At 59.4% G+C, this 56,337-nt stretch carries 56 protein-coding genes (2 of these 56 cut by a window edge); 33 read left to right on the top strand and 23 right to left on the bottom strand.

Annotated features, from left to right (window positions below; all coding sequences use genetic code 11):
- Nucleotides 1–646, bottom strand: the 5' portion of a protein-coding gene (locus JTY93_RS22360) for an SIMPL domain-containing protein (protein ID WP_205476368.1). It extends 65 nt beyond the left edge of the window; the window shows 646 of its 711 coding nt (coding positions 1–646); the start codon lies at nt 644–646; the stop codon falls past the left edge of the window.
- 226 nt (nt 647–872) lie between these two features.
- Between JTY93_RS22360 and JTY93_RS22355 the strand changes: the two genes are divergently transcribed.
- The gene (locus JTY93_RS22355) at nt 873–2,135 is read left to right on the top strand and encodes an ATP-binding protein (protein ID WP_205476367.1); all 1,263 of its coding nucleotides are present in this window, start codon (nt 873–875) and stop codon (nt 2,133–2,135) included.
- A complete protein-coding gene (locus tag JTY93_RS22350) occupies nt 2,128–2,688 on the top strand; it encodes a response regulator transcription factor (RefSeq protein ID WP_029291924.1) in 561 nt (186 codons plus the stop codon). Before JTY93_RS22355 ends, JTY93_RS22350 begins: the two co-directional genes overlap by 8 nt.
- Nucleotides 2,689–2,943: 255 nt before the next feature.
- Here JTY93_RS22350 and JTY93_RS22345 read toward each other — a convergent pair whose 3' ends face one another.
- Together JTY93_RS22345 and JTY93_RS22340 are read right to left on the bottom strand one after the other, a co-directional pair.
- A complete protein-coding gene (locus JTY93_RS22345) occupies nt 2,944–5,271 on the bottom strand; it encodes a dermonecrotic toxin domain-containing protein (RefSeq protein WP_205476366.1) in 2,328 nt (775 codons plus the stop codon).
- 589 nt (nt 5,272–5,860) lie between these two features.
- Nucleotides 5,861–6,298 (bottom strand): Z-ring associated ZapG family protein, encoded by a 438-nt coding sequence (locus tag JTY93_RS22340; protein ID WP_205476365.1) that lies wholly within the window; start codon nt 6,296–6,298, stop codon nt 5,861–5,863.
- A 146-nt stretch (nt 6,299–6,444) separates the two neighbouring features.
- Between JTY93_RS22340 and JTY93_RS22335 the strand changes: the two genes are divergently transcribed.
- The 3 genes from JTY93_RS22335 to zapE all read left to right on the top strand — a co-directional run bounded on the left by JTY93_RS22335 (nt 6,445) and on the right by zapE (nt 9,628).
- A complete protein-coding gene (locus tag JTY93_RS22335) occupies nt 6,445–7,074 on the top strand; it encodes an alpha/beta hydrolase (RefSeq protein WP_205476364.1) in 630 nt (209 codons plus the stop codon).
- A 24-nt stretch (nt 7,075–7,098) separates the two neighbouring features.
- Nucleotides 7,099–8,454, top strand: a complete 1,356-nt coding sequence (locus JTY93_RS22330; protein WP_169994695.1) for a tryptophan--tRNA ligase — start codon at nt 7,099–7,101, stop codon at nt 8,452–8,454.
- Between the two features lie 79 nt (nt 8,455–8,533).
- Complete coding sequence (zapE, locus tag JTY93_RS22325; RefSeq protein WP_205476363.1) at nt 8,534–9,628, top strand: cell division protein ZapE; 1,095 nt, start codon at nt 8,534–8,536, stop codon at nt 9,626–9,628.
- Between the two features lie 127 nt (nt 9,629–9,755).
- On the opposite strand, the gene JTY93_RS22320 is transcribed toward zapE, so the two are convergent.
- Complete coding sequence (locus JTY93_RS22320; RefSeq protein ID WP_205476377.1) at nt 9,756–10,676, bottom strand: GlxA family transcriptional regulator; 921 nt, start codon at nt 10,674–10,676, stop codon at nt 9,756–9,758.
- A gap of 220 nt (nt 10,677–10,896) precedes the next feature.
- Here JTY93_RS22320 and JTY93_RS22315 point away from each other — a divergent pair, with 220 nt between their 5' ends.
- Nucleotides 10,897–12,033, top strand: coding sequence for an acyl-CoA dehydrogenase family protein (locus JTY93_RS22315; RefSeq protein ID WP_205476362.1), 1,137 nt, complete (start codon nt 10,897–10,899; stop codon nt 12,031–12,033).
- A gap of 113 nt (nt 12,034–12,146) precedes the next feature.
- Here JTY93_RS22315 and JTY93_RS22310 read toward each other — a convergent pair whose 3' ends face one another.
- The gene (locus JTY93_RS22310; RefSeq protein ID WP_205476361.1) at nt 12,147–13,187 is read right to left on the bottom strand and encodes an NADP(H)-dependent aldo-keto reductase; all 1,041 of its coding nucleotides are present in this window, start codon (nt 13,185–13,187) and stop codon (nt 12,147–12,149) included.
- 248 nt (nt 13,188–13,435) lie between these two features.
- Between JTY93_RS22310 and rplM the strand changes: the two genes are divergently transcribed.
- The 8 genes from rplM to JTY93_RS22270 all read left to right on the top strand — a co-directional run bounded on the left by rplM (nt 13,436) and on the right by JTY93_RS22270 (nt 19,225).
- Complete coding sequence (rplM, locus tag JTY93_RS22305) at nt 13,436–13,864, top strand: 50S ribosomal protein L13 (protein ID WP_029291908.1); 429 nt, start codon at nt 13,436–13,438, stop codon at nt 13,862–13,864.
- A 14-nt stretch (nt 13,865–13,878) separates the two neighbouring features.
- Nucleotides 13,879–14,271 carry a 30S ribosomal protein S9 gene (gene rpsI / locus JTY93_RS22300; RefSeq protein ID WP_003171743.1) on the top strand — a complete coding sequence of 131 codons (393 nt, stop codon included), beginning with the start codon at nt 13,879–13,881 and terminating at the stop codon, nt 14,269–14,271.
- 268 nt (nt 14,272–14,539) lie between these two features.
- Nucleotides 14,540–15,133, top strand: a complete 594-nt coding sequence (gene petA / locus JTY93_RS22295; RefSeq protein ID WP_038443372.1) for a ubiquinol-cytochrome c reductase iron-sulfur subunit — start codon at nt 14,540–14,542, stop codon at nt 15,131–15,133.
- Nucleotides 15,133–16,344, top strand: a complete 1,212-nt coding sequence (locus tag JTY93_RS22290; protein ID WP_003188526.1) for a cytochrome b — start codon at nt 15,133–15,135, stop codon at nt 16,342–16,344. The genes petA and JTY93_RS22290 overlap by 1 nt, the downstream gene beginning before the upstream one ends.
- Entirely contained in the window at nt 16,344–17,123 is a 780-nt protein-coding gene (locus tag JTY93_RS22285; protein WP_205476360.1) for a cytochrome c1, read from the top strand. The genes JTY93_RS22290 and JTY93_RS22285 overlap by 1 nt, the downstream gene beginning before the upstream one ends.
- Nucleotides 17,124–17,273: 150 nt before the next feature.
- The gene (locus JTY93_RS22280; protein WP_027604841.1) at nt 17,274–17,891 is read left to right on the top strand and encodes a glutathione S-transferase N-terminal domain-containing protein; all 618 of its coding nucleotides are present in this window, start codon (nt 17,274–17,276) and stop codon (nt 17,889–17,891) included.
- 17 nt (nt 17,892–17,908) lie between these two features.
- On the top strand, nt 17,909–18,325 hold the full coding sequence (locus JTY93_RS22275; protein ID WP_029291899.1) for a ClpXP protease specificity-enhancing factor: 417 nt from the start codon (nt 17,909–17,911) through the stop codon (nt 18,323–18,325).
- A 150-nt stretch (nt 18,326–18,475) separates the two neighbouring features.
- Nucleotides 18,476–19,225 carry a FadR/GntR family transcriptional regulator gene (locus tag JTY93_RS22270; protein WP_029291897.1) on the top strand — a complete coding sequence of 250 codons (750 nt, stop codon included), beginning with the start codon at nt 18,476–18,478 and terminating at the stop codon, nt 19,223–19,225.
- Between the two features lie 48 nt (nt 19,226–19,273).
- On the opposite strand, the gene JTY93_RS22265 is transcribed toward JTY93_RS22270, so the two are convergent.
- Complete coding sequence (locus JTY93_RS22265) at nt 19,274–20,428, bottom strand: phospholipase (protein ID WP_104910906.1); 1,155 nt, start codon at nt 20,426–20,428, stop codon at nt 19,274–19,276.
- A 228-nt stretch (nt 20,429–20,656) separates the two neighbouring features.
- Between JTY93_RS22265 and kdgD the strand changes: the two genes are divergently transcribed.
- The 5 genes from kdgD (at nt 20,657) to JTY93_RS22240 (ending at nt 27,292) form a co-directional block, all read left to right on the top strand.
- Entirely contained in the window at nt 20,657–21,568 is a 912-nt protein-coding gene (gene kdgD / locus JTY93_RS22260) for a 5-dehydro-4-deoxyglucarate dehydratase (RefSeq protein WP_029291893.1), read from the top strand.
- Between the two features lie 54 nt (nt 21,569–21,622).
- Nucleotides 21,623–23,068: an aldehyde dehydrogenase family protein gene (locus JTY93_RS22255; protein ID WP_029291891.1), complete on the top strand. Its 1,446-nt coding sequence runs from the start codon at nt 21,623–21,625 to the stop codon at nt 23,066–23,068.
- Nucleotides 23,069–23,257: 189 nt separating this feature from the next.
- Nucleotides 23,258–24,622: an MFS transporter gene (locus JTY93_RS22250; RefSeq protein WP_029291889.1), complete on the top strand. Its 1,365-nt coding sequence runs from the start codon at nt 23,258–23,260 to the stop codon at nt 24,620–24,622.
- Between the two features lie 12 nt (nt 24,623–24,634).
- On the top strand, nt 24,635–26,188 hold the full coding sequence (garD, locus tag JTY93_RS22245) for a galactarate dehydratase (RefSeq protein ID WP_092238286.1): 1,554 nt from the start codon (nt 24,635–24,637) through the stop codon (nt 26,186–26,188).
- A gap of 162 nt (nt 26,189–26,350) precedes the next feature.
- The gene (locus tag JTY93_RS22240) at nt 26,351–27,292 is read left to right on the top strand and encodes an AEC family transporter (RefSeq protein WP_205476359.1); all 942 of its coding nucleotides are present in this window, start codon (nt 26,351–26,353) and stop codon (nt 27,290–27,292) included.
- 110 nt (nt 27,293–27,402) lie between these two features.
- Here JTY93_RS22240 and JTY93_RS22235 read toward each other — a convergent pair whose 3' ends face one another.
- The 6 genes from JTY93_RS22235 to gatC form a co-directional block, all read right to left on the bottom strand.
- A complete protein-coding gene (locus tag JTY93_RS22235; RefSeq protein WP_154906608.1) occupies nt 27,403–27,786 on the bottom strand; it encodes a carboxymuconolactone decarboxylase family protein in 384 nt (127 codons plus the stop codon).
- Entirely contained in the window at nt 27,783–28,829 is a 1,047-nt protein-coding gene (locus JTY93_RS22230) for a calcium/sodium antiporter (RefSeq protein ID WP_205476376.1), read from the bottom strand. The genes JTY93_RS22235 and JTY93_RS22230 overlap by 4 nt, the downstream gene beginning before the upstream one ends.
- A gap of 59 nt (nt 28,830–28,888) precedes the next feature.
- A complete protein-coding gene (locus JTY93_RS22225) occupies nt 28,889–29,260 on the bottom strand; it encodes a septal ring lytic transglycosylase RlpA family protein (protein ID WP_205476358.1) in 372 nt (123 codons plus the stop codon).
- 160 nt (nt 29,261–29,420) lie between these two features.
- Nucleotides 29,421–30,866 (bottom strand): Asp-tRNA(Asn)/Glu-tRNA(Gln) amidotransferase subunit GatB, encoded by a 1,446-nt coding sequence (gene gatB / locus JTY93_RS22220; protein WP_205476357.1) that lies wholly within the window; start codon nt 30,864–30,866, stop codon nt 29,421–29,423.
- A gap of 10 nt (nt 30,867–30,876) precedes the next feature.
- On the bottom strand, nt 30,877–32,328 hold the full coding sequence (gatA, locus tag JTY93_RS22215) for an Asp-tRNA(Asn)/Glu-tRNA(Gln) amidotransferase subunit GatA (protein WP_205476356.1): 1,452 nt from the start codon (nt 32,326–32,328) through the stop codon (nt 30,877–30,879).
- A 16-nt stretch (nt 32,329–32,344) separates the two neighbouring features.
- Nucleotides 32,345–32,632 carry an Asp-tRNA(Asn)/Glu-tRNA(Gln) amidotransferase subunit GatC gene (gene gatC, locus JTY93_RS22210; protein WP_003216077.1) on the bottom strand — a complete coding sequence of 96 codons (288 nt, stop codon included), beginning with the start codon at nt 32,630–32,632 and terminating at the stop codon, nt 32,345–32,347.
- A gap of 210 nt (nt 32,633–32,842) precedes the next feature.
- Between gatC and mreB the strand changes: the two genes are divergently transcribed.
- The 8 genes from mreB to tldD all read left to right on the top strand — a co-directional run bounded on the left by mreB (nt 32,843) and on the right by tldD (nt 44,004).
- Entirely contained in the window at nt 32,843–33,880 is a 1,038-nt protein-coding gene (gene mreB / locus JTY93_RS22205) for a rod shape-determining protein MreB (RefSeq protein WP_002555108.1), read from the top strand.
- Between the two features lie 168 nt (nt 33,881–34,048).
- Entirely contained in the window at nt 34,049–35,095 is a 1,047-nt protein-coding gene (mreC, locus tag JTY93_RS22200) for a rod shape-determining protein MreC (protein ID WP_029291829.1), read from the top strand.
- Nucleotides 35,095–35,583, top strand: coding sequence for a rod shape-determining protein MreD (gene mreD, locus JTY93_RS22195; protein WP_029291827.1), 489 nt, complete (start codon nt 35,095–35,097; stop codon nt 35,581–35,583). Before mreC ends, mreD begins: the two co-directional genes overlap by 1 nt.
- Before the next feature lie 50 nt (nt 35,584–35,633).
- Nucleotides 35,634–36,230 (top strand): Maf family protein, encoded by a 597-nt coding sequence (locus tag JTY93_RS22190; protein ID WP_205476355.1) that lies wholly within the window; start codon nt 35,634–35,636, stop codon nt 36,228–36,230.
- Nucleotides 36,231–36,299: 69 nt separating this feature from the next.
- Complete coding sequence (rng, locus tag JTY93_RS22185; protein WP_029291823.1) at nt 36,300–37,757, top strand: ribonuclease G; 1,458 nt, start codon at nt 36,300–36,302, stop codon at nt 37,755–37,757.
- A 75-nt stretch (nt 37,758–37,832) separates the two neighbouring features.
- Nucleotides 37,833–41,648, top strand: a complete 3,816-nt coding sequence (locus tag JTY93_RS22180; protein WP_205476354.1) for a YhdP family protein — start codon at nt 37,833–37,835, stop codon at nt 41,646–41,648.
- A 48-nt stretch (nt 41,649–41,696) separates the two neighbouring features.
- Entirely contained in the window at nt 41,697–42,545 is an 849-nt protein-coding gene (locus JTY93_RS22175) for a carbon-nitrogen hydrolase family protein (protein ID WP_205476353.1), read from the top strand.
- 16 nt (nt 42,546–42,561) lie between these two features.
- Nucleotides 42,562–44,004 (top strand): metalloprotease TldD, encoded by a 1,443-nt coding sequence (tldD, locus tag JTY93_RS22170; RefSeq protein WP_029291818.1) that lies wholly within the window; start codon nt 42,562–42,564, stop codon nt 44,002–44,004.
- A gap of 45 nt (nt 44,005–44,049) precedes the next feature.
- Here the strand turns inward: tldD and yjgA are convergent, their stop codons facing one another.
- Nucleotides 44,050–44,571 carry a ribosome biogenesis factor YjgA gene (yjgA, locus tag JTY93_RS22165; RefSeq protein WP_029291815.1) on the bottom strand — a complete coding sequence of 174 codons (522 nt, stop codon included), beginning with the start codon at nt 44,569–44,571 and terminating at the stop codon, nt 44,050–44,052.
- Between the two features lie 108 nt (nt 44,572–44,679).
- On the opposite strand from yjgA, the gene pmbA reads away from it, so the two are divergent.
- From pmbA to JTY93_RS22135, 6 genes are all read left to right on the top strand, one after another.
- Nucleotides 44,680–46,026 carry a metalloprotease PmbA gene (gene pmbA / locus JTY93_RS22160; protein WP_169950896.1) on the top strand — a complete coding sequence of 449 codons (1,347 nt, stop codon included), beginning with the start codon at nt 44,680–44,682 and terminating at the stop codon, nt 46,024–46,026.
- 150 nt (nt 46,027–46,176) lie between these two features.
- Nucleotides 46,177–46,572 carry a FagA protein gene (locus JTY93_RS22155; RefSeq protein ID WP_169994668.1) on the top strand — a complete coding sequence of 132 codons (396 nt, stop codon included), beginning with the start codon at nt 46,177–46,179 and terminating at the stop codon, nt 46,570–46,572.
- A complete protein-coding gene (locus JTY93_RS22150) occupies nt 46,565–47,941 on the top strand; it encodes a class II fumarate hydratase (protein WP_205476352.1) in 1,377 nt (458 codons plus the stop codon). The genes JTY93_RS22155 and JTY93_RS22150 overlap by 8 nt, the downstream gene beginning before the upstream one ends.
- 27 nt (nt 47,942–47,968) lie before the next feature.
- Nucleotides 47,969–48,412 (top strand): DUF2753 family protein, encoded by a 444-nt coding sequence (locus JTY93_RS22145; protein ID WP_205476351.1) that lies wholly within the window; start codon nt 47,969–47,971, stop codon nt 48,410–48,412.
- A 1-nt stretch (nt 48,413) separates the two neighbouring features.
- Complete coding sequence (locus JTY93_RS22140; RefSeq protein ID WP_205476350.1) at nt 48,414–49,025, top strand: superoxide dismutase; 612 nt, start codon at nt 48,414–48,416, stop codon at nt 49,023–49,025.
- 31 nt (nt 49,026–49,056) lie between these two features.
- The gene (locus JTY93_RS22135) at nt 49,057–49,950 is read left to right on the top strand and encodes a ZIP family metal transporter (RefSeq protein ID WP_205476349.1); all 894 of its coding nucleotides are present in this window, start codon (nt 49,057–49,059) and stop codon (nt 49,948–49,950) included.
- An 83-nt stretch (nt 49,951–50,033) separates the two neighbouring features.
- On the opposite strand, the gene JTY93_RS22130 is transcribed toward JTY93_RS22135, so the two are convergent.
- From JTY93_RS22130 to JTY93_RS22085, 10 genes are all read right to left on the bottom strand, one after another.
- Nucleotides 50,034–50,306: an HPr family phosphocarrier protein gene (locus tag JTY93_RS22130; protein WP_169994659.1), complete on the bottom strand. Its 273-nt coding sequence runs from the start codon at nt 50,304–50,306 to the stop codon at nt 50,034–50,036.
- A 16-nt stretch (nt 50,307–50,322) separates the two neighbouring features.
- Entirely contained in the window at nt 50,323–51,180 is an 858-nt protein-coding gene (rapZ, locus tag JTY93_RS22125; RefSeq protein WP_169994657.1) for an RNase adapter RapZ, read from the bottom strand.
- 2 nt (nt 51,181–51,182) lie between these two features.
- Complete coding sequence (ptsN, locus tag JTY93_RS22120) at nt 51,183–51,647, bottom strand: PTS IIA-like nitrogen regulatory protein PtsN (RefSeq protein WP_205476348.1); 465 nt, start codon at nt 51,645–51,647, stop codon at nt 51,183–51,185.
- 12 nt (nt 51,648–51,659) lie between these two features.
- On the bottom strand, nt 51,660–51,965 hold the full coding sequence (gene hpf, locus JTY93_RS22115; protein WP_029291794.1) for a ribosome hibernation-promoting factor, HPF/YfiA family: 306 nt from the start codon (nt 51,963–51,965) through the stop codon (nt 51,660–51,662).
- A 75-nt stretch (nt 51,966–52,040) separates the two neighbouring features.
- On the bottom strand, nt 52,041–53,534 hold the full coding sequence (locus tag JTY93_RS22110) for an RNA polymerase factor sigma-54 (RefSeq protein WP_205476347.1): 1,494 nt from the start codon (nt 53,532–53,534) through the stop codon (nt 52,041–52,043).
- A gap of 184 nt (nt 53,535–53,718) precedes the next feature.
- Nucleotides 53,719–54,444, bottom strand: coding sequence for an LPS export ABC transporter ATP-binding protein (gene lptB / locus JTY93_RS22105; protein WP_029291791.1), 726 nt, complete (start codon nt 54,442–54,444; stop codon nt 53,719–53,721).
- A complete protein-coding gene (lptA, locus tag JTY93_RS22100; RefSeq protein WP_029291790.1) occupies nt 54,444–54,977 on the bottom strand; it encodes a lipopolysaccharide transport periplasmic protein LptA in 534 nt (177 codons plus the stop codon). Before lptA ends, lptB begins: the two co-directional genes overlap by 1 nt.
- Nucleotides 54,964–55,536: an LPS export ABC transporter periplasmic protein LptC gene (gene lptC / locus JTY93_RS22095; RefSeq protein ID WP_029291788.1), complete on the bottom strand. Its 573-nt coding sequence runs from the start codon at nt 55,534–55,536 to the stop codon at nt 54,964–54,966. Before lptC ends, lptA begins: the two co-directional genes overlap by 14 nt.
- Nucleotides 55,537–55,544: 8 nt before the next feature.
- Nucleotides 55,545–56,069 carry a KdsC family phosphatase gene (locus JTY93_RS22090; protein WP_029291786.1) on the bottom strand — a complete coding sequence of 175 codons (525 nt, stop codon included), beginning with the start codon at nt 56,067–56,069 and terminating at the stop codon, nt 55,545–55,547.
- Nucleotides 56,070–56,337, bottom strand: the final stretch of a protein-coding gene (locus JTY93_RS22085; protein ID WP_205476346.1) for a KpsF/GutQ family sugar-phosphate isomerase. The gene runs 707 nt beyond the window's last position; only the last 268 of its 975 coding nucleotides appear in the window; its start codon lies off the right edge, out of view — the gene reads right to left on this strand; it ends in the stop codon at nt 56,070–56,072.

Below are 56,337 nucleotides of genomic sequence, written 5' to 3'. Positions count from 1 at the left end.
CAGGTGTGGGCGCCGAATCCATCGCCGCAGCCTTCATCATCATGCCGCCACGGGCGTAGGGCTGTGGATAGCCATTGGTATTGAAGTTCAGGTTGACGATCTTGTAGCCCTTGCCGCCCAGCGCGTCAGTGGCCAGTTGTGCACGGGCCTTGAACGCGCTGACCGCTTCCTTGAGCAGTGCATCTTCGCTGGCCTTGCGGGTTGGGTTGGCGATGGCGAAGTCCATACTGTCCATTTTCAGGTTGGTCAGCATCTCGCCGGTGAGTTTGGACAGCGCAGCGAAGTCCGAGCTTTCCATGCGCAGCTCAGCGCGTTCACGCCAGCCGGTGATCTTCTGGTTCTTGTTGTCGTAGATCGGGTAGCTGTTACGGCTGCCCTGGCGCAGGGTCACGCTCTTGACTTCGCGGGCCTGGGCCAGCGCCTTGTTCATGGTGGTGGTGATTTCGGCGGCCAGCTTGCCCGGGTCGCTGTTCTGGGACTCGGTGTACAACGTAACGATCATCTGGTCACGGGCCACTTCCTGGCTGACTTCGGCACGTAGGGAGATCTGGTTGTAGTGCAGTTGATCGGCAGCCAGTACGGGCAGGCTGGCGAGGCTGCCAACACTGAGGGCGATAACGGTGGCACTGCGAGTGAAACGTGACATGGAAGCTCCTTGAGTGTGATCGTGTTCGGTAAGACTGTAGACGGGGGAGTCGGGTTCGTCGGGTTACAAATTCTCTACATCTGGGTACGATGCCGACGAGCGGTCAAGTTCGCCTCGAGCCGTCATAAAGCCATGACCTGCGTCAAAGGGCCACACACGCGCTGCCTGTACCGTCGCTTCGTTTATACTTGCTGCGATCCGCCTGGAGCGCTCATCAGGAGAGCTCATGCTCGCCCCCGTACAACTGACTTCCGCCACTCGCCAGAACCTCTGGCGCCTGACGTTTATCCGCACCCTGGTACTGGCCGCACAGGCCGGCTCCGTCGGGCTCGCCTATTGGTTTGAGCTGCTGCCGTTGCCCTGGCTGCAACTGTGGGTGACTTTGGCTTTTTCCACGGTGTTGTGTGTGTTCACGGCCATCCGCCTGCGCACCACGTGGCCGGTGACGGAGCTGGAGTATGCCCTGCAACTGGCCTGTGACCTGTTTATCCATAGTGTGTTGCTGTATTTCTCCGGCGGCTCCACCAACCCCTTCGTCTCCTATTACCTGGTGCCGCTGACCATCGCCGCGGTGACATTGCCGTGGCGCTATTCGGTGATCCTGTCGGGTATTGCCTTGGCGCTGTATACCTTGTTGCTGGCGCAGTTCTATCCCCTGGAAACGTTCCCGATCGCCCGGGAAAACCTGCAAATCTACGGCATGTGGCTGAGCTTTGCGCTGTCGGCGGCGGTGATCACCTTTTTTGCTGCGCGCATGGCTGAAGAGCTGCGGCGCCAGGAAGAACTGCGCGCTATCCGCCGCGAAGAGGGCCTGCGCGACCAGCAACTGCTGGCAGTGGCGACCCAGGCCGCCGGCGCGGCCCATGAGCTGGGTACGCCGCTGGCAACCATGAGCGTGCTGATCAAGGAAATGCGCCAGGACCATCACGACCCGGCGCTGCAAGACGACCTCGGCGTGCTGCAGGAACAGGTCAAGCAGTGCAAGCAAACCTTGCAGCAACTGGTGCGCGCCGCCGAAGCCAACCGGCGCTTGGCGGTGGATATGCAAGACGTCACCCAGTGGTTGGACGAAGCGCTGAACCGCTGGCACCTGATGCGTCCCGAAGCCAGTTACCGTTTCCATCTGCTGGGGCAGGGCGCAGTGCCTCGCATGGCGCCACCGCCGGATCTGACCCAGGCGTTGCTGAACCTGTTGAACAATGCAGCCGACGCCTGCCCGGAAGGCCTGGAAGTGCAGCTGGACTGGGATGCGGAAAACCTCACCATCAGCATTCGCGACCACGGCGCCGGTGTGCCGCTGGCCATTGCCGAACAGATCGGCAAGCCATTTTTTACCACCAAGGGCAAAGGCTTCGGCCTGGGCCTGTTCTTGAGCAAGGCCAGCGTGACCCGCGCTGGCGGCTCGGTGAAACTTTACCCCCATGAGGAAGGCGGCACGCTCACCGAGCTGCGCCTGCCCCGTGCTGCACGAGGAGACATCGATGAGTGACGAGATCCAAGTCGAAGGCGAAGAACTGCCGCACCTGTTGCTGGTAGATGACGATGCCACCTTTACCCGCGTGATGGCGCGAGCCATGAGCCGTCGTGGGTTTCGCGTCAGCACCGCAGGCTCCGCCGAAGAAGGCCTGACTATCGCCCAGGCCGACCTGCCGGACTATGCGGCACTGGACCTGAAAATGGATGGTGATTCGGGCCTGGTGCTGTTGCCCAAATTGCTGGAACTGGACCCGGAAATGCGCGTGCTAATCCTTACCGGGTATTCCAGCATTGCCACCGCCGTCGAGGCGATCAAGCGCGGTGCCTGCAATTACCTGTGCAAGCCGGCCGATGCCGATGATGTGCTGGCTGCGCTGCTCTCCGAGCATGCCGACCTCGACACCCTGGTGCCGGAAAACCCGATGTCGGTGGACCGTCTGCAGTGGGAGCACATCCAGCGTGTGTTGACCGAGCATGAAGGTAATATCTCGGCCACCGCCCGTGCTCTTGGCATGCACCGCAGGACACTGCAGCGCAAACTGCAAAAGCGCCCGGTTCGGCGCTGAAGGGCGAATCAGAGCGCTGGGTACTGCGCGTCTCAATGACGGGGTGCGTGGGTCATTTGAAGTAAGGTGGGGCGGCTGATCACGTCTGGCAGCCGCCGCAACGCAGATGGCTTGAGCTTTGATCATTTATGTTCGCTGCACGCTGTTCTGGGCTGAGTGTATTTATTGACGGCTGAAAACTTTCCGGGCTTTTTTCCGCCGTCAAAATATTACGTCATGCTTGTATGCTACTTTCAGAACATTGCGAAATAAGGCTCATGAACCGGTCCTTGGGAAGTGAATCGGCTTGTATACAATTCTAACAATCTCATATTTCGGCGGATCCTCTGCAGGCGCAGTATTGATTTGGACCAACTGACCATTGGCTTTTTTGAGTTCTGGAATTGCATAGCCGTTCAAAGCATCTTGCAGTTTGATTTCAGCCAGGTTTTCTGCATTTTCAAGAGAGATTGTTGGATCTGACTGCATAATTTGAGTCACGACCTGATCTCGAATTTTTTTCATGGCTGTTGAACCGAAACTGAGGGTCACCGTCCCATCGTAAGCTTTTACCGGCTTATTGATCTCTTTTTGAAACTTTGCCGCAAACGAATTGCCTCGCCCCTCCGCAGAGTGACACATTATAAGACGCACAGAGTCATATCTTTCCGGGTCTATGCCTTTGTCTTTCAATAGGGCGACTAATTTTTGAGGCGTGTAGCCTTTTCCATCGATGACAACCTGCGATCCATTGCCTAAGAACTTATCAGCCCAACTTGGTTTGGAACCATGGGCAACAATGTTAAGTCGCTTTCCGGATTTGTAGGTGTCTACATAGGTATGGACTTCGTTGGAGACATATTTTAGCTCATTCATCGGGCCACCCATTTGAACGACAGTAATCGGACCTGTTTCGCTCGCTATGTCCGTACCAATCACCCCATTGTCAGGGTTCTCTGGAGGTTGGGGTGGTTCTTGGTCCGGGGGCGATGCAGTGTCTTCTGGGGCTTTGAATTCACCGATAGACTGCTCCCGGGCTTTACCTATGACTCTGGGTATCGCCACTGTCGCTGCGTTGAACAGGCCGAATACAATTCGATCAGTACCTTTGGCCTTGTTATGTAGGTTGTCATCAACTCCGATGCTGGCAGTTACGCCGCCACTGGCGAGATAAAAAGTGTCCAGGGCCAATGCGACTTCAGGTACCACGAAAGCCAGTGGAGTTAAAAATAGAGCAACTTTCGAAGTCTTTGTCAGGCCATCAATGATGTTCTTCTTGGTCTCGTCTCTGTCACTGGTTATTTTGACAGCCGCATCTGCATAAGAGCGATCTTTCTGGCGTTTTGTGACTTCTTGGAACGGTAGGTTGTTAGGTTCTGTGGTGATGAATTTTTCAGGATCCCATTTACCGCTAAAGGCCCGATGGTCATAGGAAAGTATTCCTCCCGGGGTTTCACGTGTTTCAGGCCAGGTACCGAGGCCGATCAGTGTTTCGTCTAACCCGGCTCGCTCCCAGCCGTTGGGCTTGTCTTCAAGCTTAAAGTGTGAGGCCAGGGCATCGCGCTTGGCAGGATCAGCCATTTGTTCGGCGAGCCACTTCTTCATCTCTGCCTGGCTATTGAAACTGTGAATGGGTGAGGAGTTTCCGGGTATATAAAGAAGGGTGAGGGGAGGAATCCTCTTCCCGTCGTTGTCAAACGTTACCTTATTGTCAGTAATGTATATGAGGTCGGTCGATTGATATTCTCCGAGCTTGAGCAACCCGACTTCAATGTTGGGGTCCTTGGGGGGATTTTTTTGTAAGTCATCATAAGTAATGTCAGGCCATGATTCCTGGTTGCCTGATAATCCGGCGGCTCGCATGATCAGTTCTCGACCATCAGTAGTCAAGCTGCCTTCTTGATGTTGAGTCATGGCTGACTTGACGAATGACGCTTTGGCCAGCACCGGGTATTTTTCTATGTGGGTGCTCCAGAACTCATCCAGAAAGTTAGTATAAGGCTGTTTAAAGTCAGCCTGCCAAACAAGGTTTTTGAACTCTTTCGGGGTAATTGAACTCTGGTTGGTAGAGTTATATGTCTGTGAGGGAGCGTCGGACGATTCTACATAAATTCCTTGATAAGTATGGGTAACATCCGCGTCTTTTCGATAAGGGGAAAACCGGGTTGAGAAGTCAAAGATACCTGGGTTGTTCATGGGTAAACTGTTCTGGATTTTTACATTAGGACCGCCAGCGAAGAATGGGATCTTGTATCCCTTCCCAGTGGGAGTATCTTGCGCATTTTTGATCAACGCTTGCGTCAGTGAAATACGCTGGATACCCTTTGCCGGGTAAGGCTCTTCCCCCACACTGTTATAGTCGTAGGTCACTAGGTAGGTATTGTCGGGATCAATATCCCATTTCTCCTTGTTAGCGGGGTCTTTCTTTTTCAACTCTGCAAATTTTTCTTTGAGAAAATCAGATGCTTCTTGTTCGACAGTTTTAAATGCACTGGAAATATGCTTTGCAACGGGGTCAACATTTATGTTGAGACCCACATCAATGGGGGGTGGTACTTTTTGACTATTCTCGACATCTTTGCCAGGGGTGGGGTCAACGCTCACCTCAGTGTAACCTCCACCTTGTGTTGGGGGGGGGGCCTGACTTCCTGCACTAATTGCTGATCCGCCTGCGCGCTGGAATCAATTGAACGTTTGTTGCGATTGCCCGTATTCGATGCAGTTGGTTGATCGTTGGCTGAGTGATTCCAGGGAGTGGCTGAGGCGGTCTTGATTTGCATAAAAGGGAACTCGTAGCGCGTGTCGGAGGAGTAGGGCTTAGTTTCGTCCGTTGTGTGGTCGCGTACGTAGGAAGAGTTCCAGGAATAGCTATGGAGAATACATTTCCCTTGTCAGAAGTTTTGCAGGTCTTTCTCCATCAGGTTCGCAGTGCAGATTGCAAGGCGCTCAGTCTGGCGCTGAACGGCGACTGAACAGTTTTCCTCAGGCTGCACGGAGCCCTAAACCTGAGCAATGAAGGACGCTGAGTATTCCTCGGGCATGGACGAAGAGGATGGGCGACGTTGTACCAGCGCTGATTGCTGAACTGCTGGGCTTGAGCATCGTCAACGTCGGACAGCGTGCCAGCCTTGAGAAAATAAAAAAGCCCGCCACCGAGTGATCGGTGGCGGGCTTTTTATCGCTTGAAACCTTATTACTTCTTCAAGCCGTAATGCTCATCCAGCATGCCGGGGGCGTTCGGCGTTTTTGGCGCGTAGTCCCGTGGTGGCTCCTGATTTTCCCGTGGCGGGGTCAGGCGTTCCCGTGGGGCTTGCGTGGCATCGGAATGCAGCGCGGCCAGCAGGCGCTGACGAGTGATGTCGTCCAGGGCCAGGCGGTTGGCGCCATCGGCGATGTGATCCTGTACTTCCTGGTAGCTCTGGGTGAGCTTCTTGACCAGGGTCGCGGTGCTGTTGAAGTGGGTAACAACCTCGTTCTGATAACTGTCAAAACGTTCCTGAATGTCATCCAACTGACGCTGCGTGCGGTTAGGCGCGGCATTCGGCAGCAGGCGAGCAACCAGGAATCCAATGGCGACACCGGCAACCAGGGCAAGAGTCGGCAACAACCAAACTAAGAGCGAGTGTTCCACGAGTCCTTCCTCTATAAACGGCTTTGCTTTACGTTAACGGCTCGGACCTGCGCTGTATACCGCGATTAAGCTCGCAATGATGCCATGCACAGACTTTAGCTAGACGAGTCGACCCTTTGAGAGGTCACGGAGTTCATTCCTTGCTCATGCGTGAAACCCCTGTTTTGATCGATGGCCCGGTAGGCCAATTGGAAGCCCTGTATCTGGATCACCCCGAGCCACGTGGCCTGGCGCTGATCTGTCACCCTAATCCGGTGCAGGGCGGGACCATGCTCAATAAAGTGGTATCGACCCTGCAACGCACCGCCCGCGATGCCGGTTTGATTACTTTGCGTTTCAATTACCGTGGCGTGGGTGCCAGCGCTGGTAGCCATGATATGGCCAGCGGTGAAGTGGACGATGCCGAAGCCGCCATCACTTGGCTGCGTGAAAAACACCCGAGCCTGCCCATCACCTTGCTGGGTTTCTCGTTCGGTGGATTTGTTGCCGCAAGCCTTGGCGGGCGCCTGGAGGCCAAGGGCGAAAAACTCGCGCATCTGTTTATGGTGGCTGCGGCCGTCATGCGTTTGCGTGATGAGGACGTGCTGCCACAGGACTGCCCGTTGACCGTGATCCAGCCGGAAACCGACGAAGTGGTCGAGCCGCAACGGGTCTACGACTGGTCCGCAGCCCTCAAACGCCCCCATGAGCTGCTGAAAGTGGCAGAATGCGGGCACTTTTTTCATGGCAAGCTCACCGATCTCAAGGATCTGGTGCTGCCGCGCCTTTCGAATTGATAGCAGTCTGATAAGCGATTACCCATGACGACGCGTACCCGTATCCTCACCGGCATCACCACCACCGGCACCCCGCATCTGGGCAACTACGCGGGTGCCATCCGCCCGGCGATCCTCGCCAGCCAGGATGCCAATGCCGATTCGTTCTACTTCCTGGCCGATTACCACGCCCTGATCAAATGCGATGACCCGCAGCGCATCCAGCGCTCGCGTATGGAAATCGCCGCGACCTGGCTGGCCGGTGGCCTGGATGTGAACCGGGTGACGTTCTATCGTCAGTCCGATATCCCGGAAATTCCCGAGCTGACCTGGCTGCTGACCTGCGTTGCAGCCAAGGGCCTGCTCAACCGTGCCCACGCCTACAAGGCCTCGGTGGACAAAAACCTGGAGAACGGCGAAGACCCGGATGCCGGGATCAGCATGGGCCTGTACAGCTACCCGGTGCTGATGGCGGCGGACATTCTGATGTTCAACGCACACAAGGTGCCGGTCGGCCGCGATCAGATCCAGCACGTGGAAATGGCCCGTGATATCGGCCAGCGCTTCAACCATCTGTTCGGCAAGGGCAAAGAGTTCTTCACCATGCCCGAGGCGTTGATCGAAGAAAGCGTCGCCACCTTGCCGGGCCTGGATGGGCGCAAGATGTCGAAAAGCTACGACAACACCATCCCGTTGTTCACCAGCGCCAAGGACATGAAAGACGCGATCTCGCGGATCGTCACCGACTCCCGCGCGCCGGGCGAAGCCAAGGATCCAGATAACTCTCACCTGTTCACCCTGTACCAGGCGTTCGCCACCCCTGAGCAGGAACAGCAACTGCGCAGCGAACTGCTCGACGGCTTGGGTTGGGGCGAGGCGAAGAACCGTCTGTTCCAACTGCTGGACGGCCAGTTGGGCGAGGCGCGCGAGCGTTACCATCAATTGATGTCGCGCCCTTCGGATATGGAAGACCTGCTGCTGATCGGTGCCAAGAAGGCCCGGGCCGTTGCCGGTCCATTCCTGCAAGAGCTGCGTGAAGCGGTGGGCCTGCGTTCGTTCGTCAACCCGGTCAGCGAGGCGGTCAGCACCAAGAAGAAGGCGGTGAAGGCTGCGCGTTTTGTCAGCTTCCGTGAAGACGACGGTAGCTTCCGCTTCCGCCTGCTGGCGGCTGACGGCGAGCAACTGTTGTTGTCGCGCAACTTTGCCGACGGCAAGGCGGCGGGTGCAGCCACCAAGCAGTTGCAGTCCGGCCAGGCGCTGGATGTGCGCAGTGAGGCCCTGGGCTTCAGTGTGTGGCTTGAAGGCGCCTGTATCGCCGACAGCCCGGCCTTCGCCGACAGTGCTGCGCGGGATGCCGCCATCGAAGCTGTGCGCGTGGCGTTGACCCCAATCGAGGACTGACCCGACCAAGGGTTGATTGCCATTATTCAGGGCCGTCGTTACAGTGACGGCCCGTTTTTGTTGCCTTGCTAACGAAATTATGACGCCCCTAGAACGATATCAAGCTGATCTGAAGCGCCCCGACTTCTTCCATGATGCTGCCCAGGAAACGGCGGTGCGCCATTTGCAGCGCCTGTACGAAGACCTGGTCGCCTCTTCCCAGAGCAAGCCGGGGATGCTCAGCAAGTTGTTTGGCAAGAAAGACCAGGTGCCGGTCAAGGGCTTGTACTTCTGGGGTGGCGTGGGTCGCGGCAAGACTTACCTGGTCGACACCTTCTTCGAAGCGCTGCCGTTCAAGGAAAAGTCGCGTACTCACTTTCACCGCTTCATGAAGCGCGTGCACGAAGAGATGAAGACCCTGCACGGCGAGAAGAACCCGCTGACCATCATTGCCAAGCGCTTCTCCCAAGAGGCGCGGGTGATTTGCTTTGATGAATTCTTCGTGTCCGATATCACCGACGCGATGATTCTTGGCACCTTGATGGAAGAGTTGTTCAAGAACGGCGTGACCCTGGTCGCCACCTCGAACATCGTGCCCGACGGCCTGTACAAGGACGGCCTGCAACGCGCGCGCTTCCTGCCGGCCATTGCCCTGATCAAGCAGCACACCGATATCGTCAACGTCGACAGCGGCGTCGATTACCGCCTGCGTCACCTTGAGCAGGCGGAGCTGTTCCACTTCCCCCTCGACGAAGCGGCCCACGAAAGCCTGCGCAAGAGCTTCCGCGCGCTGACGCCGGAATGCACCCAGGCGGTGGAAAACGATAAGTTGATGATCGAAAATCGCCAGATCATTGCCCTGCGCACCTGCGACGACGTGGCCTGGTTCGACTTCCGTGAACTGTGCGACGGCCCGCGCAGCCAGAACGACTACATCGAACTGGGCAAGATCTTCCATGCGGTGATCTTGAGTGGCGTCGAGCAAATGAGCGTCACCACCGACGACATTGCCCGGCGTTTTATCAACATGGTCGATGAGTTCTACGACCGCAACGTCAAGCTGATCATCTCGGCCGAAGTCGAACTCAAGGACCTCTACACCGGCGGTCGCTTGAACTTCGAATTCCAACGCACCTTGAGTCGCTTGCTGGAAATGCAGTCCCACGAGTTCCTGGCGCGGGCGCACAAGCCTTAGGCAAACACCGAACCAAAATGTGTGCGGGCTTGCCCGCGAATGCGGTGTATCAGTCGACTTATTCGTTAACTGACACACCGCATTCGCGAGCAAGCCCGCTCACACATTTGATTGTTCCCGGCTTTAGTTAGGCGGCCTGCTGGAACTGCTGGCGATACTGGTTCGGCGACAACTCCGTGTGCTGCCTGAACAGCCGCGCAAAGAAGCTCGCATCGTCGTAACCCACCTCGTAGCTGATGGTCTTGATGCTCTTGCGGCTGCCCGACAACAACCCCTTGGCCGTCTCGATCCGCAGCCGTTGCAGGTAGTGCAGCGGCTTGTCGCCGGTCGCGGTCTGGAACCGGCGCATAAAGTTGCGGATGCTCATGCCGTGTTCGCGGGCGACGTCTTCAAAGCGGAATTTGTCGGCGAAGTGTTCTTCGAGCCAATGCTGGATCTGCAGGATGATCACGTCCTGGTGCAGCTTCTGTCCGCCAAACCCGATGCGCCCCGGCGCGTAGTTGCGCTGCACTTCGTAGAGAATGTCGCGGGCCACGGCCTGGGCGATGTTGGCGCCGCAGAAACGCTCGATCAGATAGATATAGAGATCGCAGGCTGAGGTGGTGCCGCCGGCGCAGTACAGGTTGTCGGCGTCGGTCAGGTGCTTGTCCTGATTGAGCTGGACCTTGGGGAAGCGCTCGCTGAACGCATTGAAGAAGCGCCAGTAGGTGGTCGCCTCCTTGCCATCGAGCAGGCCGGCTTCGGCGAGCCAGAACACCCCGGTGGCCTCACCGCAGAGCACCGCACCCCGGGCATGCTGCTCACGCAGCCATGGCAGGATCTGCGGGTAGCGTTTGCTCAGGGCGTCGAAATCATCCCAGAAGGCTGGGAGGACAATGATGTCGGCGTTTTCCAGGCCGCCGTCCACCGGCATGATCACATCGCTGAAGCTACATACCGGTTGCCCGTCGGGGCTGACAAGGCGGGTTTCAAAGGCTGGCGTGAGGCCCAGGCCTTGCTGTTTGCCGTAACGCAGGCTGGCGAGGTGGAAAAAATCCTTGGCTTGCATGAGGGTGGAAGCAAACACCCGATCAATGGCTAGGATGCTGACGCGCCGCAAGGGCGTGGAGACGAGGGTAGACATAATTTCGATTATTCTTATAGGGGAAAGTGGTCAACTAACGGCTGGATCGTCTTATTTTTTGTCGCATGTGTCCAGTGTCCTGTGACGTCCGTGCAGCTTAGGCTCTGTGATCTTGTTTTTGTCTGACAATCGACGCAGGTGACTCATGATTCCCAGAACCTTGTTCAGCTCCGAGCACGAACTCTTCCGCCAGAGCGTGCGCACCTTCCTCGAAAAAGACGCGGTGCCGTTCCATGCGCAATGGGAGAAGCAGGGGCATATTGATCGCAATCTGTGGAGCAAGGCGGGGGAGGCGGGCATGCTCTGTTCCCATCTGCCGGAAGAATACGGCGGCCTGGGCGCCGACTTTCTCTACAGCACCGTGGTGATCGAAGAGATCGGCCGCCTGGGGCTGACCGGGATTGGTTTCTCCCTGCATTCGGACATTGTTGCGCCGTATATCCTGCATTACGGCAGTGAGGCACTGAAGCACAAGTACTTGCCCAAGTTGGTGTCCGGGGAAATGGTCACCGCGATTGCCATGACCGAGCCGGGCGCCGGGTCTGACCTGCAAGGGGTCAAGACCACAGCGGTGCTGGATGGCGATGAGTATGTGATCAACGGCTCCAAGACGTTTATCACCAACGGCTTCCTGGCGGACCTGGTGATCGTGGTGGCCAAGACCGACCCCAAGGCGGGGGCCAAGGGCACCAGCCTGTTTCTGGTCGAGGCCAATACTCCCGGGTTCGACAAGGGCAAGCGCCTGGAGAAAGTCGGGATGAAGGCCCAGGACACCTCTGAGTTGTTCTTCCAGGATGTGCGTGTGCCCAAGGAGAACCTGTTGGGCCAGGCAGGGATGGGCTTTGCCTACCTGATGCAGGAGTTGCCTCAGGAGCGCCTGACCGTGGCGATCGGCGCCCTGGCGTCGGCCGAAGCGGCGCTGCAATGGACCCTGGACTACACCCGTGAGCGCAAGGCGTTCGGCAAGGCGATTGCGGACTTCCAGAACACCCGCTTCAAGCTGGCGGAGATTGCTACTGAGGTACAGATTGGTCGGGTGTTTGTCGACAAGTGCCTGGAGCAGCACCTGCAAGGCAAGCTGGATGTGCCCACGGCGGCGATGGCCAAATACTGGACCACTGACCTGCAATGCAAAGTGCTCGACGAGTGCGTGCAGTTGCACGGTGGCTACGGTTACATGTGGGAATACCCGATTGCCCGGGCCTGGGCGGATGCGCGGGTGCAGCGCATTTATGCGGGGACCAATGAGATCATGAAGGAGATCATTGCGCGGGCATTGTAAATCTTAAGTGCCTTTGAGGGCCTCATCGCAGGCAAGCCAGCTCCCACATTTTGATGTGTGAATACATTCGAATGTGGGAGCGGGCTTGCTCGCGAAGGCGGCCTAAAGGTCAATCAAGGCGCAGGATTGGGATGCTGCTTCTGAATCGCCTCAATCCCCTCCAACACCTCTTTCGACAGCTTCAAGTCAGCACTGGCGATGTTGCTATCGAGCTGCTCCAGCGTCGTCGCCCCAATGATATTGCTGGTCACAAACGGCTGCTGCGTCACAAACGCCAGGGCCATCTGCGCCGGGTCCAGGCCGTGCTCGCGGGCCAGGGCCACGTAGCGGCTGCACGCAGCTTCCGATTGCGGGTTGAAGTAGCGGCTGAAGCGGCTGTACAGGCTCAAGCGGCCGTTGGCCGGCCGTGCGCCGCCTTCGTATTTGCCGCTGAGCATGCCGAACGCCAGGGGCGAATAAGCCAGCAAGCCGCATTGCTCACGGATGGCAATCTCCGCAAGGCCCACTTCAAAGCTGCGGTTGAGCAGGTTATAGGGGTTCTGGATCGACACCGCACGGGTCCAGCCACGGGCTTCGGCCAGGGCCAGGAACTTCATGGTGCCCCAAGGCGTTTCATTGGACAGGCCAATGTGGCGGATCTTGCCAGCCTTGACCTGCTCGTCGAGGGCTTCGAGGGTTTCCTCCAGGGGCGTCAGGTCGGGCTCTTCCTGGTGCTTGTAGCTCAGTTGGCCGAAGAAGTTGGTGCTGCGCTCCGGCCAGTGCAACTGGTACAGGTCGATCCAGTCGGTCTGCAGGCGCTTGAGGCTGGCATCCAGGGCGTCGACGATATGTTTGCGGTTGTGCTTGAGCTGACCGTCGCGGATGTAATCAATGGTATTGCCGGGGCCGGCGATCTTACTGGCGAGGATCCAGTCGGCGCGGTCGCCACGGCTCTTGAAGTAATTGCCGATGTAGCGCTCGGTGGTGGCATAGGTGTCGGCCTTGGGCGGTACCGGGTACATTTCTGCGGTATCGAGGAAATTGATCCCTGCGCCTTTGGCCCGCTCAATCTGGGCGAAGGCCTCTGCCTCGGTGTTCTGCTCGCCCCAGGTCATGGTCCCGAGGCAGATCGCGCTTACGTTCAGATCGGTCCGGCCCAGCTGTCGATAATCCATCGGGTACTCCTTTGGGGAAAACAATCATAAAAGCAGGTTGAATTTTTTTTCGCAATCTGCATAATTGCCCACCTCTTTCTGCAGTGGAAGTGATGCGCCGCCTGCCGAAGAATCTTGCCGTTGAACGGACGCGCTGACCCGAGCCCCCGATAGCGTCTGTATCCGGCTGCCTTTGACTTGTCAAAGTACGCACTATTCAGTAAGATCCGCCGTCTAATTTACAGGGCGGCCCCTGAGGCTATTAAAGAATGACAACTTTTACTGCAAAACCGGAAACAGTTCAGCGCGACTGGTTTGTCGTCGACGCCGCTGGTCAGACCCTGGGTCGTCTGGCCACTGAAGTCGCCAGCCGTCTGCGTGGCAAGCACAAGCCTGAGTACACCCCTCACGTTGATACCGGTGACTACATCGTAATCATCAACGCTGAGCAGGTTCGTGTAACCGGCAACAAAGCAAGCGACAAAATGTACTACCGTCACTCCGGTTTCCCAGGCGGTATCAAGTCTTCGAACTTCGAAGGCCTGATTGCCAAGAAGCCTGAAGCCCCGATCGAGATCGCGGTTAAAGGTATGCTGCCGAAGGGCCCACTGGGTCGCGACATGTATCGCAAGCTGAAAGTCTATGCGGGCGCTGCTCACCCTCATGCTGCTCAGCAGCCCCAAGAACTGAAGTTTTAACGGAATAGTTCATTATGTCGGCGACTCAAAATTACGGCACTGGCCGTCGCAAAACCGCAACCGCACGCGTTTTCCTGCGTCCGGGCACTGGTAACATCTCGATCAACAACCGCACTCTGGACAACTTCTTCGGCCGCGAAACTGCCCGCATGGTAGTTCGTCAGCCGCTGGAACTGACCGAGACCGTTGAAAAGTTCGACATCTACGTCACCGTTATCGGTGGCGGTGTAAGTGGTCAAGCTGGCGCAATCCGCCACGGTATCACTCGCGCTCTGATGCAGTACGACGAAACCCTGCGCGGCGCTCTGCGCAAAGCTGGCTTCGTGACTCGCGATGCCCGTGAAGTTGAACGTAAGAAAGTCGGTCTGCGTAAAGCGCGTAAGCGTCCGCAGTACTCGAAGCGTTAATTCGCTTTACGTTCCACAAAAACGCCCAGCCTCCTCGCGGAGCTGGGCGTTTTTTTATTGTCTGCGTTTTGTGCGGGTTTTTTCTGTGTGACAACTTGCCACATCCGTAGACCCCCTATACTACAAGGCTTGGAGGCTAGGCTGCGGGTAATTACCTTGTCAGAGGTGGGGCTTTTCATTACCATTCGGCAAAATTTTTATAAGTTCAGATTTAATACTTAGTAGACGCCTGATTTAACAGGCCAAAAAGCTGATGGGAGAGGACTGAATGAGCAATGACGGCGTGAATGCAGGCCGGCGTCGCTTCTTGGTAGCAGCCACATCCGTGGTGGGTGCTGCAGGAGCGGTGGGGGCTGCGGTCCCGTTCGTGGGGTCATGGTTTCCCAGTGCCAAGGCGAAAGCCGCAGGTGCACCGGTGAAGGTGAATGTCAGCAAGATCGAGCCAGGCCAGCAGATGATTGCTGAGTGGCGCGGCCAGCCAGTATTCATCGTTCGTCGTACCGAGGAAATCCTGGGGAATCTGAAGAAGATCGAGGGCCAGCTATCTGACCCCGAGTCCAAGAATTCTGACCAACCCGCCTACGCCCAAAACGAAGTGCGTTCGATCAAGCCAGAGATTCTGCTGCTGGTCGGTCTTTGCACCCACCTGGGCTGCTCGCCGACCTTCCGCCCGGAAGTCGCGCCGGTGGACCTGGGCAAGGACTGGGTCGGCGGCTATTTCTGCCCTTGCCACGGTTCCCACTACGACCTGGCCGGTCGCGTCTACAAGTCCCAGCCTGCTCCGTTGAACTTGCCGGTTCCGCCGCACAACTACGAATCTGACGACGTTATTGTCATTGGTGTCGATAAGGAGAGCGCGTAATGAGCAAGTTCATGGATTGGGTGGATGCGCGCTTCCCCGCCACCAAAATGTGGGAAGACCATCTCAGCAAGTATTACGCGCCGAAGAACTTCAACTTCTTCTATTTCTTTGGATCCCTGGCATTGCTGGTACTGGTCAATCAGATCGTTACCGGTGTCTGGCTGACCATGAGCTACACCCCGTCGGCGGAAGAAGCATTTGCCTCCGTCGAATACATCATGCGCGACGTCGAGTACGGCTCGATCCTGCGCCTGCTGCACTCCACCGGCGCTTCGGCGTTCTTCATCGTGGTCTATCTGCACATGTTCCGTGGCTTGCTCTACGGCTCGTACCAGAAGCCACGTGAGCTGGTGTGGGTGTTTGGCATGCTGATCTACCTGGCGCTGATGGCAGAGGCCTTCATGGGCTACCTGCTGCCTTGGGGCCAGATGTCCTACTGGGGCGCCCAGGTGATCATCTCGCTGTTTGGCGCAATCCCGGTCATCGGCAACGACCTGACCCAGTGGATCCGTGGTGACTACCTGATCTCGGGCATCACCCTGAACCGCTTCTTTGCCTTGCATGTGGTGGCCTTGCCGATCGTGATTCTCGGCCTGGTAGTGCTGCACATCCTGGCGCTGCATGAAGTGGGTTCGAACAACCCGGACGGCGTGGACATCAAGAAGCACAAGGACGAGAACGGCATCCCGCTGGACGGCATTCCATTCCACCCTTACTACACCGTCAAAGATATCGTCGGCGTGGTGGTGTTCCTGTTTGTGTTCTGCTCGATCGTGTTCTTCTTCCCGGAAATGGGCGGCTATTTCCTAGAGAAGCCGAACTTCGAACAGGCGAACGCCTTCAAGACCCCGGAACACATTGCCCCGGTCTGGTACTTCACGCCGTTCTACGCCATTTTGCGGGCGATCCCCGACAAGCTCATGGGCGTCATCGCCATGGGTGCAGCCATTGCTGTGCTGTTCGTGTTGCCATGGCTTGACCGTAGCCCGGTCAAATCCATGCGCTACAAAGGCTGGCTGAGCAAGATCTGGCTGTGGGTGTTCTGCATCTCGTTCGTGATCCTGGGCGTGCTGGGCGTATTGGCGCCAACCCCTGAGCGGACGTTGTTGTCGCAGGTCTGCACCTTCCTGTACTTCGCCTACTTCATTCTGATGCCGTTCTACACCCGGCTCGAGAAGACAAAACCGGTTCCGGAAAGGGTGACTGGCTGATGAAAAAATTATTTGTTGCATTGATTCTTGCTGCCCTGCCAACCCTGTCTTTTGCTGCCGGTGCAGGTGCAGACCTGGAAAAAGTCGATATCGACGTTTCTGACAAGGCTGCCATGCAAGACGGCGCCCGCACGTTCGCCAACTACTGCATGGGCTGCCACAGCGCCAAGTTCCAGCGTTACGAGCGGGTAGCCGATGACCTGGGTATCCCCCATGAGCTGATGCTCAAGAACCTGGTGTTCACTGGTGCCAAGATTGGTGACCACATGAACATCGGCATGCAACCGGCCGACGCCAAGGCCTGGTTCGGGGCTGCACCGCCCGACCTGACCCTGGTAGCACGCGTACGTGGCACCGACTGGCTGTATGGCTACCTGAAGTCGTTCTACGAAGACCCTACACGTCCCTGGGGCGTGAACAACAAGGTGTTCCCGAACGTCGGTATGCCTAACGTGCTGGTCGGCCTGCAAGGGCGTCAGGTGGTAGGATGCAAGCAGGTTCAAGTCGTGGAAAACGGCAAGAAGCAATATGACCCGCTGACTGGCACGCCGTTGACCCATGAGGCATGTGATCAACTGACCATCGTGCCCAAGAGCGGTGCGCTGAACGAGGAGCAGTTCGACGAGAAGGTCAAGAACCTGGTGACCTTCCTGGCGTACTCCGCCAACCCGGTCAAACTGGAGCACCAACGCATCGGTACCTATGTGTTGCTGTACCTGGCTTTCTTCTTCGTATTCGCTTATTTGCTCAAGCGTGAATACTGGAAGGATGTGCATTGATCCAACCTTAGGCAATTGCTGTTAATCTTGCGCGCCCAGCGACGTCTCTAAACGGGTAACGCTCTGGTTGATCCAGGTGTTACGGGAGATGCTTTCTGGGCGCGCTCGTTTTTGAGCTTTCGATAATTTCAACAAGCGAGGAGGACCGCCATGGGCGTGACCAACCGGTTGGCCTGTTACTCCGACCCCGCCGACCACTATTCCCACCGAGTACGCATCGTGCTCGCAGAGAAGGGTGTCAGCGCCGAGATCATCAGTGTGGAGGTGGGTCGTCACCCGCCGAAACTGATCGAAGTGAACCCTTACGGCAGCTTGCCCACCCTGGTCGATCGTGACCTGGCGTTGTGGGAGTCAACCGTGGTGATGGAATATCTGGATGAGCGTTACCCCCATCCACCTTTGCTGCCGGTGTATCCGGTGGCGCGTGCCAACAGCCGCTTGCTGATCCATCGGATCCAGCGTGACTGGTGTGGGCTGGTGGATCTGATTCTGGATACACGCAGCAAAGAAGCGGCCCGTGTGCAGGCGCGCAAGGAATTGCGCGAGAGCCTGACCGGCGTTTCACCGTTATTCGCCGACAAACCTTTTTTCCTCAGTGAGGAACAAAGCCTGGTGGATTGCTGCCTATTGCCCATACTCTGGCGTTTGCCGATTTTGGGCATTGAACTGCCGCGGCCTGCCAAGCCGCTGCTTGATTACATGGAGCGCCAGTTTGCGCGTGAGGCTTTCCAGGCAAGTCTGTCTGGCGTCGAACGTGATATGCGCTAAGGCTTAAGGAGCCGTTGATGAACTCCAGTCGACCTTACCTGGTCCGCGCGCTCTACGAGTGGATTGTGGACAACGATTGCACCCCGCACATGCTGGTCAATTCCGAGTTCCCTGCGGTGCAGGTGCCACAAGGTTTTGCCAGCGACGGACAGATTGTCCTGAACGTTTCGCCCAGTGCCGTACGCCAACTGCACATGGACAATGAAGCGGTCAGCTTTGAAGGGCGTTTTGGTGGGGTACCCCATACGCTCTATGTGCCCATCGGCGCGATCCTGGGCATTTATGCCCGGGAAAATGGCCAGGGCATGGTGTTTGATCTGGAGTCGTCGCTTGACGACGACGAAGCGATCGAAGTTGAAGATGACGACCTGCCGCCGCCTGACTCCGAGCCGCCGCGCCCTACGGGCCGGCCGAGCTTGAAAGTGGTGAAGTGACGGAGCATGCGCCTGCGGGCACGTGCTGAAAAAGTGCCCCGGCTTTGGCCGGGGCATTTTTTTGCGCGCTACAAAGTCGCGGTGAGCGGTGATCGTACAACCTGCTTGGGCTATGATGCGCCTTCAGATCATCGAGATAATTGGCTACCCATGGAAAACCTCAGCACCGCCCCGCGTCTTCCCCGCAAGCGTCGCAGCCTTGCCCAGGAACTGGTCACGGTGTTGTCCGAGCAGATCCGCGACGGCCAGCTCAATCGTGGGGATAAGTTGCCCACCGAATCAGCGATCATGGAAGCCCATGGGGTCAGCCGTACGGTGGTGCGCGAGGCGATCTCGCGCCTGCAGGCGGCCGGGCAGGTGGAGACCCGGCATGGCATCGGTACCTTTGTGCTGGATACGCCGAGCCCCAGCGGGTTCCGGATCGATCCGGCGACGGTGGTGACGTTGCGCGATGTGTTGGCGATTCTGGAACTGCGCATCAGCCTGGAAGTGGAATCCGCCGGCCTCGCGGCCCAGCGTCGCAGCGACGAACAGTTGGCCGCGATGCGCGCCGCCCTCGATGCCTTGAATGAAAGTGCGGCGCACGCCAGCGATGCAGTGGCGTCGGACTTCCAGTTCCATCTGCAGATTGCGTTGTCCACCGGCAATCGCTACTTCACCGATATCATGACGCACCTGGGCACCAGCATTATCCCGCGTACGCGCCTGAACTCAGCGCGCCTGGCCCATGATGACCAGCAGCACTACATGAGCCGCCTGAGCCGTGAGCACGAAGAGATTTACGAAGCGATCGCCCGCCAGGATTCGGATGCGGCGCGAGCGGCGATGCGCCTGCACCTGACAAACAGCCGCGAGCGATTGCGCCAGGCACATGAAGAGGCGCAGGCGCAGCGCGGCTGATGCTCGTCGATGGCGCAGATGCCGGCGTCCCGGCATCTGCGCCTGGTTTTAGGCTGGCGTATTGGGTGTGTAGTTTTGCAGCAGCAGGTAGGTGCTCCAGCCCCACCAATCATTCGTCCACTGTTTGTCGTTGAGGTTGTTGACGTCCTTGCGTCGCAGCACCTTGTCGCCCTCGGCCTTGAACAGCGGTGAGAAGTTAGTGCTCGGGTTGTTCACCGCATTCAGGTCCGGCACGTACAGCGGTGCCTTGTACGTGGCCGGGGAGGGCAGGATGCCACTGACATAGGCCTCGAAAATCTCATCGGCCGAGGCCTGCACCGCGCGTTTGACCTGAGCGCGGTTGGCCGCATCATTGCTGTCGAAATAGCGTTTGTCGCCATAGGCGTGCCACTCATCGCCCAGTGCGTTGCGTACCTTGAGCCCGAACTTGCTGTCTTCGTCATGCATGAAGCGGCTGATCAACGACCCCAGCTCACCCGGTGTGACTACGCGAGCCAGTTGCTTGCGCGGTACGCGCAGGTGCCCCGCGGAAAACAGGTCGGTCAAAAAGTGATCAGCAAAACTGTTCATGGCATAAGCCAGTTCCAATTGCTGGTCGCTGCCACTTTGGTGGGCGACGACCGCTTGTTGCAGGGCGCCGGTGTGCCCAGCCAGATAGGCTGACAGCGCCCATTCTCCGAAATGATCGGCGTTGTCGGCGGCCAGCTTAAGGTAGCGCCCCAAGGGCACCATGGCTGAAACAACGCTGCCGCCGCCGGTGATGCGATTCCACTCTTCAGACAACGTATCTCCAAGTGCGTCATAGGCTTCATGGGCCTGCTTACCCTCCTTGATGGCCTGCTTGACCGCGTTGATCTCCTTTTGCATGACCGCGAGAATTTTGCCCGCTTCGTCCCGCGACGCCGGCAGCGTGGCCAGGGAGTTGAACGCGGCGGTAAAGCGCTGCACGCGCTCGGCTGGCGATGCACCGTCGCTGATGGGCTGGCCGGGGATCCCATAGAAATCACCGCCCAGGGCGATGATCTGGCCATAGGTCAAAGCCAGGCCATTAGGCAGATGCAGTTTGACTTGCGCCCCCGGAATAGAGGGCTCGCCCTGTACGAACCGCAGTAGCGTCTCATCGCCAATAGCGGTGTGCTCGCCGCCTTCGAAGCGTAGGGAGGGGAGGGGTTTGCGGGTGATGACCGATTCAAGTTCTGACATGTTAGCTCCTTGCTATGTCGTAGGATTCTTCCTTGATGGCTGTATGTATATACAGCTATTGCAAGAATAGCGGAGCAATTTCCTACGTCAAGGGGGTTGCCAGTAAACGTCCTCAAGACCCATGCAAGTCGACGAAATAGTGTTGACGAATACTTTTATGGTTGTACGATGACGTACGACAACAAAAACCATTCCCCAGTATCAGTCGTTATCCAGGGTGTTCGAATAATGAATCCACAAGAACTGAAGTCCATCCTTTCCCACGGTCTGCTGTCTTTCCCGGTCACCGATTTCAATGCCCAGGGTGATTTCAACCAGGCGGGTTACATCAAGCGTCTGGAGTGGCTGGCCCCCTACGGCGCCACTGCCTTGTTCGCGGCAGGCGGCACCGGTGAGTTTTTCTCCCTGGCAGCCAGTGAATATTCCCAAGTGGTAAAAACCGCCGTTGATACCTGCGCCACCAGCGTGCCGATCCTGGCCGGTGTCGGCGGCTCCACGCGCCAAGCCATCGAATACGCCCAGGAAGCCGAGCGCCTGGGGGCCAAGGGCCTGCTGCTGCTGCCGCACTACTTGACCGAAGCCAGCCAGGACGGCGTCGCCGCCCACGTCGAGGCGGTGTGCAAGTCAGTAAAAATTGGTGTGGTGGTGTACAACCGCAACGTCTGCCGCCTGACCGCGCCACTGCTCGAGCGCCTGGCCGAACGTTGCCCGAACCTGATTGGCTACAAGGATGGCCTGGGTGATATCGAACTGATGGTGTCGATCCGCCGTCGCCTGGGCGATCGTTTCAGCTACCTGGGCGGCCTGCCGACCGCCGAGGTTTACGCCGCGGCCTACAAGGCGCTTGGCGTCCCGGTGTATTCCTCGGCGGTGTTCAACTTCATTCCCAAAACCGCGATGGACTTCTACCACGCGATTGCCCGGGAAGATCACGCCACTGTCGACAAGATCATCGACGACTTCTTCTTGCCTTACCTCGACATCCGTAACCGCAAGGCCGGCTATGCCGTGAGCATCGTCAAGGCGGGTGCAAAAATCGCCGGCTATGACGCAGGCCCAGTGCGCACCCCGCTGACCGATCTGCTGCCAGAAGAATATGAAGCCCTGGCCGCGCTGATCGACAAGCAAGGTGCGCAATAACCCATGAATAAAGCCGCTGAGTGATCAGCGGCTTTTTGCGTCAGGAGAAGATTCGTGTCCCAAGCCAAGCGTTTTGACAACTACATCGGTGGCCAGTGGGTGGCCGGTGCTGACTACTCAAGCAATATCAACCCCTCGGACCTGTCGGATGTGATCGGCGAATTTGCCAAGGCCGATCTGGCCCAGGTCGACGCCGCCATCGACGCCGCGCGCGCGGCGTTCCCGGCGTGGTCGACCTCCGGCATCCAGGCCCGGCATGACGCCCTGGACAAAGTCGGCAGCGAGATCCTCGCCCGCCGCGAAGAACTCGGTACGCTGCTGGCCCGCGAAGAGGGCAAGACCCTGCCGGAAGCCATCGGCGAGGTGACCCGCGCCGGCAATATCTTCAAGTTCTTTGCCGGTGAGTGCCTGCGCTTGTCCGGTGATTACCTGCCGTCGGTGCGCCCAGGGGTGAATGTCGAAGTCACCCGCGAAGCCTTGGGCGTGGTGGGTCTGATCACCCCGTGGAACTTCCCGATTGCCATCCCCGCCTGGAAAATCGCCCCGGCCCTGGCCTATGGCAACTGCGTGGTGCTCAAACCGGCCGACCTGGTGCCCGGCTGTGCCTGGGCCCTGGCAGAAATCATCTCCCGCGCCGGCTTCCCCAGTGGCGTGTTCAACCTGGTGATGGGCAGTGGTCGCGTGGTCGGCGATGCGCTGGTCAACAGTTCGAAGGTCGATGGCATCAGCTTCACCGGTTCCGTGGGCGTGGGGCGGCAGATCGCGGTCAGCTGCGTGTCGCGCCAGGCCAAGGTGCAGTTGGAAATGGGCGGCAAGAATCCGCAGATCATTCTCGACGACGCTGACCTCAAGCAGGCCGTCGAACTGTCGGTGCAGAGTGCCTTCTACTCCACTGGCCAGCGCTGCACGGCATCGAGTCGCTTTATCGTGACGGCTGGGATTCATGACCGGTTTGTCGCGGCCATGGCCGAGCGCATGCAATCGATCAAGGTCGGCCATGCCCTGCATGCCGGTACGGATATCGGCCCGGTCGTGTCTCAGGCCCAGTTGGACCAGGACTTGAAGTACATCGATATCGGCCAAGGCGAAGGCGCGCGGTTGGTCAGCGGTGGTGGCCTGGTGACCTGCGACACCGAGGGCTATTTCCTGGCGCCGACACTGTTTGCCGACAGCGAGGCCGCCATGCGTATCAGCCGTGAAGAAATCTTCGGCCCAGTGGCCAACGTGGTGCGCGTAGCGGACTACGAGGCGGCGCTGGCCATGGCCAATGACACCGAGTTCGGCCTGTCTGCGGGCATCGCGACCACCTCGCTCAAGTATGCCAACCACTTCAAGCGCCACTCCCAGGCCGGGATGGTGATGGTCAACCTGCCGACCGCAGGTGTGGATTATCACGTTCCCTTTGGTGGCCGGAAGGGTTCATCCTACGGTTCGCGTGAGCAAGGTCGCTATGCGCAAGAGTTCTACACCGTGGTGAAAACCAGCTACATCGGCTCATAAACCCAGCCCCGGAAAGGGGGGGCTGTAGGAGCGAGCTTGCTCGCGAAAAACTTTATGGCGACACGTCCTACCTGGATGTACGCGTTATCGTTGACGTTTTTCGCGAGCAAGCTCGCTCCTACAAGAGCCAGCGTTACGCAACACACAACAATTACCCGCAAAAAAAATAATTAGTGGGAGTACATCTACATGCAAGCGACCAAGCCGACGCACGTCCGTTATTTGATCTTGCTCATGCTGTTCCTGGTGACGACGATCAACTACGCCGACCGCGCCACCATCGCCATCGCAGGTTCCAGCCTGCAAAAAGACCTCGGCATCGACGCCGTCACCCTCGGTTACATCTTCTCTGCTTTCGGTTGGGCCTACGTGGCCGGGCAAATCCCTGGCGGTTGGCTGCTGGACCGGTTCGGTTCGAAAAAAGTCTATGCCCTGAGCATCTTCACCTGGTCGCTGTTCACCGTGCTGCAAGGCTATGTCGGTGAATTCGGGGTCTCCACCGCGGTGGTTGCGCTGTTTATGTTGCGGTTCCTGGTGGGCCTGGCAGAGGCACCTTCTTTCCCCGGCAATGCGCGCATTGTCGCGGCCTGGTTCCCCACCGCCGAACGTGGTACGGCGTCTGCGATCTTCAACTCGGCGCAGTACTTCGCCACGGTATTGTTTGCACCCTTGATGGGGTGGATCGTCTACAGCTTCGGCTGGCAGCACGTATTTATCGTGATGGGCGTGATCGGCATCGTGTTCTCCCTGATCTGGCTGAAAGTGATCTACAGCCCGCGTCAGCACCCGCTGATCAACGAGGCCGAGTTCAATCACATCGCTGCCAATGGGGCGATGGTCGATATGGATCAGGACAAGGCCAAGGGTAAGAAAACCGACGGGCCGAAGTGGGATTACATCCGTCAGTTGCTGACCAATCGCATGATGCTCGGCGTGTACCTGGGCCAGTACTGCATCAACGGCATTACCTACTTCTTCCTGACCTGGTTCCCGGTGTACCTGGTACAGGACCGTGGCATGACCATCCTCAAGGCCGGCTTCATCGCGTCGCTCCCGGCGATCTGCGGCTTTATCGGCGGCGTGCTGGGCGGGGTGATTTCCGACTACCTGCTGCGCAAGGGCCATTCCCTGACTTTCGCGCGCAAGGCACCGATCATTGCCGGCTTGCTGGTTTCCAGCAGCATCATTGCCTGCAACTACGTGGATGTGGAATGGATGGTCGTGGGCTTCATGGCCCTGGCCTTCTTCGGCAAAGGCGTTGGCGCACTGGGTTGGGCGGTGGTGTCTGACACCTCGCCAAAACAAATCGCCGGCCTCAGCGGCGGCCTGTTCAACACGTTTGGCAACCTGGCTTCCATCACCACGCCAATCGTGATTGGCTACATCATCAGCACCACCGGTTCGTTCAAGTGGGCCCTGGTGTTCGTCGGCGCCAATGCGCTGGTAGCAGTATTCAGTTACCTGGTGATTGTCGGCCCGATCAAGCGTGTGGTGCTCAATGAGCCGCCGAGCAAAGGCCCCGAGTTGACTAACCTTTCCCAAGCGCAATCCTGAAGGGGCCGTGTGATGCAGTTGATTGAACATGCCGATTCGCCGCGCTCCATCCGTTTGCACGAGCGCGACAATGTAGTGATTGTGGTCAACGACCAAGGCGTGCCGGCCGGGACCGAGTTCCCGGACGGCCTGGTGACCGTGGAGTTCATTCCCCAGAGCCACAAGGTGACCCTGGAAGATATCCCCCAAGGCGGTCAGATCATTCGCTATGGCCAAACTATCGGTTACGCCTTGCAGCCGATACCGCGCGGCAGTTGGGTCCAGGAAGACCAACTGCGTATGCCCACCGCGCCGCCGCTGGACAGCTTGCCGCTGTCCACCGAAGTGCCCGAAGCCCAGGCACCCTTGGAAGGTTTCACCTTCGAGGGCTATCGCAATGCGGATGGCACCGTGGGCACGCGCAATATCCTTGGCATCACCACTACTGTGCAGTGCGTGACCGGCGTGCTGGACCATGCGGTCAAGCGCATCAAGGACGAGTTGCTGCCCAAGTACCCGCATGTCGATGACGTGGTGGCACTGACCCACAGCTATGGTTGCGGCGTGGCCATCACCGCCACCGACGCCTATATCCCGATCCGCACCGTGCGCAATCTGGCGCGCAACCCGAACCTGGGTGGCGAAGCGCTGGTGATCAGCCTGGGCTGCGAGAAGTTGCAGGCCGGGCAGGTGATGCACGACAACGACAGCTCGGTGGACCTCAGTGAACCGTGGCTGTATCGCCTACAGGACGCCAGCCACGGTTTTACCGAAATGATCGAACAGATCATGGAACTGGCCGAAACCCGCCTGAAAAAACTCGACCTGCGCCGGCGGGAAACGGTACCGGCTGCGCAACTGATCCTCGGCATGCAATGTGGGGGGAGCGACGCGTTTTCCGGGATCACCGCCAACCCGGCGCTGGGCTACGCCTCGGACCTGTTGCTGCGGGCCGGGGCGACGGTGATGTTTTCCGAAGTGACTGAAGTGCGCGACGCCATTTACCTGCTGACTTCCCGCGCCGAAAACCAGGAAGTCGCCCGCGAACTGGTGCGGGAAATGGACTGGTACGACCGCTACCTGGCCAAGGGCGAGGCCGACCGCAGTGCCAATACCACGCCGGGCAACAAGAAGGGCGGCCTATCGAACATTGTCGAGAAGTCCCTGGGCTCCATCGTCAAGTCCGGTAGCAGCGCGATCAATGGCGTGCTTGGGCCGGGTGAGCGGTTCAAGGGCAAAGGCCTGATCTTTTGCGCGACGCCGGCCAGCGATTTTGTCTGTGGCACCCTGCAACTGGCGGCGGGGATGAACCTGCATGTGTTCACCACGGGGCGGGGCACGCCCTATGGGTTGGCGATGGCCCCCGTGGTGAAGGTCTCGACCCGTACGGAGCTGGCGCAGCGCTGGCCAGACCTGATCGATATCGATGCCGGAAGGATCGCGACTGGGCGTGCGACCATCGAGGAGTTGGGGTGGGAGTTGTTCCACTTCTATCTGGACGTGGCCAGCGGCAAAAAGCAGACCTGGGCCGAGCAGCACAAGCTGCACAATGACATCACCTTGTTCAACCCGGCGCCTATTACCTGAGACCGAGTTGCCTGTATTCGCGAGCAAGCCCGCTCCCACATTCGACAGCGTCTATCAACATGTGGGAGCGGGCTTGCCCGCGATAGCGGTCTGTCAGGCGGCGCTGGGCTGTTTGGCTTATCATTAGCCACCTACCGAAGCTCACCCAAGGTTCTCCCCAGCATGCTGGCTATATTCCTGCAAACCCTGACAATCACCGCGCCGGTATTTGCCATGTTGTTTCTGGGCGTCCTGCTCAAGCGCATCAATTGGATCAACGACAACTTTATCCACACCGCATCGGCCCTGGTGTTCAACGTCACCATGCCGGCGTTGCTGTTTCTGGGGATTCTGCACGCCGACCTGCATTCGGCGCTCAAGCCAGAACTGCTGATCTATTTCTCTGTCGCCACGCTGGTCGGCTTTGCTCTGGCCTGGGGCTGGGCGATCTTTCGCTGCCCGCGTGAGGACCGGGGTATCTATGCCCAAGGGGCATTTCGCGGTAACAACGGGGTGATCGGCCTGGCACTGGCAGCCAGCATGTATGGGGACTACGGCATTTCCCTCGGGGCGATCCTCGCGGGGTTGGTGATCCTGTTCTACAACACCCTGTCGACCATTGTGCTGGCGGTCTACAGCCCAGTGATCAAGTCTGACCCGTGGAGTATTTGCAAGAGCGTACTGGCCAACCCGCTGATCCTCAGTGTGATTGCTGCGACACCGTTTGCCTATTTCCAGATTGGCTTGCCCAATTGGCTGGAAACCTCCGGGCGGTACTTGGCCGATATGACGCTGCCCCTGGCGCTGATCTGCATTGGCGGCACTCTGTCACTGGCCGCATTGCGCCAAAGCGGCAACATGGCATTGAGCGCCAGCCTGGTGAAGATGATCGGTCTGCCGCTCGTGGCGACCGTAGGCGCCTGGCTGTATGGTTTCCGGGGGCCGGAGTTGGGAATTCTGTTCCTGTATTTTGGCGCACCGACGGCCGCAGCCAGTTTTGTCATGGCCCGTGCAGCCCAGGGTAACCATGAACTGGCGGCGGCGATTATCGTGATCACCACATTGATGGCGGCGGTGACCACCAATATCGGGATCTTTGTGCTGCAGGCGGGCGGCTGGATCTGAAATGAAGGGTGGTCTTCAGGGCCAATCGCGGGCAAGCCCGCTCCTACACTTGAAGTGTGTTCACAACTCAAAATGTGGGAGCGGGCTTGCCCGCGATAGCTCTCTTGCAGTCACTGCTGAGCTGGCTGATACGCCTCGATCACTTCCTGCGCCGCCCGAAACGCATCGATCGCCGCCGGCACGCCGGCATACACCGCGCAATGCAGCAGCGCCTCGCGAATTTCTTCAACCGTACAGCCATTGTTGAGTGCCCCGCGTACATGGCCCTTGAGCTCCTGCGGGCACTTCAAGGCGGTCAGCGCAGCGAGGGTAATCAGGCTGCGCGTCTTCAGCGGCAAGCCTTCACGGTTCCACACCCCGCCCCAGGCATGTTCGTTGACGAAGTCCTGCAACGGCTGGGTGAACTCGGTGGCATTGCCCAGGGCGCGGTCGACAAACGCATCGCCCATTACCTGGCGGCGCATTTCAACGCCGGATTTCGCTTGATCGGTCATTGCGACTCCCTCTTGTGTTGGCGGTACCAGGCTCGCAGCGAGGTGAACAACAGGAAAGCCACCAGCGCTGGCAGGACGTAATACAGCATCAGTTGTTCCAGTTTGTTGGCCAGTGGCATGCCGGTGGTAAACGACACCACGTGCAGCCCATACGCCAGGTACAGCCCCAGCAGCAGCAAGCCTTCGGCGCGGGTGATGCGGTAGCCGGTGTAAAACACGGGCAGGCACAACACCACAACGCCGAGCATTACCGGCAGGTCGAAATCCAGGGCGTTGGGCGACACCGACAAGGGCTGCGGCGCCACCAGCGCGGTAAAACCCAGAACCCCCAACAGGTTGAACAGGTTGCTGCCGATCACGTTCCCCACCGCAATCTCCCGCTCGCCGCGCAGGGCAGCGATCAGCGAGGTCGCCAGGCACGGCAGCGAGGTGCTGACGGCGACGATGGTCAGGCCGATCACCCGCTCGGACAGGCCCAGGTCGCTGGCCACTTCCGCCGCTGCGCCCAGCACCAGATGCCCGGCGAACACCAACAACACGAGCCCGCCGATCATCCACAGCAAACTGCTCAGCCACGGCGCCTGTACCAGCGTGTCGCGGGTGCGCGGGCGGCGCGAATGGCGGGTCTGGTACAGCAACAGGCCCAGATAGGCGAGCAGGGCGGCAAGCAAGGTCAGGCCATCAAGCGGTGTCAGTGCTTCATCACTGGCGAGAACAAACACCAGCATGCCCGCGGCGATCATCACCGGAATATCCAGGCGCACCAGTTGCCGTGACACGCGCAGGGGAATAATCAGCGCCGAAAGACCCAGGGTGACGAGGATATTGAAGATGCTGCTGCCAATCACACTGCCCACGGCAATATCGGCATTGCCGGCCAGTGTGGCCTGCAGGCTGACGGCAATTTGCGGCGCGCTGCTGCCAAAGGCCACGATGCTCAAGCCAATGATCAGTGGCCGGACCTTGAGGCTGGCGGCCAGGCGCACGGCGGCGCGTACCAGCATTTCGGCACCGGCAATCAGCAGCAGCAGGCCGCTGATCAGTTCAATCAGGCTTATGGGCGAAAGGGCGCTTAATCCGAAAATGGTCAGGGCTCCGTCAGTCAGTTGCTCAGGGCTTGCACGCGCACGCGCGCGGTTCCGCTGCGCAGCATACCCAACTGCTCGGCGGCCTGGCGTGAAAGATCGATCAGCCGGCCACGGGTATGTGGGCCGCGATCATTGATGCGCACCACCACGGATTTGTCGTTGGCCAGGTTGGTGACCTGCACCCGCGTGCCGAATGGCAGGCGCCGGTGGGCGGCGGTCAGGGCGTGTTGGTTGAAGGGTTCACCGCTGGCGGTCTTCTTGCCATGGTGCTTGGCGCCGTAGTAGGACGCGGTGCCGGTTTCGTCGTAGCCGTTGGGGTCTATCAGGCCGCTGGCGCAGCCGGTGAGCAGGGAGAACAGGGCGCACAGGCCGAGTAGACGCTTCATTTTCAAGGTGTCCCCATTACAAATGTGGGAGCGGGCTTGCTCGCGATAGCGGTGAATCAGTCGCCAAATACATTGACTGACACTCCGTCATCGCGGGCAAGCCCGCTCCCACATGGGGTCCGAGTCGCAAGTAAAATCCCGCTCGGACCATTCATTGCTATCAGCCTTCGAGCTTGCTCTTGAGCAATTCGTTCACCTGTTGCGGGTTGGCCTTGCCTTTGGAGGCCTTCATCGCCTGGCCCACAAAGAAGCCGAACATCTTGCCGCGCTTGGCTTCGTCGGCCGCACGGTACTGTTCGACCTGCTCCGCATTGGCTGCGAGCATTTCATCAAGAACGGCCGAGATGGCGCCGCTGTCGGTGACTTGCTTGAGGCCGCGCTTCTCGATGATCTCGTCGGCGTTGCCTTCACCGCTGGCCATGGCCTCAAACACAGTCTTGGCGATTTTGCCGGAGATGGTGTTGTCCTTGATGCGCAGCAACATGCCGCCCAGTTGTTCGGCCGAGACCGGGGCTTCGTCGATTTCCAGGCCCTGTTTGTTCAACAGGCTACCCAGTTCGACCATGACCCAGTTGGCCGCCAACTTGGCGTCGCCCGCGATGCTCACGACTTTTTCGAAGTAGTTGGCCTGCTCGCGGCTCGATGCCAGGACGCTGGCGTCATACACCGACAGGCCGAACTGCGCCTGGAAGCGTTCGCGTTTTTGCGGTGGCAATTCCGGCAGGGTGGCGCGCACGTCATTTAGGAACGAATCCTCGATGACCACCGGCAACAGGTCCGGATCGGGGAAGTAACGGTAGTCGTTGGCTTCCTCCTTGCTGCGCATGGCGCGGGTTTCGTCTTTGTTCGGGTCGTACAGGCGCGTCTGCTGGATCACCTTGCCGCCGTCTTCGATCAGCTCGATCTGGCGACGCACTTCGGTGTTGATCGCTTTTTCGATGAAACGGAACGAGTTGACGTTCTTGATCTCGCAGCGGGTGCCGTACTCAACCTGGCCTTTAGGCCGCACCGACACGTTGCAGTCGCAACGCAGGGAGCCTTCGGCCATGTTGCCGTCGCAAATCCCCAGGTAGCGCACCAGTGCGTGGATGGTCTTGACGTAGGCCACTGCTTCCTTGGCACTGCGCATGTCCGGCTCGGACACGATCTCCAGCAGCGGCGTGCCAGCGCGGTTCAGGTCGATGCCGGTGGCGCCATTGAATTCTTCATGCAGGCTCTTGCCGGCATCTTCTTCCAGGTGCGCACGGGTCACGCCCACACGTTTGATGGTGCCGTCTTCCAGGGGGATATCCAGGTAGCCCTTGCCGACGATCGGCAATTCCATCTGGCTGATCTGGTAGCCCTTGGGCAGGTCCGGATAGAAGTAGTTCTTGCGCGCGAACACGTTGTGCTGGCCGATTTCGGCGTCAATCGCCAGGCCGAACATCACCGCCATGCGCACCGCTTCCTGGTTCAACACTGGCAATACGCCAGGCATGCCCAGGTCTACCAGGCTGGCCTGGGTGTTGGGCTCTGAGCCGAACGTGGTGGCGCTACCGGAGAAAATCTTCGATTGGGTGGCGAGCTGGGTATGAATCTCCAGCCCGATCACAACTTCCCATTGCATAGTGTTCTCCTCAGAAGCCGGTTGGGGTGCGAGTGTGCCAGTCAGTGTTCAACTGGTACTGGTGCGCCACATTGAGCAAGCGGCCTTCCTGGAAATACGGGGCAAGCAACTGCACGCCCACCGGCAGGCCATCGACGAAACCGGCTGGCATGGACAAGCCCGGCAAGCCCGCGAGGTTGGCGGTGATGGTGTACAGGTCTTCCAGGTACTCGGCGATCGGGTCGCCGGTCTTGGCGCCGATCTTCCAGGCCGGGTTCGGCGTGGTTGGGCCGATGATCAGGTCGACTTCATTGAAGGCAGCCATGAAGTCGTTCTTGATCAGGCGCCGGATCTTTTGCGCCTTGAGGTAGTAAGCATCGTAGTAGCCAGCCGACAAGGCGTAGGCCCCGACCATGATCCGGCGCTGTACCTCCACGCCGAAGCCTTCGCCGCGGGAGCGTTTGTACAGGTCGGTGAGGTCTTTCGGATCTTCACAACGATAGCCAAAGCGCACGCCGTCGAAACGCGACAGGTTGGAGGAGGCTTCGGCCGGGGCAATCACGTAATAAGCAGGAATCGCGTGCTGGTTGTTCGGCAGGCTGATTTCCTTGATCACCGCGCCGAGTTTTTCCAGCTCCTTGATGCTGTTGTGCACCAGTTCGGCGATACGCGGGTCGAGGCCGGCGCTGAAATACTCTTTCGGCACGCCGATACGCAGGCCTTTGAGCGAGGTATTGAGGCTGGCGCTGTAGTCCGGCACCGGCTCATCGATGCTGGTGGAGTCCTTCGCGTCGAAGCCGGCCATGCCTTGTAACAATATTGCGCAGTCTTCGGCGGTGCGGGCTAACGGGCCGCCCTGGTCGAGGCTGGACGCGTAGGCAATCATGCCCCAGCGGGAAACGCGACCGTAGGTCGGTTTCAGGCCGGTGAGGTTGGTGAAGGCGGCGGGCTGGCGGATCGAGCCGCCGGTATCGGTGGCCGTAGCGGCCGGCAGCAGGCGCGCGGCAACGGCTGCGGCCGAACCACCGGACGAACCGCCGGGCACGTGCTCCGCGTTCCACGGGTTTTTCACCGCGCCGTAGTAGCTCGATTCGTTGGCCGAGCCCATGGCGAATTCGTCCATGTTGGTCTTGCCCAGGGTCACGGCCCCGGCTTCGGCCAGCTTGGCGACGACCGTGGCGTCATAGGGCGCCTTGAAGTTGTCGAGCATCTTCGAGCCGCAGCTGGTGCGGATGCCCTGGGTGCAGAACAGGTCCTTGTGACCGATCGGCGCACCCAGCAGCGCGCCGTTTTCACCGTTGGCGCGACGGGCGTCGGCGGCCTTGGCCTGGCCCAGGGCCAGCTCCTCGGTGAGGCTGATGAAGCTGTTGACCTTCGGATCCAGCTCGGCGATACGCGCCAGGAGGGCCTTGGTCAGCTCTTCGGAAGAAAACTTTTTGTCGGCGAGACCGCGGGCGATCTCGGCCAGAGTCAATTGATGCATTGCAGGCTCTTTCCCTTTAGTCGATGACTTTCGGAACCAGGTACAGGCCGTTTTCGACCGCTGGTGCGATGGACTGGTAGGCCTCGCGATTATTGCGTTCGGTCACGACGTCTGCGCGCAGGCGCTGGCTGGCTTCCAGTGGGTGGGCCAGGGGTTCGATGCCGTCGGTATTCACCGCTTGCATCTGGTCGACCAGCCCGAGAATGCTGTTCAGGGCTGCGGTGGTCTGTGGAAGATCGGCTTCATTGAGGCCCAGGCAGGCCAAATGAGCGATTTTTTCCACGTCGGAGCGTTCAAGCGCCATGGGATTCTCCAGTGGAAAACAGAACGGAAGCTATCCGTGTGTTAGATTGTCGGAACACTACCGCATTTCTACGGTCATAAGGCCGCGATTGTGGGGTTAGGTGCACAGAAAGTCGGCCAATTTAGCACATTGGCGCCTTGCCCAAAATCCCTGTCGTTGTTAGAGTTTGCCGCACTTTTTTACCCACGCGTTGCCTAGGGTCCCTTTCCCATGTTCAAGAAACTGCGTGGCATGTTTTCCAGCGATCTTTCCATCGACCTGGGCACTGCCAACACCCTTATTTACGTGCGCGAGCGCGGTATCGTCCTGAATGAGCCATCGGTTGTGGCCATTCGGACCCATGGTAATCAGAAAAGTGTCGTTGCCGTGGGCACCGAGGCCAAGCGTATGCTCGGCCGCACACCTGGCAACATTGCCGCCATTCGTCCGATGAAAGACGGCGTGATCGCCGACTTCAGCGTCTGCGAGAAGATGCTGCAGTACTTCATCAACAAGGTTCACGAAAACAGTTTCCTGCAGCCCAGCCCTCGTGTGCTGATCTGCGTTCCATGCAAATCCACCCAGGTGGAGCGTCGTGCCATCCGTGAATCGGCCCTTGGCGCCGGTGCCCGCGAAGTGTTCCTGATCGAAGAACCAATGGCTGCGGCCATCGGTGCCGGCCTGCCGGTTGAAGAAGCGCGCGGTTCGATGGTGGTGGATATCGGTGGTGGTACCACTGAAATCGCCCTGATCTCCCTCAATGGGGTGGTGTATGCCGAATCCGTACGGGTTGGCGGCGACCGCTTCGACGAAGCAATCATCACTTATGTGCGCCGTAACTACGGCAGCCTGATCGGCGAATCCACCGCCGAGCGCATCAAGCAGGAAATCGGTACCGCTTATCCGGGCGGCGAAGTGCGCGAAGTCGATGTGCGCGGTCGCAACCTGGCCGAAGGCGTTCCGCGTGCCTTTACCTTGAACTCCAATGAAGTGCTGGAAGCTCTGCAAGAGTCCCTGGCCACCATCGTTCAGGCGGTAAAAAGCGCCCTGGAGCAATCGCCGCCGGAACTGGCTTCCGATATCGCCGAGCGTGGCCTGGTGCTGACCGGTGGCGGCGCCTTGCTGCGCGACCTCGACAAGCTGCTGGCCCAGGAAACCGGCCTGCCGGTGATTGTCGCCGAAGACCCGCTGACCTGCGTGGCCCGTGGCGGTGGTCGTGCACTGGAAATGATGGATAAACACACCATGGACCTGCTCTCCAGCGAATAAGATCGTTGGTTGCGCCATGTTTCGCCAACAGGCAGCACTTTGCAGTGCTGCCTGTTGGCGTTTATCTTCTTCAATCTGCATCCAGGCCGGTTTGATGCCGTATGAATAAAGAGAATATCTGCCCGGGAGGAGCGGCCTATTAAACCGCTCTTCGCTAAAGGCCCCTCATTGGGCGTGCGCTTGTTGGTGCTGGTCGTGCTATCGGTCGCACTGATGGTGGTCGATGCCCGCTTCACACTGCTCAAGCCAGTGCGTAGCCAGATGTCGCTGGTATTGATGCAGTCCTACTGGATCACTGACCTGCCGCAACGGCTATGGCAAGGTGTGGCCAGCCAATTTGGCAGCCGTACCGAACTGGTGGCCGAGAACGAAAAACTCAAGACCGAAAACCTGCTGTTGCAGGGGCGCATGCAAAAGCTGGCGGCCCTGACCGAACAGAACGTCCGGCTGCGCGAGTTGCTCAATTCTTCCGCGTTGGTCAACGAAAAGGTCGAAGTGGCCGAGTTGATCGGCATGGACCCCAACCCCTTCACCCACCGCATCATCATCAACAAGGGCGAGCGCGATGGCGTGGTCCTTGGCCAACCGGTGCTCGATGCCCGTGGCCTGATGGGCCAGGTGGTTGAGTTGATGCCCTATACCTCCCGCGTGCTGCTGCTCACCGACACCACCCACAGCATTCCGGTGCAGGTCAACCGCAATGGCCTGCGGGCGATTGCCAGCGGTACGGGTAACCCCGAGCGCCTGGAGCTGCGGCATGTGGCGGACACCGCCGACATCAAGGAAGGCGACCTGCTGGTCAGCTCCGGTCTTGGCCAGCGGTTCCCGGCAGGCTACCCGGTGGCGACGGTCAAGGAAGTGATCCACGATTCCGGGCAGCCCTTTGCGATTGTGCGTGCGGTGCCAACGGCTGCGCTGAACCGCAGCCGCTACCTGTTGCTGGTGTTCAGTGACACGCGCACGCCGGAAGAGCGCGCCAACGACGCCGCCCAAGCCCAGGAAGCACAAGACAAGCAAGACGGCACTGCGACGCCGATCATCCCGGCAACCGTACCCAAGCCAGCGGCACCTGTGGCGACACCGGTTGTACCTGCTACGCCTGCTGCCGCGACACCGGCCAAGCCGGTGGCCCAACCTGCTCGGCCAGTCAAACCAGCGGCGACTGCGCCTGCTGCGGCGCCCACGCCGGCAACCACTCGACAGGGGGCGCAATAATGGCCGGTACTCATTCACGCAATGGCTGGATGGTCTGGTTGACATTCGCCATCGGTATGCTGCTCAGCGTTTCGCCGATGCCGCAATTCATGGAAATCCTACGCCCGCTATGGCTGGCATTGCTCCTGGCATTCTGGGCCCTGGCCCTGCCGCACAAGGTCGGCATGGTCACTGCGATGTGCCTGGGGCTGGCTGAGGACGTGATGTATGGCACGTTGCTCGGGCAGAACGCGTTGATTCTTACGCTGATTACATTCTTGGTGCTGTCGTTGCAGCAACGCCTGCGTATGTTCCCGATGTGGCAGCAGTGCCTGGTCATCCTGGTGATCTTCGGTCTGGCCCAGTTGGTGCAACTGTGGCTCAGCGCCTTGACCGGCAACCGCCAACCCACCTTGGCGCTGGTCTTGCCGGCCTTGGTCAGTGCGCTGTTGTGGCCATGGATCAGCTTCGGCCTGCGTGGGTTGCGTCGCCGCTATAAAATCAATTGAGTGGGTCGCGAGGCTCTGCCTGGTTATCGAACCCACAGGGAGAGTCTGCAATGCATGCGCTTTATCTGGCCTCCGGCTCTCCTCGGCGACGTGAACTGCTGACCCAGATCGGCGTGCCGTTCACCGTGGTCAACGCCGCCATCGATGAAACACCCCTGGGCAACGAATCACCTGCGGCCTATGTCGAACGCCTGGCCCGTGGCAAAGCCGCCGCAGGCCTGGCGACATTGGCCGACAGCGCAAATACCTGCGTGCTGGGCGCCGATACCGCCGTCATCCTCGATGGCCGAATCCTGGGCAAGCCCCTGGATCAGGCCGATGCCCTGGCCATGCTGCTGGCCCTTTCTGATCGTGAACACGAAGTCCTCACCGCCATTGCCGTGCTCGATGGCCAGCGCTGCGAAACGCGCCTGGTCAGTAGCCGCGTGCGCTTTCGCAAGATTTCAACACACGAAGCAACGACTTACTGGCACAGCGGGGAACCCCAGGACAAGGCGGGCGGCTATGCTATCCAAGGGCTGGCGGCGGTGTTTGTCGCCGGCCTCAATGGCAGCTACTCCGCAGTCGTTGGCCTGCCGGTCTGCGAAACAGCAGAACTGCTGAGCCATTTCGGCATACCCTGTTGGCAACACCTTTCCGTGCGCTGAACGCTTTACTCCAGCGCCACATTTAAGCGATCGGCCACTATTGTGAAAACGCCTGAACGAGACCCAGCCATGAGTGAAGAGATTCTGATCAATATCACGCCGATGGAATCGCGCGTGGCGGTGGTAGAAAACGGTGTTTTGCAGGAAGTGCACGTCGAGCGCACCCAGAAGCGCGGGATCGTTGGCAATATCTATAAAGGCAAGGTCGTGCGGGTGTTGCCTGGGATGCAGGCGGCCTTTGTCGATATCGGCCTGGACCGCGCGGCATTTATCCATGCCTCGGAAATTTCCCTGCGCGAAGGCCCGGCTGTCGAGAGCATCAGCGCCCTGGTGCATGAAGGGCAGAGCCTGGTGGTGCAAGTCACCAAGGATCCGATCGGCTCCAAGGGCGCGCGCCTGACCACGCAGTTATCGATTCCTTCGCGCTACCTGGTTTACATGCCACGCACCGCCCATGTCGGCATTTCCCTGAAAATCGAAGACGAAGGCGAGCGTGAGCGCTTGAAAAAGGTCGTCAGCGATTGCGTGGCGGCCGAAGGCATCAAAGAAGCGGGCGGCTTTATCCTGCGCACCGCCGCCGAGGGCGCCGGTGCCGACGAGATCCTCATGGACATTCGCTACCTGCGGCGCCTGTGGGACCAGATCGCTGCCCAGATCAAGACCATCGGCGCGCCGAGCGTCATCTATGAAGACCTGGGCCTGGCCCTGCGAACCCTACGCGACTTGGTCAGCCCCAAGATCGAGAAAATTCGCATCGACTCGCGGGAAACCTTCCAGCGAACCACGCAATTTGTTGCCGAACTGATGCCGGAAATCGCCGACCGCCTGGAACACTACCCCGGTGAACGGCCGATTTTCGACCTGTATGGCGTCGAGGACGAAATCCAGAAGGCCCTGGAACGCAAGGTGCCGCTCAAGTCCGGTGGCTACCTGGTGGTGGACCCGGCGGAAGCCATGAGCACCATTGACGTGAACACCGGCGCCTTCGTCGGCCATCGCAACCTTGAAGAAACGATCTTCAAGACCAACCTCGAAGCCGCCACTGCCATTGCCCGCCAACTGCGCCTGCGCAACCTGGGCGGGATCATCATCATCGACTTCATCGACATGGAAGATGAAGAACACCAGCGCCAGGTGTTGCGCACCCTTGAAAAGCAACTGGAGCGCGATCACGCCAAGACCAACATCATCGGTATCACCGAGTTGGGCCTGGTACAGATGACCCGCAAGCGCACGCGCGAAAGTCTTGAACAAGTGCTGTGCGAGCCGTGTAGCAGTTGTCAGGGGCGCGGTAAGTTGAAGACTCCGGAAACGGTTTGCTACGAGATTTTCCGGGAAATCCTACGGGAGGCACGCGCTTACCAGGCCGAGGGTTATAGAGTCCTGGCCAACCAGAAGGTAGTGGACCGTTTGCTAGACGAAGAGTCAGGCAACGTAGCGGAATTGGAGGGCTTTATTGGCCGCACTATCCGTTTCCAGGTCGAAACCATGTATTCCCAGGAACAATACGACGTGGTGCTGCTCTGATCCGCATCAGTCCTTTTCAACGAGACCGGCAAACCTTGATCTGCCGTCCGACTATTACCTTGAGGGTCGCCTGACATGGAGCGTCTGCCACGCTTTTTTGCCGCACTGACCCGTTGGGGCCTTGGCCTGTGTGCATTGCTGTTGGTGCTGGCGGCGGTCTACGTCAGCCTGGGCCGTGAATTGACGCCATTGGTGGCGGAGTACCGCGGCGAAGTCGAGGTCAAGGCACAGGCGGCGATCGACATGCCCCTGAGCATTGGCAGCCTGGAAGGGCGTTGGAGCGGCTTTGCCCCGGTATTGCTCGCCCATGATGTGATGGTCGGTGAAGGCAGCAGTGCCGTGCGCCTGGACCAGGTGCAAGTGGTGCCCGATCTCTGGGCCAGCCTGCTGGCGTGGGATGTGCGCATTGCCCATCTGGAAGTCAGCGGCTTGCAGCTCAGCGTCAAGGAAGACCAGGACGGCCATTGGGCGTTGCAAGGCCTGCCGGTGCAGGACGACCAGCCCTTGGACCCGGAGCAACTGCTCAAGCGCATGCAGGCGGTGGCAAAGGTCTCGCTGCTGGACAGCCAGGTTACCTTGCAGCCGTTCGAACAAGCGCCGCTGACCTTGACCTACGTGGGCTTGAGCCTGCAAACCGGCGCCACTCGCCAGCGCCTGGATGCCCGCCTGACCTTGCCCGATGGGCAACCGCTGGCTCTCAGCCTGCGCACGCGGATCCGTGCCAGCCAGTGGCGCGACGGTGAAGTCCAGGCGTACCTGAGCCTGCCCCAGAGCAATTGGGCGCAATGGATACCGGCGAAGTTGACCCGGGACTGGAAACTCAGCGAGTTGAAAGCCGGCGGTGAGTTCTGGCTGACCTGGGCCAATGGCACCCTGCAAAGTGCCGCCACCCGGCTCAATGCGCCGCAGGTGAAGGTCCGTTATGCCCAGCGCAAGCCCACGAGCATCCAGAACCTGGGCCTCACGGCCTACCTGCAGCGCAGTGACAGCGGTCTGAAGGTGGTCTTCGACTCTTTGGCCATGAACCTGGGCGACACCCGTTGGGAGTCGCACCTGCAATTGCAGCAAACCCTGGCCACCGACAAGGCGCAGGAGATCTGGAATCTGCAGGCCGACCGCCTGGATCTGACGCCGATTACCCCCTTGCTCAATGCTCTGGCGCCATTGCCGGAAGGTTTTGCCAAGACCGTAGAGGCGTTGAAGGCCACGGGCGTGCTGCGCAATGTGCTAGTGGATTATCGTCCGCAGGAGGAGGGCGACCAGCGCGTTAGCTTCGCCGCCAACCTCGACCGCGTGGGCTTTGACGCCTATTTCGGCGCGCCGGCGGCCCGCAATGTATCCGGGAGCATCAGTGGCGACCTGGGCCAGGGCGAGTTGCGCATGGACAGCAAGGATTTCGTCTTGCACCTGGACCCGATTTTCGCCAAGCCCTGGCAGTACATCCAGGCCAATGCACGCTTGACGTGGAAGCTGGATAAGCAAGGCTTCACGCTGATTGCACCGTATATCAAGGTGCTCGGGGAAGAGGGCAAGGTGGCGGCGGATTTCCTGATTCGCCTGCATTTCGATCATAGCCAGGAAGACTACATGGACCTGCGGGTCGGCATGGTCGATGGCGATGGGCGCTTCACCCCCAAGTACTTGCCTGCGGTGTTGAGCCCGGCCCTGGATGAGTGGCTGCGTACAGCCATACTCAAGGGTGCGGTCGAGGAAGGGTTCTTCCAGTATCAAGGCTCGCTGAACCACGATGCGCTGACGGCGGCGCGCAATATCAGCCTGTTCTTCAAGGTGCATGACGCCGAATTGGCATTCCAGCCGGGCTGGCCCCATGTCAGCAAGGTGGCCGGTGAAGTGTTCGTCGAAGAGACCGGCGTGCGCATCCTGGCCAGCAAGGGGCAACTGCTCGATACCAAGGTCAAGGATATCTACGTCAACATTCCCCATGCGCTGCCCGGCCATGACAGCCATTTGCTGCTGACGGGCGGGTTTGCCGGCGGTCTGGGGGACGGCCTGAAGATCCTTCAGGACGCGCCCATCGGCACGGCGTCGACGTTTGCCGGCTGGAAAGGCGAGGGCGACCTGCAAGGTTCCCTGGACCTGGATATTCCCCTGGCCAAGGGCGCCGAGCCGAAAATTGTAGTGGACTTCAAGACCGACAAGGCGCGCCTGCAACTGGCTGAGCCGACCCTGGACCTGAACCAGCTCAAGGGCGAGTTCCGCTTCGACAGCGCCAAGGGCCTGAGTGGCCAGAACATCAGCGCCCAAGCCTTTGACCGGCCGATCACTGCGCAGATTGCTGCCGGTGGCAAGCCAGGAAATCTCAGCACACGGGTCACCGCCAAGGGCCAGGTAACGGTCAAGCGCCTTACCGACTGGCTGAAAGTCAGCCAGCCTCTGCCGGTATCCGGGGATATCCCGTACCAACTGCAACTCGATCTGGATGGTGCCGACAGCCAGTTGCGGGTCAGCTCCAACCTCAAGGGCGTGGCAGTGGACTTGCCGGCGCCGTTTGGCATGCCCGCCAGCCAGGGTCGTGAGAGTGTGTTCCGCATGACCTTGCAAGGCGCGGAGCGGCGTTACTGGTTTGATTACGGCGAGTTGGCGAACTTTACCTTTGCAGCCCCGGCGGACAACTTTGCCCAGGGCCGGGGCGAGCTGTTCCTCGGTGATGGCGACGCCTTGCTGCCCGGTGGCAAGGGCCTGCGGATTCGCGGGGTGCTGTCGGAACTGGATATCGATCCCTGGAAGAAGTTGGTAGAGCGCTACGCCGGCAATGATCCGGGCGGCAATGCCAAGCAACTGCTGAGCAGTGCCGATTTCAAGATCGGCAAGCTGACAGGCTTTGGGACCCAGTTCGACCAGGTCACCCTGAAACTGGACCGCAAGCCCGCCGCCTGGGGCCTGCAACTCGACAGCCAGCAGGCCAAGGGCACGGTTGGCCTGCCAGATGCGAAGGGTGCGCCCATTGCCATCAACCTGCAGTATGTGAAGCTGCCGGCGGTCGACCCTACGATACAGGCCGATGAAAACGCGCCTGATCCCCTGGCCAGCATCAATCCCAAGGATATTCCCGCGCTGGATATCGCCATTGCCCAGTTGTTCCAGGGCCCCGACCTGATCGGCGCTTGGTCCTTGAAGGTGCGTCCGACAGCCAAGGGCATGGCCTTCAACAACCTCGACTTGGGTCTCAAGGGCATGCAGCTCAAGGGCGCTGGTGGTTGGGAAGGGGCTCCTGGCGCGAGCAACAGTTGGTACAAGGGACGCCTGGACGGCAAGAATATCGCCGATGTGCTCAAGGGCTGGGGCTTTGCGCCCACGGTGACTAGCCAGGATTTTCATCTGGATGTTGATGGGCGCTGGCCGGGTTCGCCTGCGTGGGTTGGGCCCAAGCGTTTTTCCGGCAGCCTGGATGCGTCATTCCGCAAGGGCCAGTTCGTCGAGGTCGAGGGCGGTGCCCAGGCTTTACGGGTGTTTGGCTTGCTGAATTTCAACTCGATTGGCCGGCGTTTGCGCCTGGACTTCTCGGACTTGCTCGGCAAGGGCCTTAGCTACGACCGGGTCAAGGGCTTGTTGGCTGCCAGCAATGGTGTGTTTGTGACCCGTGAGCCGATTATCCTCACGGGGCCGTCGAGCAATCTGGAGCTAAACGGCACCCTGGACCTGGTGGCTGATCGTGTCGATGCCAAGTTGCTGGTGACCTTGCCGGTGACCAACAACCTGCCGATTGCCGCGTTGATCGTGGGCGCGCCGGCCATTGGCGGCGCGTTGTTTTTGATCGACAAGTTGATCGGTGATCGGGTTTCGCGTTTTGCCAGCGTCCAGTACAAGGTGGAAGGGCCATGGAAAGATCCAAAAATCACCTTCGACAAGCCATTTGAAAAACCACAATAAGCGCCTGTGGAGTAGCATGGCCCCATGCTTTTTATGGAGTGTCGGCCCATGTCCTTTGCGGTAATCCAGATGGTCAGCCAGAGCGATGTCCTGGCCAACCTGGCCCAGGCCAGGCGCTTGCTGGAGCAGGCTGCGGCAGAGGGCGCGCAACTGGCGGTCCTGCCGGAAAACTTCGCCGCCATGGGCCGGCGCGATGTGGCCGCCATCGGCCGTGCCGAAGCGTTGGGCGAGGGGCCGATCCTGCCCTGGTTGAAACTGGCCGCCCGTGACCTCAACTTATGGATAGTGGCCGGCACACTGCCGTTGCCCCCACAGGATCACCCCGACGCCAAGTCCAATGCCTGCTCGTTGTTGATCGACGCACAGGGTCAGATCGTCGCCCGCTACGACAAGCTGCACCTGTTTGACGTGGATGTGGCTGACGCGCGCGGTCGTTATCGTGAATCCGACGACTATGCTTACGGCAATCACGTGGTGGTGGCCGATACGCCGGTCGGGCGCCTGGGGCTGACGGTCTGTTATGACCTGCGCTTTCCGGAGCTGTACAGCGAATTACGCGCGGCGGGTGCCGAATTGATTACCGCGCCCTCGGCCTTTACGGCGGTGACCGGCGCGGCGCACTGGGATGTGCTGATCCGTGCGCGGGCTATTGAAACCCAGTGTTACCTGCTGGCGGCCGCGCAAGGTGGCGTGCACCCGGGGCCGCGGGAAACCTATGGACATGGGGCGATTGTTGATCCGTGGGGGCGGGTGCTGGCACAACAGGATCAAGGCGAAGCGGTGTTGTTGGCCGAACGCGATAGCAGCGAACAAGCGTCGATACGGGCGCGTATGCCGGTGGCAGGCCACCGGCGCTTTTTCTCGCAGGGCGCACAGCGACCTGCTTCAGAACGATGAATTTAAGGCCGAACCTATGAGCGAGTTGTTGTCCTCAGTCAGTGAACACCTCCTGGCGCCCGGTGGCGTGACCATCGAAAGTCTGCAAACCGTACTGGGCGACCTGGCTGGGCCGGGCATTGATGCAGCAGACCTGTATTTCCAGGGCCAGATCTCTGAGTCATGGTCCCTGGAAGATGGGATCGTCAAGGACGGCAGCTTCAACTTGGACCAAGGGGTTGGTGTACGTGCGCAGTCCGGTGAGAAGACCGGCTTTGCCTATAGCAATGCCATTACCCTGGAAGCCCTGGGCCTGGCCGCCCGTGCGGCGCGCTCGATTTCCCGTGCCGGACAGAACGGCACCGTGCAGGCGTTCAGCACCCAGGACGTGACCCAGTTGTACGGCCCGGACAACCCGCTGGAAGTGATCAGCCGTGCCGAAAAGGTCGAGCTGCTCAAGCGTGTGGATGCCGCAACCCGTGCCCTCGACCCGCGCATCCAGCAGGTGAGTGTGAGCATGGCCGGTGTTTGGGAGCGCATCCTGGTGGCGTCCACCGATGGCAGCCTGGCGGCGGATGTGCGGCCGCTGGTGCGTTTCAATGTCAGTGTGATCGTCGAGCAGAACGGGCGTCGCGAGCGTGGCGGTCATGGCGGCGGCGGGCGCACGGATTATCGCTATTTCCTCACCGAAGACCGAGCCATGGGCTATGCCCGCGAGGCGTTGCGCCAGGCGCTGGTCAACCTGGAAGCCATCCCGGCGCCGGCCGGTACGCTGCCGGTGGTGCTGGGTTCGGGCTGGTCTGGGGTATTGCTGCACGAAGCGGTGGGGCATGGCCTGGAAGGCGACTTCAACCGCAAGGGCAGTTCCGCCTACAGCGGGCGCATGGGCGAAATGGTCGCCTCCAAGCTCTGCACCATCGTCGATGACGGCACATTGGCCGGTCGCCGTGGCTCCCTGAGCGTCGATGACGAAGGCACGCCCACCGAGTGCACCACGCTGATCGAAAACGGCGTGCTCAAGGGCTATATGCAAGACAAGCTCAACGCGCGCCTGATGGGCGTGGCGCGCACCGGCAACGGTCGTCGTGAGTCCTACGCGCATTTGCCGATGCCGCGCATGACCAATACTTACATGTTGGCGGGTGAAAGCGATCCGGCAGAGATCATTGCTTCGGTCAAGCGTGGGATCTATTGCGCCAACCTGGGTGGTGGCCAGGTGGATATCACCAGCGGCAAGTTCGTGTTCTCCACCAGCGAAGCCTATTTGATCGAAGACGGCAAGATCACCGCGCCGGTCAAGGGCGCAACCCTGATTGGCAACGGCCCGGAAGCCATGAGCAAGGTGTCGATGGTCGGTAACGACCTGGCGCTGGACAGCGGTGTGGGGATGTGTGGCAAGGATGGGCAGTCGGTGCCGGTCGGTGTCGGCCAGCCAACCCTGAAAATTGATGCGATCACCGTGGGTGGCACGGGGTCGTAAGGCGTGGAGCTTTGGGTGGCGAAGACCGCCACCCGGGGAAGAGGATCAGCGCAGGCCGCGTTGAGTCTCGTCCAGCTCACGGATGTACTTGAAGATTTTACGGCTGGTGGCCGGCGCCTTGTTTTGTGCCAGCTCGTGCTGGGCCTGACGGATCAGGGAGCGCAGTTGCTGGCGGTCGGCATCCGGATAGTCCAGGACGAACTTCTCCAATACAGCGTCGTCACCGCCGATCAGGCGGTCGCGCCAACGCTCCAGGTTATGGAAGCGTTCGTTGTACTGGCGGGTGGAAGCATCGAGTTGGTCGAGCAAAGTCAGAATGGCGTCAGTGTCCTGGTCGCGCATCAGCTTGCCGATAAACATGATGTGCCGTTTACGCGCGATATTCGCGGTGTGCTTGGGTGCATCCGCCAGGGCCCGGCGCATTTCGTCGGTCAATGGCAGTTTGGCAATCAAGTCCGGCTTGAGTGTTGTAAGGCGCTCGCCAAGATCAACCAGAGCATGCAGCTCACGTTTGACCTGGGTTTTGCTTTTCTCCCCATCGAGGGAGTCGTCGTAAGAATCAACCATGGTGGCAGTCCGCAAAGAAACGCCGCCATGATAACCAGTCGGGGGCCGCTTGTCCGGCCCGGTCGCTCGATGGCCTTAACCGAAAGCAGAATTTGAGTGGAGAAAACCATGAGTGCAGCCCAAAGCGTCGGTCCACAAGCGTTACCGGCACTGCAGGAACAAGTTGAGCAGATCATTGCCGAGGCCAAGCGCCAGGGGGCCAGTGCCTGTGAAGTGGCGGTGTCGCTGGAGCAGGGCTTGTCGACTTCGGTACGTCAGCGGGAAGTGGAAACCGTTGAGTTCAACCGCGACCAGGGTTTTGGCATCACCTTGTATGTGGGGCAGCGCAAAGGCTCGGCCAGCACCTCGGCCAGCGGGCCGGAAGCTATTCGCGAAACGGTTGCCGCCGCCCTGGCGATTGCCAAGCACACCTCCGAAGACGAGGCGTCCGGTTTGGCGGATGCGGCCTTGATGGCGCGGGACCTGAAAGATTTCGATCTGTATCACGCCTGGGATATCACTCCCGAGCAGGCGATCGAAAAGGCCCTGGCCTGCGAAGCTGCGGCATTTGATACCGACAGCCGAATCAAGAATGCCGATGGAACCACCTTGAGCACCCATCAGGGTTGCCGTGTGTATGGCAACAGTCATGGCTTTATCGGCGGCTACGCGTCGACTCGCCATAGCCTCAGTTGCGTGATGATCGCCGAGGCCGATGGCCAGATGCAGCGTGACTACTGGTATGACGTGAGTCGCCAGGGCGAGTTGCTGGCGGACCCGGTGAGCATTGGCCAGCGCGCCGCGCAACGGGCCGCGAGCCGCCTGGGCGCGCGCCCGGTGCCGACTTGCGAAGTACCGGTGCTGTTTTCGGCGGAGTTGGCGGGCGGTCTGTTCGGTAGCTTCCTGGGGGCGATTTCCGGGGGCAACCTGTACCGCAAGTCGTCGTTCCTTGAGGGCGCGCTGGGGCAGAAGTTGTTTCCTGAGTGGCTGACCCTGGATGAGCGCCCGCACCTGATGCGGGCCATGGGCAGTTCGGCCTTTGATGGCGATGGCCTGGCGACCTACGCCAAGCCGTTTGTCGAAAATGGTGAGCTGGTTTCCTACGTGCTTGGTACCTATGCCGGGCGCAAGCTTGGTTTGCCCAGTACCGCGAACTCCGGTGGCGTTCACAACCTGTTCGTGACCCATGGCGATGAAGACCAGGCGGCGCTACTGCGGCGCATGGGCCGTGGTTTGCTGGTGACCGAGTTGATGGGCCACGGCTTGAACATGGTGACGGGCGATTATTCCCGAGGCGCGGCGGGGTTCTGGGTGGAGAATGGCGAAATCCAGTTCGCCGTCCAGGAAGTGACCATCGCCGGCAATATGCGCGATATGTTCAAGCAGATTGTCGCCGTGGGTAACGATCTGGAACTGCGCAGCAATATTCGCACCGGCTCGGTGCTGATCGAACGCATGACCGTTGCCGGCAGCTAGACACCTAATCGTTACATGGCAGCGCCACCCAAGGGTGGCGCTTTTTTTTGCCTGGAATATTACAAGGCCGACAAAGGTATTGGCTCAATAGCTTGTTTTGATTCTTAATATCATTTAATAATAAATCTCATTATCGAGCGAGCGTGGATCATGAGTTCTGTCCTGCACGAGGATCCCTATCTGGAAAGCTGGCGTTGGATGAGTCGCCAGATTCGCTGTGGACTCAACCCTGACGAGCCACGCCTGATCGAGCATTACCTGAATGAAGGTCGCTACCTGGCCTGCTGCACGGCCACGCACCCGTGGACCATCGCCGAGACCTCGTTCCGCTTGCTGATCGATACCGCCACCGATATCGCCTTGCCATTGCATTGGCGCTCCACGTGCCTGGACCAGGCCTGGCGCCCACTGCGCGACTTGGAAAACCTCTCTCACTGCGCCTGCCGCCTCAAGCGCTGGCAGACCTTTGCCTGGCAATTGGCGACTTGTGAATTGCTGCCTTCTATTTCTCACTCCGACTTGGTGCAAGGATCTTCTGATGAGTAATACCCGTATCGAACGTGACAGCATGGGCGAGTTGCAAGTCCCCGCTGAGGCTTTGTATGGCCCCCAGACTCAGCGTGCGGTGAACAACTTTCCGATCAGCCACCAACGCATGCCGACCCAGTTCATTCGCGCCCTGATCCTGGCCAAGGCTGCGGCCGCCAAGGCCAACGTCGATCTCCAGCAGATCAGCGCAAGCCAGGGAAAAGCCATCGTCGACGCCGCCCAAGGCTTGCTGGAAGGCGACTTCATGCAGCACTTCCCGGTGGATATCTTCCAGACCGGTTCCGGCACCAGTTCCAACATGAATGCCAACGAAGTGATCGCGACCCTGGCTAGCCGCCTGCTGGGCGAGGCGGTCAACCCCAACGACCACGTCAACTGCGGGCAGAGCAGCAACGACATCGTCCCGACCACCATTCACGTCAGCGCCGCGCTGGTGCTGCATGAACAGACTTTGCCGGCCTTGCTGCACCTGGTTGAGGTGATCGAGCGCAAGGCGGTAGAAGTCCATCCGTTCATCAAGACCGGGCGTACTCACCTGATGGACGCCATGCCTGTACGCATGAGTCAGGTGCTCGAAGGATGGGCGCAGCAACTCAAGGCCAATATCGCGCACTTGCAGGGCTTGCTGCCAAGCCTGCAGGCCCTGGCCCAGGGTGGCACTGCGGTAGGTACCGGGATCAACGCGCATCCTGAGTTTGCTGCACGTTTCAGTCAGCAACTGAGCAGCCTGACCCAGGTGCAGTTCACACCAGGCAAGAATCTGTTCGCCTTGATTGGCTCCCAGGACACCGCCGTCGCCGTTTCTGGCCAACTCAAAGCCATTGCCGTGTCGCTGATGAAAATCGCCAACGACCTGCGCTGGATGAACTCCGGCCCGCTCGCCGGCCTTGGTGAAATCGAACTCGAAGGCCTGCAGCCGGGCTCGTCGATCATGCCGGGCAAGGTCAACCCGGTGATTCCAGAGGCTACGGCCATGGTTGCGGCACAGGTGATCGGCAATGACAGCGCAATCACCATCGCAGGTCAGTCCGGCAACTTCGAACTCAACGTGATGCTGCCGATCATCGCCCAGAACCTGCTCAGTAGCCTGGAGTTGCTGGCCAACTCCAGCCGCCTGCTGGCGGACAAGGCCATCGCCAGCTTCAAGGTCAACGAACCCAAGCTCAAGGAAGCGCTCTCGCGCAACCCTATCCTGGTCACTGCACTCAACCCGATCATTGGTTACCAAAAGGCCGCTGAAATCGCCAAGAAAGCCTACCAACAAGGCCGGCCGGTGATTGATGTGGCGCTCGAATACACCGATCTGCCCCGCAGCCAACTGGAAATCCTCCTGGATCCGGAAAAGCTCACGGCGGGCGGCGTGTAATCACCGACCCTGCTTTGGAGGCTCACCATGGAGCACTGGAAACGCACGATCGAACGGGCTAATCGCTGCTTTATGCAGGGCGAACTGGTGGATGCCCGCGAGCATTACCTGCAAGCCCTGGCCCTGGCCCAAGTGTTGTTCGCGCGCTGGGGTGATGCCGACGAGGCAGTGGCAGCTTGCGTTATTTCCCATCACAACCTGGCGGACCTGCACTTGCGCCTGAACCAGCCTGAGGAGAGCGCCGAATACCTCTGCGCCATTCACCAGCGCTTGCTGCAGACCATGCAGGACACCCGCCTGCCTCAGCCTTTGCGCGAGGCGGCCTTGCGCCAGAGCAGCAAGACCTACGTCGAACTGTTGAATTTCATTAGCGATCACGGCGAGTACCCCCGCACCCATCGCTTGCTGGGCAGCCATACGGCGCAGACGGATGCGCCGACCCGCAACAGCCCTTTTTATGGAGCACATTGATATGTCCTACACCTTGCCTGCCTTGCCTTACGCCTACGATGCCCTGGAACCGCATATCGATGCGCAAACCATGGAAATCCACTACACCAAGCACCACCAGACCTATATCAATAACCTCAATGCTGCCGTCGAAGGCACCGAGTTTGCCGGCTGGCCGGTAGAGAAACTGGTCTCCAACGTTCAGCAACTGCCGGAAAAACTGCGCGCCGCAGTGATCAACCAAGGTGGTGGTCATGCCAACCATTCGCTGTTCTGGGCGGTCATGTCGCCCAAGGGAGGTGGTAAGCCCGGCGGCGCGTTGGGCCAGGCGATTGATGCGCAACTAGGCGGTTTTTATGCGTTCAAGGAAGCATTCACCAAGGCCGCGCTGACCCGATTCGGCAGTGGTTGGGCTTGGCTGAGCGTGACCCCGCAAAAGACCCTGGTGGTCGAAAGTAGCGGTAACCAGGACAGCCCGCTGATGAACGGCAATACGCCGATCCTCGGTCTAGACGTGTGGGAACACGCCTACTACCTGCTTTATCAAAACCGCCGTCCTGAGTACATCAATGCCTTCTACAGTGTTATCAACTGGCCGGAAGTCGCTGAGCGCTACCAGGCTGCATTGGCTTAATGCTCTCTCATAACAAGACCTAAGGCCGACTATGGGCACTGAAACACTGGCGATCAGCAGCGTGCGAATGTTCCGCTATGCGTTTGGCTCGCTGCTGCTATTGGCGGGAACTGCATTGCTGGTGGCCCACGGGCTGGCCTGGCTGGACCTGGAGCCGCGCATCCTGCGGGCCCTGCAAGGTGGTGCAATCTGTGCCTTGGGCACGGCATTGGGCGCGGTGCCGGTACTGGTAATCCGGCGGATGCCGCTGGCTGTCAGCGATACATTACTGGGGTTTGGCGCTGGGGTGATGCTGGCGGCGACGGCGTTCTCGCTGGTCGTGCCGGGAATCGCCGCTGCCGAAAATCTGGGGCTCACGCCTTGGGCCTCCAGCGGGTTGATCAGTTTTGGCATCATGCTGGGCGCTTTCGGTTTGTTCCTGGTGGACCGCAAGGTCTCCGGTGCCAGCCCGGAGATGCTGGTCGGCACGCACGACAAACCGGTAATTCCACCGCGCATCTGGCTGTTTGTGTTCGCCATCATTGCCCACAACATTCCCGAAGGCATGGCGGTAGGTGTCTCGGCCGGTGGCGGCATGCCTGATGCCGACAGTCTGGCCATGGGCATCGCCTTGCAAGATGTGCCGGAAGGCCTGGTGATTGCGTTGGTGCTAGCGGGGGCAGGGATGTCGCGGGTCAAGGCATTCCTGATCGGTGCTGCGTCCGGGCTGGTTGAGCCGGTGTTTGCCGTGCTCTGCGCCTGGTTGGTCAGCCTGGCCGAAATGCTATTGCCACTGGGGCTGGCATTGGCGGCGGGGGCAATGTTATTGGTGGTGACTCATGAGGTGATCCCCGAGTCGCGGCGTAATGGCCATGACAAGCTGGCCAGCCTGGGATTGTGCATCGGGTTTTGCTTGATGATGGCGATGGATACAGCGTTGGGCTGACTTTTAGCGCAAAACCAATTTAGGAGCTGGCTTGCCAGCTCCCACACAAGCCCGTACACATGGGATTTATGTTGGGCAAGGGGCTATTCGCCTTCATCGAAGTAGTTGTTGATCAACTTCACCAGCGCTTCCAGCGCTTCCTGTTCCTGCTCACCCTCGGTCTTCAGGTGAATCGTGGTGCCCTTGCCGGCAGCCAGCATCATCATCGCCATGATGCTTTTGCCGTCGACCATGGATTCTGCTGTACGCCCGGCCCGGACCTGGCAAGGAAACTGGCCCGCAACCCCGACAAATTTGGCCGACGCGCGGGCATGCAAGCCCAGTTTGTTGATGATTTCAATTTCCAGAGCGGGCATCGCGAAGGTGTTCCTTTCAGCTAAGGTCGCGGTGGCGAACCTGGACATTCTTGAGGGTTTTCTGCAAGACCTGGCCCAGGCGCTCGGTCAGGTAGACGGAGCGGTGATGCCCGCCGGTACAGCCGATAGCGATGGTGACATAGGCCCGGTTGCTCGCGGCAAAGCGCGGTAGCCACTTGAGCAGGTAGCTGGAGATATCCTGGAACATCTCTTCGACATCCGGTTGAGCCGCCAGGTACTCGGCAACCGGTTGGTCCAGGCCTGACTGATCGCGCAGTTCCGGCTTCCAGTAAGGGTTGGGGAGGCAGCGCACGTCAAATACCAGGTCGGCATCTATCGGCATGCCCCGCTTGAAACCAAAGGATTCAACCAGGAATGCGGTGCCGGGCTCCGGCTGGTTCAGTAGGCGCAGCTTGATGGCGTCACGCAGTTGGTAAAGGTTCAGGCTGGTGGTGTTGATCTTGAGGTCGGCCAAATCAATGATCGGCCCCAGCAGCTTGGTCTCGTCCTCAATGGCTTCCGCCAGCGAGCGGTGCGGGCTACTCAGCGGGTGGCGGCGACGGGTTTCCGAGAAGCGCTTGAGCAGCGTTTCTTCGTCGGCATCCAGGTACAGCACGTCGCAATGGATATGCTTGGCGCGTACCTCTTCAAGCAATTCCGGGAATCTCGTGAGGTGGCTGGGCAGGTTGCGCGCGTCAATCGACACGGCCACCAGCGGTTGCGCTAGCTCGGTATGGATCAGTGCGCGTTCGGCCAACTCGGGCAACAGGCCGGCCGGCAAGTTGTCGATGCAATAGAAACCGTTGTCCTCAAGCACGTTGAGGGCAGTACTTTTACCTGAGCCGGAACGCCCGCTGACGATGATCAAACGCATGATTACTGCCCGCTTTGCTCTTCCAAGACAACCTGATAAAGCGCTTCATTGGTGCTGGCGCTACGCAGTTTCTTACGTACTTCTTCACGGTCGAGCATGCTGGCGATCTGCCGGAGCAGCTCCAGGTGCGCATCGGTAGCAGCTTCCGGGACCAGCAGGACGAACAGCAGGTCAACCGGGGCGCCATCGATGGCGTCGAAATCAATGGGAGCTTCCAGGTGCAGCAGGGCGCTGACCGGGGTTTCACAGCCTTTGAGGCGGCAGTGTGGAATTGCGATGCCGTTGCCAAAACCGGTCGAGCCGAGTTTTTCACGGGCAATCAGGGCCTCGTACACATCTTGCGTATCCAGTTCAGGCACTTCACGGCCGATCAGGTTGGCAATCTGTTCGAGGGCTCTCTTTTTACTGCCGCCCGGCACGTTCACGAGGGAACGGCCGGGGGTCAGGATGGTTTCAAGTCGAATCATGGGTGGGGAGTGTTAGCGGCCTGTGCCTTGAAGAAGGCTCTGCTGCTTTTCCTTATGCTTTTTGATTTGGCGATCCAGCTTGTCGGTCAGGTCGTCAATGGCGGCATACATATCTGCATGCTCTGCATTGGCAACGACTTCCCCGCCGGGTATACGCAAGGTGGCTTCGATTTTCTGCTTCAGCTTTTCGACAGACATGATGACTTGCACATTTGTGATCTTGTCGAAATGCCCCTCAATTCGTTTGAGTTTCTCGCTGATGTAGGCGCGCAGCGGTTCGGTCACTTCCAGTTGGTGTCCACTGATGTTGACTTGCATACAGCTTCTCCTTCGTTGCCAGTGCATAAAGCGGCGGGTAGGAATACCCGCCACTGGAACGCTGTGGCCCGCCCGTCACATCAACCGCTTACGCTCGCTGGAAGGCGCGATCCCAAGGGACTCGCGGTACTTGGCGACGGTTCGACGGGCGACCTGAATGCCTTGTGCCTCCAGTAAACCAGCGATCTTGCTGTCACTCAACGGCTTTTTCTGATTTTCCGCGGCAACCAGTTTTTTGATGATCGCGCGGATCGCCGTGGACGAGCATTCGCCGCCTTCGGAGGTGCTGACGTGGCTGGAGAAAAAGTATTTCAGCTCATATATACCCCGTGGGGTATGCATGAATTTTTGGGTGGTTACCCGTGAAATGGTCGATTCATGCATGCCAACGGCTTCGGCAATATCATGCAGCACCAACGGCTTCATCGCCTCGTCGCCGTATTCCAGGAAGCCGCGCTGATGCTCGACGATCTGGGTGGCCACTTTCATCAGGGTTTCGTTGCGGCTTTGCAGGCTCTTGATGAACCAGCGCGCTTCCTGCAGCTGGTTGCGCATGAAGGTGTTGTCGGCACTGGTATCGGCCCGGCGCACGAAACCTGCGTATTGCGGGTTGACCCGCAGGCGTGGCACCGATTCCTGGTTCAGCTCCACCAGCCAGCGCTCGTTGTCCTTGCGCACGATCACGTCAGGGACCACGTATTCCGCCTCGCTAGACTCGATTTGCGAGCCGGGGCGCGGGTTGAGACTCTGCACCAGCTCGATGATCTGGCGCAGGTCATCTTCCTTGAGCTTCATCCGGCGCATCAGCTGACTGTAATCGCGGCTGCCGAGCAGGTCGATGTAGTCGGTGACCAAGCGTTGGGCCTCGGGCAGCCACGGGGTCTTGGCGGGCAGCTGGCGCAGTTGCAGCAACAGGCACTCGCTGAGGTTGCGCGCGCCAATGCCGGCGGGCTCGAACTGCTGGATGCGGTGCAGGACCGCTTCGATTTCGTCCAGCTCGATGTCCAGTTCCGGGTCGAAGGCCTCGAGGATTTCCTCAAGGGTCTCGTCCAGGTAGCCCTGATTATTGATGCAATCGATCAGCGTCACGGCGATCAGGCGATCGGTATCGGACATCGGGGCGAGGTTCAATTGCCACAGCAGATGGCTCTGTAGGCTCTCGCCAACGGAGGTGCGGGTGGTGAAGTCCCACTCGTCATCGTCATTGCTGGGCAGGCTGCTGGCGCTGGTCTGGTAGACATCTTCCCAGGCCGTGTCCACGGGCAGCTCATTGGGAATGCGTTCGTTCCATTCGCCTTCTTCCAGGTTATCCACCGTGGGGGCGGCTTCCTGGTAGGACGGTTCCTGGACGTCGGGATTGGGTTTTTGCTCTATGTTGTCGGCCAGTGGGTCGGCATTATCGAAGTCGTCGCCTTCTTCCTGGCGTTCGAGCATCGGGTTGGACTCCAGGGCCTCCTGGATTTCCTGTTGCAGGTCCAGGGTCGACAATTGGAGCAGGCGGATGGCCTGTTGCAGCTGCGGTGTCATCGTCAGCTGCTGGCCCATTCTCAGGACTAGCGATGGTTTCATGGCAGGGGCTTAACACCTTATTCGCCGGCGCAATGCGCCATCCACGACAGGGCGCGTGAGCGCCAAACATAAGCAAATTATATGCCTGATATCGGGGGCTTTGCCTAGAGCACGGTAACAATAAAAATAATGAGGTTTTTATTGACTCCCGCGCCCGATGGCGAATGTCCTGACATCACAGTGGTTACAGGCGGAACTCGTGCCCCAGATACACTTCCTTGACCAGTTCGTTGGCCAGGATGGTGGCGGAGTCGCCTTCGGCAATCAGTTGGCCGTCGTTTACGATGTAGGCGGTTTCACAGATATCCAGGGTCTCACGCACGTTGTGGTCGGTGATCAGCACGCCGATCCCCTTGGCCTTGAGGTGATGGATAATCTGCTTGATGTCGCCTACCGAGATCGGGTCGACACCGGCGAAGGGTTCGTCCAGCAGGATGAACTTCGGTGCTGTGGCCAGGGCGCGGGCGATTTCCACACGACGCCGCTCACCGCCGGACAGGCTCATGCCGAGGTTGTCGCGAATATGGTTGATGTGGAACTCCTGCAGCAGGCTTTCCAGCTCCTGGCGGCGCCCGTCGCGATCCAGTTCCTTGCGGGTTTCAAGGATCGCCATGATGTTGTCGGACACTGACAATTTGCGGAAGATCGAAGCCTCTTGGGGGAGATAGCCGATACCGGCCCGAGCACGACCATGCATTGGTTGGTGGCTGACGTCCAGGTCGTCGATCAATACACGACCCTGGTCCGCCTGGACCAGACCGACGATCATGTAGAAGCAGGTGGTCTTGCCGGCACCGTTGGGGCCAAGCAGGCCGACGATCTGGCCGCTGTCGATCGACAGGCTGACGTCGCGCACGACCTGTCGGCTTTTATAGGCCTTGGCCAGATGCTGGGCTTTCAGGGTTGCCATTACTGGGCCTTCTTTTTCGGCTGGATAACCATGTCGATACGCGGACGTGGCGCGGTGACCTTGGTGCCATTGGCGCGGCCAGCAGTGGCGACCTGCTTGACGGTGTCGTAGACGATTTTCTCGCCTTCGGTCGAGTTGCCGTCGCTGCTGATCACTTTGGCGCGGTCAGTCAGTACTATGCGGTTTTGCGGTGCGTGGTACTGGATGGTTACGCCGTAGCCTTTGATCGGACCTGGATCAGCGGCGTTTTGCTTCTGTTCGAAATAGGCAAGGTTGCCCACCGAAGTCACAACGTCGATATCGCCAGCCGGGGTGCGGGTCAGGGTGACGGTATTGCCGGTAATCTTCATCGAACCTTGAGTGATGATTACGTCGCCCTTGTAGGTCGCGATACCTTGCTTGTCATCCAGTTGCGCATCGTCAGCCTGAATGTGGATCGGTTGCTGGCTATCGTTCGGCAGAGCCCAGGCGCTCACGCTTCCCAGTGCTGCGCCCAGACCGAGCAAAATAGGGAGGGTTTTAACGAGCCTCATACTGTCCTCTTACGTTCGATAGCAGGTGTATCCTGCTTTCTTTCAAATACGCTTTCATTCCCTTGCCAGTCGATACACCGCCAGCGCCGTCGATTCTAACGTCTTGCTCGGTCTGCGCATATTGCTTCTGTGGGAATACGGTCATGCGACTGCTGGTAATGATGGTGTCGCGGTTCTGGGCGTCGGTACGCGCAACGCGCACCGAGTCGATCAGTTCCACCTCGGTACCGTCCGGGTTGACCTCGCCACGCTTGCTGGTGACGTGCCACGGGAATTCGGTGCCGCGATACAGGTTCAGGTCCGGATTGGTCAGCAATGTGACCTCCGAAGCCTTCAAGTGTTCGACCTTGTCCGACGTCATTTCGTACTGCACCTTGCCGTCAGGCAGGAACTGAACGCTGTAGGCGTTGGTGGCGTAATAGTCGATAGCACCCTGGTCGGCCTGCACGACAGGCTGGTCGAGGAAGCGCTCCGGGCTGATATTCCAGTAGCCCACCGCGAGGAACAGTGCGGCGATGGCTCCGAATATCAGGAAGTTGCGAATCTTTTTGCTCAGCATAGAAGGCTCTATAGGTAGGCGGCGTGGGCTGCTTCAAGGCTGCCCTGGGCACGCAGGATCAGCTCGCAGAACTCGCGGGCGGCGCCTTCGCCGCCACGGGCCTGGGTAATGCCGTGGGCGTGTTCGCGAACAAACGATGCGGCATTGGCCACGGCCATGCCCAGGCCGACGCGGCGAATTACCGGCAGGTCAGGCAAGTCATCGCCCAGATAGGCGACCTGCTCATAGCTTAGGTTGAGTTTGCCAAGAAGCTCGTCCAGGACCACTAGTTTATCCTCGCGGCCCTGGTACAGGTAAGGAATCCCCAGGTTTTGTGCGCGGCGTTCTACGACTGGGGTCTTGCGACCACTGATAATCGCGGTTTGCACGCCAGAGGCCATCAGCATCTTGATGCCCTGGCCGTCCAGCGTGTTGAAAGTCTTGAATTCACTACCGTCTTCGAGAAAGTACAGTCGGCCATCGGTCAGTACGCCGTCGACGTCGAAAATTGCCAGTTTAATGGCCTTGCCCCGTTGCAACAGGTCGGTGTTCATTTACATCACTCCTGCGCGCAGCAAATCGTGCATGTTCAGGGCGCCAATCGGATGATCGGCATCATCGACCACCACCAGGGCGCCGATTTTATGGTCTTCCATGATCTTCAGGGCTTCGGCCGCGAGCATTTCGGCGCGGGCGGTCTTGCCGTGAGGGGTCATGACCTGATCGATGGTCGCGGTATGGATATCGATGGTGCGGTCCAGGGTGCGGCGCAGGTCGCCGTCGGTGAAGACCCCAGCCAGGCGGCCGTCGGCCTCCAGAATC

It is taken from the genome of Pseudomonas hygromyciniae (assembly GCF_016925675.1).
GTDB classification, from domain to species: Bacteria; Pseudomonadota; Gammaproteobacteria; order Pseudomonadales; family Pseudomonadaceae; genus Aquipseudomonas; species Aquipseudomonas hygromyciniae.
This window is presented reverse-complemented; position numbering and strand designations above follow the sequence as displayed.

Excerpts from the sequence above, each read along its gene's own strand:
- JTY93_RS22270 (WP_029291897.1), top strand. The coding sequence starts at position 18,476 with ATGGAAAACCTCAGCACCGCCCCGCGTCTTCCCCGCAAGCGTCGCAGC.
- gatC (WP_003216077.1), bottom strand. The coding sequence starts at position 32,632 with ATGGCGCTTGAACGCTCCGACGTGGAAAAAATCGCTCATTTGGCCTGC.
- JTY93_RS22310 (WP_205476361.1), bottom strand. The coding sequence starts at position 13,187 with ATGGATTATCGACAGCTGGGCCGGACCGATCTGAACGTAAGCGCGATC.
- JTY93_RS22280 (WP_027604841.1), top strand. The coding sequence starts at position 17,274 with ATGGGCGTGACCAACCGGTTGGCCTGTTACTCCGACCCCGCCGACCAC.
- petA (WP_038443372.1), top strand. The coding sequence starts at position 14,540 with ATGAGCAATGACGGCGTGAATGCAGGCCGGCGTCGCTTCTTGGTAGCA.
- hpf (WP_029291794.1), bottom strand. The coding sequence starts at position 51,965 with ATGCAAGTCAACATCAGTGGACACCAACTGGAAGTGACCGAACCGCTG.
- JTY93_RS22175 (WP_205476353.1), top strand. The coding sequence starts at position 41,697 with ATGTCCTTTGCGGTAATCCAGATGGTCAGCCAGAGCGATGTCCTGGCC.
- JTY93_RS22145 (WP_205476351.1), top strand. The coding sequence starts at position 47,969 with ATGGAGCACTGGAAACGCACGATCGAACGGGCTAATCGCTGCTTTATG.
- JTY93_RS22320 (WP_205476377.1), bottom strand. The coding sequence starts at position 10,676 with ATGCAAGCCAAGGATTTTTTCCACCTCGCCAGCCTGCGTTACGGCAAA.
- mreB (WP_002555108.1), top strand. The coding sequence starts at position 32,843 with ATGTTCAAGAAACTGCGTGGCATGTTTTCCAGCGATCTTTCCATCGAC.
- garD (WP_092238286.1), top strand. The coding sequence starts at position 24,635 with ATGCAGTTGATTGAACATGCCGATTCGCCGCGCTCCATCCGTTTGCAC.
- JTY93_RS22140 (WP_205476350.1), top strand. The coding sequence starts at position 48,414 with ATGTCCTACACCTTGCCTGCCTTGCCTTACGCCTACGATGCCCTGGAA.
- JTY93_RS22265 (WP_104910906.1), bottom strand. The coding sequence starts at position 20,428 with ATGTCAGAACTTGAATCGGTCATCACCCGCAAACCCCTCCCCTCCCTA.
- JTY93_RS22290 (WP_003188526.1), top strand. The coding sequence starts at position 15,133 with ATGAGCAAGTTCATGGATTGGGTGGATGCGCGCTTCCCCGCCACCAAA.
- JTY93_RS22355 (WP_205476367.1), top strand. The coding sequence starts at position 873 with ATGCTCGCCCCCGTACAACTGACTTCCGCCACTCGCCAGAACCTCTGG.
- rapZ (WP_169994657.1), bottom strand. The coding sequence starts at position 51,180 with ATGCGTTTGATCATCGTCAGCGGGCGTTCCGGCTCAGGTAAAAGTACT.
- JTY93_RS22190 (WP_205476355.1), top strand. The coding sequence starts at position 35,634 with ATGCATGCGCTTTATCTGGCCTCCGGCTCTCCTCGGCGACGTGAACTG.
- rng (WP_029291823.1), top strand. The coding sequence starts at position 36,300 with ATGAGTGAAGAGATTCTGATCAATATCACGCCGATGGAATCGCGCGTG.
- rpsI (WP_003171743.1), top strand. The coding sequence starts at position 13,879 with ATGTCGGCGACTCAAAATTACGGCACTGGCCGTCGCAAAACCGCAACC.
- JTY93_RS22130 (WP_169994659.1), bottom strand. The coding sequence starts at position 50,306 with ATGCCCGCTCTGGAAATTGAAATCATCAACAAACTGGGCTTGCATGCC.
- gatA (WP_205476356.1), bottom strand. The coding sequence starts at position 32,328 with ATGCATCAATTGACTCTGGCCGAGATCGCCCGCGGTCTCGCCGACAAA.
- JTY93_RS22315 (WP_205476362.1), top strand. The coding sequence starts at position 10,897 with ATGATTCCCAGAACCTTGTTCAGCTCCGAGCACGAACTCTTCCGCCAG.
- JTY93_RS22150 (WP_205476352.1), top strand. The coding sequence starts at position 46,565 with ATGAGTAATACCCGTATCGAACGTGACAGCATGGGCGAGTTGCAAGTC.
- mreD (WP_029291827.1), top strand. The coding sequence starts at position 35,095 with ATGGCCGGTACTCATTCACGCAATGGCTGGATGGTCTGGTTGACATTC.
- zapE (WP_205476363.1), top strand. The coding sequence starts at position 8,534 with ATGACGCCCCTAGAACGATATCAAGCTGATCTGAAGCGCCCCGACTTC.
- JTY93_RS22155 (WP_169994668.1), top strand. The coding sequence starts at position 46,177 with ATGAGTTCTGTCCTGCACGAGGATCCCTATCTGGAAAGCTGGCGTTGG.
- JTY93_RS22275 (WP_029291899.1), top strand. The coding sequence starts at position 17,909 with ATGAACTCCAGTCGACCTTACCTGGTCCGCGCGCTCTACGAGTGGATT.
- ptsN (WP_205476348.1), bottom strand. The coding sequence starts at position 51,647 with ATGATTCGACTTGAAACCATCCTGACCCCCGGCCGTTCCCTCGTGAAC.
- gatB (WP_205476357.1), bottom strand. The coding sequence starts at position 30,866 with ATGCAATGGGAAGTTGTGATCGGGCTGGAGATTCATACCCAGCTCGCC.
- JTY93_RS22350 (WP_029291924.1), top strand. The coding sequence starts at position 2,128 with ATGAGTGACGAGATCCAAGTCGAAGGCGAAGAACTGCCGCACCTGTTG.
- JTY93_RS22335 (WP_205476364.1), top strand. The coding sequence starts at position 6,445 with ATGCGTGAAACCCCTGTTTTGATCGATGGCCCGGTAGGCCAATTGGAA.
- lptC (WP_029291788.1), bottom strand. The coding sequence starts at position 55,536 with ATGCTGAGCAAAAAGATTCGCAACTTCCTGATATTCGGAGCCATCGCC.
- lptB (WP_029291791.1), bottom strand. The coding sequence starts at position 54,444 with ATGGCAACCCTGAAAGCCCAGCATCTGGCCAAGGCCTATAAAAGCCGA.
- JTY93_RS22225 (WP_205476358.1), bottom strand. The coding sequence starts at position 29,260 with ATGAAGCGTCTACTCGGCCTGTGCGCCCTGTTCTCCCTGCTCACCGGC.
- pmbA (WP_169950896.1), top strand. The coding sequence starts at position 44,680 with ATGAGTGCAGCCCAAAGCGTCGGTCCACAAGCGTTACCGGCACTGCAG.
- tldD (WP_029291818.1), top strand. The coding sequence starts at position 42,562 with ATGAGCGAGTTGTTGTCCTCAGTCAGTGAACACCTCCTGGCGCCCGGT.
- JTY93_RS22250 (WP_029291889.1), top strand. The coding sequence starts at position 23,258 with ATGCAAGCGACCAAGCCGACGCACGTCCGTTATTTGATCTTGCTCATG.
- JTY93_RS22240 (WP_205476359.1), top strand. The coding sequence starts at position 26,351 with ATGCTGGCTATATTCCTGCAAACCCTGACAATCACCGCGCCGGTATTT.
- JTY93_RS22330 (WP_169994695.1), top strand. The coding sequence starts at position 7,099 with ATGACGACGCGTACCCGTATCCTCACCGGCATCACCACCACCGGCACC.
- kdgD (WP_029291893.1), top strand. The coding sequence starts at position 20,657 with ATGAATCCACAAGAACTGAAGTCCATCCTTTCCCACGGTCTGCTGTCT.
- JTY93_RS22135 (WP_205476349.1), top strand. The coding sequence starts at position 49,057 with ATGGGCACTGAAACACTGGCGATCAGCAGCGTGCGAATGTTCCGCTAT.
- yjgA (WP_029291815.1), bottom strand. The coding sequence starts at position 44,571 with ATGGTTGATTCTTACGACGACTCCCTCGATGGGGAGAAAAGCAAAACC.
- JTY93_RS22235 (WP_154906608.1), bottom strand. The coding sequence starts at position 27,786 with ATGACCGATCAAGCGAAATCCGGCGTTGAAATGCGCCGCCAGGTAATG.
- JTY93_RS22285 (WP_205476360.1), top strand. The coding sequence starts at position 16,344 with ATGAAAAAATTATTTGTTGCATTGATTCTTGCTGCCCTGCCAACCCTG.
- rplM (WP_029291908.1), top strand. The coding sequence starts at position 13,436 with ATGACAACTTTTACTGCAAAACCGGAAACAGTTCAGCGCGACTGGTTT.
- JTY93_RS22090 (WP_029291786.1), bottom strand. The coding sequence starts at position 56,069 with ATGAACACCGACCTGTTGCAACGGGGCAAGGCCATTAAACTGGCAATT.
- JTY93_RS22180 (WP_205476354.1), top strand. The coding sequence starts at position 37,833 with ATGGAGCGTCTGCCACGCTTTTTTGCCGCACTGACCCGTTGGGGCCTT.
- JTY93_RS22110 (WP_205476347.1), bottom strand. The coding sequence starts at position 53,534 with ATGAAACCATCGCTAGTCCTGAGAATGGGCCAGCAGCTGACGATGACA.
- lptA (WP_029291790.1), bottom strand. The coding sequence starts at position 54,977 with ATGAGGCTCGTTAAAACCCTCCCTATTTTGCTCGGTCTGGGCGCAGCA.